This window comes from Stutzerimonas kunmingensis, assembly GCF_032106285.1.
GTDB lineage: Bacteria > Pseudomonadota > Gammaproteobacteria > Pseudomonadales > Pseudomonadaceae > Stutzerimonas > Stutzerimonas kunmingensis_B.
The window spans coordinates 170,395-223,270 of record NZ_DAMCPO010000002.1 but is presented as its reverse complement, the minus strand read 5'-3'; the positions used below and the strand labels follow the sequence as shown (position 1 = coordinate 223,270).

General features: G+C 65.5%; 44 protein-coding genes and 1 pseudogene (1 of these 45 cut by a window edge). 19 read left to right on the top strand and 26 right to left on the bottom strand.

Features of this window, described 5'->3' with window-relative positions:
• Nucleotides 1-289 (bottom strand): annotated as a pseudogene (locus RT582_RS02710) (signal recognition particle-docking protein FtsY); the annotation flags it as partial.
• A 229-nt stretch (nucleotides 290-518) separates the two neighbouring features.
• Here RT582_RS02710 and RT582_RS02705 point away from each other — a divergent pair.
• From RT582_RS02705 to rsmD, 3 genes are read left to right on the top strand one after another with little or no spacing between them, the layout of a single operon-like run.
• A complete protein-coding gene (locus tag RT582_RS02705; RefSeq protein WP_041015103.1) occupies nucleotides 519-1,871 on the top strand; it encodes a M16 family metallopeptidase in 1,353 nt (450 codons plus the stop codon).
• A complete protein-coding gene (locus tag RT582_RS02700) occupies nucleotides 1,864-3,396 on the top strand; it encodes a M16 family metallopeptidase (protein WP_313476482.1) in 1,533 nt (510 codons plus the stop codon). Before RT582_RS02705 ends, RT582_RS02700 begins: the two co-directional genes overlap by 8 nt.
• The gene (gene rsmD / locus RT582_RS02695) at nucleotides 3,396-3,998 is read left to right on the top strand and encodes a 16S rRNA (guanine(966)-N(2))-methyltransferase RsmD (protein ID WP_042927083.1); all 603 of its coding nucleotides are present in this window, start codon (nucleotides 3,396-3,398) and stop codon (nucleotides 3,996-3,998) included. Before RT582_RS02700 ends, rsmD begins: the two co-directional genes overlap by 1 nt.
• Nucleotides 3,999-4,009: 11 nt before the next feature.
• On the opposite strand, the gene RT582_RS02690 is transcribed toward rsmD, so the two are convergent.
• Nucleotides 4,010-4,414 carry a hypothetical protein gene (locus tag RT582_RS02690; protein WP_023446896.1) on the bottom strand — a complete coding sequence of 135 codons (405 nt, stop codon included), beginning with the start codon at nucleotides 4,412-4,414 and terminating at the stop codon, nucleotides 4,010-4,012.
• A 172-nt stretch (nucleotides 4,415-4,586) separates the two neighbouring features.
• Between RT582_RS02690 and RT582_RS02685 the strand changes: the two genes are divergently transcribed.
• Complete coding sequence (locus RT582_RS02685; protein WP_313476479.1) at nucleotides 4,587-5,564, top strand: hydrolase; 978 nt, start codon at nucleotides 4,587-4,589, stop codon at nucleotides 5,562-5,564.
• A gap of 2 nt (nucleotides 5,565-5,566) precedes the next feature.
• Here the strand turns inward: RT582_RS02685 and pelG are convergent, their stop codons facing one another.
• The 8 genes from pelG to RT582_RS02645 all read right to left on the bottom strand — a co-directional run bounded on the left by pelG (nucleotide 5,567) and on the right by RT582_RS02645 (nucleotide 18,504).
• Nucleotides 5,567-6,937, bottom strand: coding sequence for an exopolysaccharide Pel transporter PelG (gene pelG / locus RT582_RS02680; RefSeq protein ID WP_125875999.1), 1,371 nt, complete (start codon nucleotides 6,935-6,937; stop codon nucleotides 5,567-5,569).
• A gap of 1 nt (nucleotide 6,938) precedes the next feature.
• Nucleotides 6,939-8,450: a GT4 family glycosyltransferase PelF gene (gene pelF, locus RT582_RS02675; protein WP_125876146.1), complete on the bottom strand. Its 1,512-nt coding sequence runs from the start codon at nucleotides 8,448-8,450 to the stop codon at nucleotides 6,939-6,941.
• Between the two features lie 5 nt (nucleotides 8,451-8,455).
• Nucleotides 8,456-9,445 (bottom strand): tetratricopeptide repeat protein, encoded by a 990-nt coding sequence (locus tag RT582_RS02670; RefSeq protein ID WP_313476478.1) that lies wholly within the window; start codon nucleotides 9,443-9,445, stop codon nucleotides 8,456-8,458.
• Complete coding sequence (locus RT582_RS02665; RefSeq protein WP_125876003.1) at nucleotides 9,423-10,796, bottom strand: PelD GGDEF domain-containing protein; 1,374 nt, start codon at nucleotides 10,794-10,796, stop codon at nucleotides 9,423-9,425. The genes RT582_RS02670 and RT582_RS02665 overlap by 23 nt, the downstream gene beginning before the upstream one ends.
• Nucleotides 10,796-11,314, bottom strand: coding sequence for a hypothetical protein (locus RT582_RS02660; protein WP_023446902.1), 519 nt, complete (start codon nucleotides 11,312-11,314; stop codon nucleotides 10,796-10,798). Before RT582_RS02660 ends, RT582_RS02665 begins: the two co-directional genes overlap by 1 nt.
• Before the next feature lie 22 nt (nucleotides 11,315-11,336).
• Nucleotides 11,337-14,858 carry a tetratricopeptide repeat protein gene (locus RT582_RS02655; protein ID WP_313476474.1) on the bottom strand — a complete coding sequence of 1,174 codons (3,522 nt, stop codon included), beginning with the start codon at nucleotides 14,856-14,858 and terminating at the stop codon, nucleotides 11,337-11,339.
• Nucleotides 14,836-17,685 carry a bifunctional glycoside hydrolase 114/ polysaccharide deacetylase family protein gene (locus tag RT582_RS02650; RefSeq protein WP_125876006.1) on the bottom strand — a complete coding sequence of 950 codons (2,850 nt, stop codon included), beginning with the start codon at nucleotides 17,683-17,685 and terminating at the stop codon, nucleotides 14,836-14,838. Before RT582_RS02650 ends, RT582_RS02655 begins: the two co-directional genes overlap by 23 nt.
• A 126-nt stretch (nucleotides 17,686-17,811) precedes the next feature.
• Nucleotides 17,812-18,504: a TetR/AcrR family transcriptional regulator gene (locus tag RT582_RS02645; RefSeq protein WP_313476471.1), complete on the bottom strand. Its 693-nt coding sequence runs from the start codon at nucleotides 18,502-18,504 to the stop codon at nucleotides 17,812-17,814.
• 130 nt (nucleotides 18,505-18,634) lie between these two features.
• On the opposite strand from RT582_RS02645, the gene RT582_RS02640 reads away from it, so the two are divergent.
• The 6 genes from RT582_RS02640 to ggt all read left to right on the top strand — a co-directional run bounded on the left by RT582_RS02640 (nucleotide 18,635) and on the right by ggt (nucleotide 24,885).
• The gene (locus RT582_RS02640) at nucleotides 18,635-20,047 is read left to right on the top strand and encodes a coniferyl aldehyde dehydrogenase (RefSeq protein ID WP_313476470.1); all 1,413 of its coding nucleotides are present in this window, start codon (nucleotides 18,635-18,637) and stop codon (nucleotides 20,045-20,047) included.
• A gap of 15 nt (nucleotides 20,048-20,062) precedes the next feature.
• On the top strand, nucleotides 20,063-20,593 hold the full coding sequence (locus RT582_RS02635) for a twin-arginine translocation pathway signal protein (RefSeq protein ID WP_313476467.1): 531 nt from the start codon (nucleotides 20,063-20,065) through the stop codon (nucleotides 20,591-20,593).
• Nucleotides 20,594-20,609: 16 nt separating this feature from the next.
• Nucleotides 20,610-22,205 (top strand): GMC family oxidoreductase, encoded by a 1,596-nt coding sequence (locus tag RT582_RS02630; protein WP_313476466.1) that lies wholly within the window; start codon nucleotides 20,610-20,612, stop codon nucleotides 22,203-22,205.
• Between the two features lie 105 nt (nucleotides 22,206-22,310).
• The gene (coaD, locus tag RT582_RS02625) at nucleotides 22,311-22,793 is read left to right on the top strand and encodes a pantetheine-phosphate adenylyltransferase (protein WP_014818712.1); all 483 of its coding nucleotides are present in this window, start codon (nucleotides 22,311-22,313) and stop codon (nucleotides 22,791-22,793) included.
• 107 nt (nucleotides 22,794-22,900) lie between these two features.
• Nucleotides 22,901-23,152: a YfhL family 4Fe-4S dicluster ferredoxin gene (locus RT582_RS02620; protein WP_003303200.1), complete on the top strand. Its 252-nt coding sequence runs from the start codon at nucleotides 22,901-22,903 to the stop codon at nucleotides 23,150-23,152.
• Nucleotides 23,152-24,885: a gamma-glutamyltransferase gene (ggt, locus tag RT582_RS02615; protein ID WP_313476464.1), complete on the top strand. Its 1,734-nt coding sequence runs from the start codon at nucleotides 23,152-23,154 to the stop codon at nucleotides 24,883-24,885. The genes RT582_RS02620 and ggt overlap by 1 nt, the downstream gene beginning before the upstream one ends.
• On the opposite strand, the gene RT582_RS02610 is transcribed toward ggt, so the two are convergent.
• From RT582_RS02610 to RT582_RS02595, 4 genes are all read right to left on the bottom strand, one after another.
• Entirely contained in the window at nucleotides 24,869-26,656 is a 1,788-nt protein-coding gene (locus RT582_RS02610) for a Na/Pi cotransporter family protein (protein ID WP_376746823.1), read from the bottom strand. The two genes, ggt and RT582_RS02610, sit on opposite strands and share 17 nt — an antisense overlap.
• A gap of 148 nt (nucleotides 26,657-26,804) precedes the next feature.
• Nucleotides 26,805-27,146 carry a hypothetical protein gene (locus RT582_RS02605; RefSeq protein ID WP_014818709.1) on the bottom strand — a complete coding sequence of 114 codons (342 nt, stop codon included), beginning with the start codon at nucleotides 27,144-27,146 and terminating at the stop codon, nucleotides 26,805-26,807.
• Nucleotides 27,147-27,264: 118 nt separating this feature from the next.
• Nucleotides 27,265-28,077 carry a bifunctional DNA-formamidopyrimidine glycosylase/DNA-(apurinic or apyrimidinic site) lyase gene (mutM, locus tag RT582_RS02600; RefSeq protein ID WP_313476461.1) on the bottom strand — a complete coding sequence of 271 codons (813 nt, stop codon included), beginning with the start codon at nucleotides 28,075-28,077 and terminating at the stop codon, nucleotides 27,265-27,267.
• A 57-nt stretch (nucleotides 28,078-28,134) separates the two neighbouring features.
• A complete protein-coding gene (locus RT582_RS02595; protein ID WP_014818707.1) occupies nucleotides 28,135-29,001 on the bottom strand; it encodes an HDOD domain-containing protein in 867 nt (288 codons plus the stop codon).
• Between the two features lie 129 nt (nucleotides 29,002-29,130).
• Here RT582_RS02595 and RT582_RS02590 point away from each other — a divergent pair, with 129 nt between their 5' ends.
• Together RT582_RS02590 and RT582_RS02585 are read left to right on the top strand one after the other, a co-directional pair.
• Nucleotides 29,131-29,670, top strand: a complete 540-nt coding sequence (locus tag RT582_RS02590) for a type 1 glutamine amidotransferase domain-containing protein (RefSeq protein WP_041015092.1) — start codon at nucleotides 29,131-29,133, stop codon at nucleotides 29,668-29,670.
• A 101-nt stretch (nucleotides 29,671-29,771) separates the two neighbouring features.
• Nucleotides 29,772-30,968, top strand: a complete 1,197-nt coding sequence (locus RT582_RS02585; protein WP_046617489.1) for a class I SAM-dependent rRNA methyltransferase — start codon at nucleotides 29,772-29,774, stop codon at nucleotides 30,966-30,968.
• A gap of 76 nt (nucleotides 30,969-31,044) precedes the next feature.
• Here the strand turns inward: RT582_RS02585 and RT582_RS02580 are convergent, their stop codons facing one another.
• Nucleotides 31,045-31,893: a poly(ethylene terephthalate) hydrolase family protein gene (locus RT582_RS02580; protein WP_023446914.1), complete on the bottom strand. Its 849-nt coding sequence runs from the start codon at nucleotides 31,891-31,893 to the stop codon at nucleotides 31,045-31,047.
• A 498-nt stretch (nucleotides 31,894-32,391) separates the two neighbouring features.
• Between RT582_RS02580 and ilvD the strand changes: the two genes are divergently transcribed.
• Nucleotides 32,392-34,230, top strand: a complete 1,839-nt coding sequence (gene ilvD / locus RT582_RS02575; RefSeq protein ID WP_014818703.1) for a dihydroxy-acid dehydratase — start codon at nucleotides 32,392-32,394, stop codon at nucleotides 34,228-34,230.
• Nucleotides 34,231-34,297: 67 nt separating this feature from the next.
• Here ilvD and RT582_RS02570 read toward each other — a convergent pair whose 3' ends face one another.
• Together RT582_RS02570 and RT582_RS02565 are read right to left on the bottom strand one after the other, a co-directional pair.
• Entirely contained in the window at nucleotides 34,298-36,031 is a 1,734-nt protein-coding gene (locus RT582_RS02570) for a DUF4153 domain-containing protein (protein ID WP_313476458.1), read from the bottom strand.
• 98 nt (nucleotides 36,032-36,129) lie between these two features.
• Nucleotides 36,130-37,248: an NAD(P)/FAD-dependent oxidoreductase gene (locus tag RT582_RS02565; protein WP_313476457.1), complete on the bottom strand. Its 1,119-nt coding sequence runs from the start codon at nucleotides 37,246-37,248 to the stop codon at nucleotides 36,130-36,132.
• Between the two features lie 98 nt (nucleotides 37,249-37,346).
• Between RT582_RS02565 and RT582_RS02560 the strand changes: the two genes are divergently transcribed.
• The gene (locus RT582_RS02560; RefSeq protein ID WP_313476454.1) at nucleotides 37,347-37,802 is read left to right on the top strand and encodes a metallophosphoesterase family protein; all 456 of its coding nucleotides are present in this window, start codon (nucleotides 37,347-37,349) and stop codon (nucleotides 37,800-37,802) included.
• Here RT582_RS02560 and RT582_RS02555 read toward each other — a convergent pair.
• A complete protein-coding gene (locus RT582_RS02555; protein WP_101275363.1) occupies nucleotides 37,795-38,442 on the bottom strand; it encodes a YitT family protein in 648 nt (215 codons plus the stop codon). The two genes, RT582_RS02560 and RT582_RS02555, sit on opposite strands and share 8 nt — an antisense overlap.
• 87 nt (nucleotides 38,443-38,529) lie before the next feature.
• Nucleotides 38,530-39,048, bottom strand: a complete 519-nt coding sequence (locus RT582_RS02550) for a dihydrofolate reductase (RefSeq protein WP_101275364.1) — start codon at nucleotides 39,046-39,048, stop codon at nucleotides 38,530-38,532.
• A gap of 149 nt (nucleotides 39,049-39,197) precedes the next feature.
• Here RT582_RS02550 and RT582_RS02545 point away from each other — a divergent pair, with 149 nt between their 5' ends.
• The 3 genes from RT582_RS02545 to RT582_RS02535 all read left to right on the top strand — a co-directional run bounded on the left by RT582_RS02545 (nucleotide 39,198) and on the right by RT582_RS02535 (nucleotide 43,166).
• Complete coding sequence (locus tag RT582_RS02545) at nucleotides 39,198-40,313, top strand: glycerophosphodiester phosphodiesterase (protein ID WP_313476451.1); 1,116 nt, start codon at nucleotides 39,198-39,200, stop codon at nucleotides 40,311-40,313.
• A gap of 92 nt (nucleotides 40,314-40,405) precedes the next feature.
• Nucleotides 40,406-41,800 (top strand): DUF2868 domain-containing protein, encoded by a 1,395-nt coding sequence (locus tag RT582_RS02540; RefSeq protein ID WP_313476450.1) that lies wholly within the window; start codon nucleotides 40,406-40,408, stop codon nucleotides 41,798-41,800.
• Nucleotides 41,793-43,166: a DUF3482 domain-containing protein gene (locus RT582_RS02535; protein ID WP_313476449.1), complete on the top strand. Its 1,374-nt coding sequence runs from the start codon at nucleotides 41,793-41,795 to the stop codon at nucleotides 43,164-43,166. The genes RT582_RS02540 and RT582_RS02535 overlap by 8 nt, the downstream gene beginning before the upstream one ends.
• A gap of 30 nt (nucleotides 43,167-43,196) precedes the next feature.
• On the opposite strand, the gene RT582_RS02530 is transcribed toward RT582_RS02535, so the two are convergent.
• On the bottom strand, nucleotides 43,197-44,108 hold the full coding sequence (locus RT582_RS02530; protein ID WP_313476448.1) for a DMT family transporter: 912 nt from the start codon (nucleotides 44,106-44,108) through the stop codon (nucleotides 43,197-43,199).
• 88 nt (nucleotides 44,109-44,196) lie between these two features.
• Between RT582_RS02530 and RT582_RS02525 the strand changes: the two genes are divergently transcribed.
• Nucleotides 44,197-45,111, top strand: a complete 915-nt coding sequence (locus RT582_RS02525) for a LysR family transcriptional regulator (protein ID WP_313476445.1) — start codon at nucleotides 44,197-44,199, stop codon at nucleotides 45,109-45,111.
• 118 nt (nucleotides 45,112-45,229) lie between these two features.
• Here the strand turns inward: RT582_RS02525 and phoU are convergent, their stop codons facing one another.
• The 5 genes from phoU to RT582_RS02500 all read right to left on the bottom strand — a co-directional run bounded on the left by phoU (nucleotide 45,230) and on the right by RT582_RS02500 (nucleotide 52,139).
• The gene (gene phoU / locus RT582_RS02520; protein WP_003303228.1) at nucleotides 45,230-45,958 is read right to left on the bottom strand and encodes a phosphate signaling complex protein PhoU; all 729 of its coding nucleotides are present in this window, start codon (nucleotides 45,956-45,958) and stop codon (nucleotides 45,230-45,232) included.
• Nucleotides 45,959-46,104: 146 nt separating this feature from the next.
• Nucleotides 46,105-46,932: a phosphate ABC transporter ATP-binding protein PstB gene (gene pstB / locus RT582_RS02515; protein ID WP_104098811.1), complete on the bottom strand. Its 828-nt coding sequence runs from the start codon at nucleotides 46,930-46,932 to the stop codon at nucleotides 46,105-46,107.
• A 102-nt stretch (nucleotides 46,933-47,034) separates the two neighbouring features.
• The gene (pstA, locus tag RT582_RS02510; RefSeq protein ID WP_041754065.1) at nucleotides 47,035-48,705 is read right to left on the bottom strand and encodes a phosphate ABC transporter permease PstA; all 1,671 of its coding nucleotides are present in this window, start codon (nucleotides 48,703-48,705) and stop codon (nucleotides 47,035-47,037) included.
• Between the two features lie 27 nt (nucleotides 48,706-48,732).
• On the bottom strand, nucleotides 48,733-51,009 hold the full coding sequence (locus RT582_RS02505; RefSeq protein WP_313476443.1) for an ABC transporter permease subunit: 2,277 nt from the start codon (nucleotides 51,007-51,009) through the stop codon (nucleotides 48,733-48,735).
• A 164-nt stretch (nucleotides 51,010-51,173) separates the two neighbouring features.
• Entirely contained in the window at nucleotides 51,174-52,139 is a 966-nt protein-coding gene (locus tag RT582_RS02500; protein WP_014818690.1) for a PstS family phosphate ABC transporter substrate-binding protein, read from the bottom strand.
• A gap of 222 nt (nucleotides 52,140-52,361) precedes the next feature.
• On the opposite strand from RT582_RS02500, the gene RT582_RS02495 reads away from it, so the two are divergent.
• Complete coding sequence (locus RT582_RS02495) at nucleotides 52,362-52,763, top strand: acyl-CoA thioesterase (RefSeq protein ID WP_003303235.1); 402 nt, start codon at nucleotides 52,362-52,364, stop codon at nucleotides 52,761-52,763.
• Between the two features lie 8 nt (nucleotides 52,764-52,771).
• Here the strand turns inward: RT582_RS02495 and RT582_RS02490 are convergent, their stop codons facing one another.
• Nucleotides 52,772-52,876, bottom strand: partial view of a GGDEF domain-containing protein gene (locus RT582_RS02490; protein ID WP_313476441.1) — the 3' portion only. The gene runs 1,110 nt beyond the window's last position; only the last 105 of its 1,215 coding nucleotides appear in the window; its start codon lies off the right edge, out of view — the gene reads right to left on this strand; it ends in the stop codon at nucleotides 52,772-52,774.

Below are 52,876 nucleotides of genomic sequence, written 5' to 3'. Positions count from 1 at the left end.
GCTCTGGCTCTGGCTCTGGCTCTGGCTCTGGCTCTGGCTCTGGCTCTGGCTCTGGCTCTGGGAGTATTTCGGCTTCGACGGGCGGTTCGGGCAATAGCCCGGAGGTGGTGATTGCCGGTTGCTCGCTCTCGGCCTCAGGCTGCTCGGCGTGCGGCAGGCTGTCTTCCTGCGGTTCGGCGGCAGGCTGCTCGGCCACCGGCTGCTGCGGTTTCTTGCGCAGCCAGCCGAACAGGCCTTTCTTTTCGCCGGGCTCGGCCGGTGTCTTCTTGTCGTCGTTGGAACCAAACATGGAGAAGGTATTCTCAAGGATGCGATACGCCGGCAGCCACGCTGCCGGCCAAACGGGCTCTATCCTAGCACCTCGCAAAGCGGGTGCGCTAAGCACGGGTTCCGGCATCAGGGCCGGTTCGGCTGCGGATATCCCGGCTTTGCCTGATTCGCACGCACCAGTACCATGGCTGCCGTGTTGCCGCCCTGCCAGTCTGCCGTGGCGGACACCAACTGGACGAGTCCCGACTATGCCTCTGATGTTACGCCGCGCCGCCGCCCTGCTGCTCGGAGCGCTCTATCTGCCCCTGCTGGCAGCAGCAGACAGCCAGCCCACCCACGAGTTCTTCCTCGACAACGGCCTGAAAGTGATCGTGCGCGAGGATCATCGTGCGCCGGTAGTGGTATCCCAGCTCTGGTACAAGGTTGGCTCCAGCTACGAGACGGCTGGCCAGACCGGCCTCTCCCACGCGCTGGAACACATGATGTTCAAGGGCAGCCGCAAGCTCGATGCCGGCGAAGCCTCGCGCATCCTGCGTGAGCTGGGCGCCGAGGAGAACGCCTTCACCAGCGACGACTACACCGCCTATTACCAGGTCCTGGCACGTGACCGCCTGGCCGTTGCGTTCGAGCTCGAAGCCGATCGCCTGGCCAGCCTCAAGCTGCCGCCAGACGAGTTCGCCCGCGAGATCGAAGTGATCAAGGAAGAGCGCCGCCTGCGCACCGATGACAAGCCGAGCTCGCTGGCCTACGAGCGCTTCAAGACCATCGCCTACCCCGCCAGCGGCTATCGCAACCCGACCATCGGCTGGATGGCCGACCTCAACCGCATGCGGGCCGACGAGCTGCGCGCCTGGTACGAGCAGTGGTACGCGCCGAACAACGCTACCCTTGTGGTGGTCGGCGACGTGACCGCCGATGAGGTCCGCGGACTGGCCGAGCGCTTCTTCGGCGACATCGAGAAACGCGAAGTGCCAGCAGCCAAGCGGCCACTGGAACTGGCCGAGCCGGGCGAGCGGCGCCTCCAGCTGCACGTGAAGACCCAGCTGCCGACGCTGATGATGGCCTTCAATACGCCGAGCCTGGCGACCGAGGAGAACGCCCGCCAGGTGCACGCGCTGCGGTTGATTTCCGCCCTGCTCGACGGCGGCTACAGCGCGCGCCTGCCGGAGCGGCTGGAGCGCGGTGAAGAACTGGTGACCAGCGCTTCGGCCTGGTACGACGCCTATGCCCGCGGCGACAGCCTGTTCGTCCTCAGCGCCGCGCCGAACATGCAGAAGGGCCGCACGCTGGAAGAAGTCGAAGCCGGCCTCTGGCAGGAACTCGATGCGCTCAAGCAGACACCGCCATCGGCGGACGAACTCGAGCGCGTGCGTGCGCAGGTCATCGCCGGCCTGGTCTACGAGCGCGACTCCATCACCCAGCAGGCCACCACCATCGGCAAGCTGGAAACCGTCGGCCTGTCCTGGCGCCTGATGGACGAGGAGCTGAGCGCGCTGGAAGCGGTCACGCCCGAGGACATCCAGCAGGCCGCCAGCACCTATTTCACCCGCTCCCGCCTGAGCGTCGCCCATGTTCTGCCCGAGGAAGCCCGTGATGAGTGATTGCAAAGCGCTGCGCAACGGCCTGTTCGGCCTGCTGCTGGCAGCCGGTTTCGGCCTGGCGGGCTGCGATGAAGGCTCCACCGCCCTGCCACAACCCGGCGAGCCGGCGAAGCAGGATGTCGCCCGCGAGGCGACCCAGCCTGCCGTGCCGACCGCAACGCCGGAAAAACCTCGTCTGGAGTCGCTCGCCGAGCTGGGCGATCAACCCCTGGCCCGGCGCAAGCTGGACATCCAGAGCTGGCAGACCGCCGAAGGCGCCAAGGTACTGTTCGTCGAAGCCCGCGAGCTGCCGATGTTCGACCTGCGCCTGACCTTCTCCGCCGGCAGCAGCCAGGACGGCGACGTACCCGGCCTGGCACTGCTGACCAACGCCATGCTCAACGAGGGTGTCGAGGGCAAGGACGTCGGCGCCATCGCCCGCGGCTTCGAAGGCCTCGGCGCGGATTTCGGCAACGGTTCCTACCGCGACATGGCAGTGGTCAGCCTGCGCAGCCTCAGTGCGCCGGACAAGCGCGAGCCGGCCCTGGCGCTGTTCAATCAGGTCATCGGCCAACCGAGCTTCCCCGAGGACTCGCTGCAACGGATCAAGAATCAGCTGCTGGCCGGCTTCGAATTCCAGAAGCAGAACCCCGGCAAGCTCGCCAGCCTCGAGCTGTTCGAGCAGCTCTATGGCGATCACCCCTATGCCCACCCCAGCGAAGGCACCCCCGAGTCGGTGCCGGCAATCAGCGTCGAGCAGCTGCGCGACTTCCACGCCCGCGCCTATGCGGCAGGCAATGCGGTGATCGCGCTGGTCGGCGACCTCTCCCTCGAAGAGGCCGAAGCCCTGGCAGCCGGCGTCTCGGCCGCCCTGCCGGAAGGCCCGGCGCTGCCAACGACGCCGACACCCGAGGCTCCGGTTGCCGGCAAGCACCACATCGACTTCCCCTCCAACCAGAGCCATCTGATGCTGGCCCAGCTCGGCATCCCTCGTGGCCATCCGGACTATGCGGCGCTCTATCTGGGCAACCAAATCCTCGGCGGCGGCGGTTTCGGCACGCGGCTGATGGAAGAAGTGCGCGAAAAGCGCGGCCTGACCTACGGCATCTATTCCGGCTTCAGCCCGATGCGTGCCGAAGGGCCGTTCATGATCAGCATGCAGACCCGCGCCGAACTCACCGATGGCGCACTGGATCTGGTGCAGCAGCTGGTCCGCGACTATCTCGCCGAAGGGCCGACCGAGGCCGAGCTGGAGCGCAGCAAGCGCGAGATCGCCGGCAGTTTTCCGCTGTCTACCGCAAGCAATGCCGACATCGTCGGTCAGCTGGGCAGCATCGGCTTCTACGACCTGCCGCTGACCTACCTGGAGGATTTCATGGGCGAGGTGCAGGCGCTGACAGTCGAACAGGTCAAGACAGCGATGAACAAGCATCTGCAGCAAGACGCCTTCGTCATCGTCACTGCCGGCCCCAGCGTCGAGCAGCAACCGCTGCCGCCGCCCACCGATAAACCAGCCGAACAGCCCAGCGGCGTTCCGGAGCACTGATGGCCAATCCACCCATTCGCCCCAGCGCCCACGGCGGCCAGGGCCAGTTGCGCATCATCGGCGGCGAGTGGCGCTCGCGCCGCTTCAGCTTCCCCGATGCCGAAGGCCTGCGCCCCACGCCGGACCGGGTGCGCGAAACCCTGTTCAACTGGCTGGCACCCTACCTATCCGGCGCGCGGGTGCTCGATCCGTTCACCGGCAGCGGCGCGATCTATCTGGAAGCCCTGTCGCGCGGCGCCAGCATGGCCCTGGCGCTGGACGTGAACGCCAACGCCATCGCCAGCCTGCGCAAGCATCTGGACACGCTGAACTGCGGCCACGGCCAGCTACTGCAGAGCGATGCCCTGCGCTACCTGGAAACCCAGACGCCGACCGCCTTCGACCTGGTATTCCTCGACCCGCCGTTCAACAAGAATCTGTTGCAACCGGCCTGCGAGCTGCTGGAGACAAAGGGTTGGCTGGCCGAGCACGCCTGGGTCTACACCGAAAGCGAGGCACTGCCGTCCAGCCTCGGCCTGCCGGGGAACTGGCGACTGCATCGGGAGAAGCAGGCCGGCAAGGTGCACTACGCGCTCTGGGAGCGCCACGCACCCGCCGCTTGAAGTCGGCGACTTCAGTAGAAGTCGACGGTCTGACCGTTGCGATCGAAGGCCAGGAAGCGGCCGACGTTGCCGGTCTCGATGGCGCTGACCATCATCTTCAGTGGCTGCTCGGCCTCGTCGGCGTTCGGCGTGATGCCGGCCTGGCCGGGCAGCGCCGCGGCGAACAGCAGATCCCAGGCCACGCCCGTGCGCTCGGACTCTTCACGCAGCGCGGCGAAGTCGCTCAGTTCCTCGGGCAGCTTGTCGACGCAGAGCACCGGTTTCAGCGAGCCGCCGGCGTTTTCCTCGAAGCGCTGGCGCTCGGCCTCGGTGGCATCCTCGGGCAGTTCGGCGCTGACGAAGACGAACAGCAGGCGCTGGGGCTCGCGCTCATGGCGCGCGGCAGCCAGCAGTTGATCGAAGGGGGTAAGCGTCATGGGCAGGGTTCCGGATAAGACTATCGCGTCACTCTCCCCCCCTTAGGCGGCGCTGACCATATCCCCAAAGACATAAGTCGCCAGGCGGCCAGCATCATTCAACGCCTGCATCGTGCTTTTCTTCCCGCCGCCGAGGCTCTAACGTCGGAGCAAACGAGGAACCCGAGCAACCGTGTCCGAATCCTTCCAACCCGCCTGGTGGCTTCCCGGGCCGCACCTGCAGACCCTGTGGAACGCATTCTTTCGCAAGGCGCCGCGCCTCGAACGCTGGCGTGAGCGGCTGTGGCTGGCCGATGGCGATTTCATCGACCTGGACTGGCACGGCCCGCATGAAGCAACAGCGCCGCTGGTTCTGGTGCTACACGGGCTGACCGGCTCGTCGAATTCGCTTTACGTGCTCGGTCTGCAGCAACAACTGAGCGCGCAGGGCTGGGCGAGCGTCGCGATCAACTGGCGCGGCTGCTCGGGCGAACCGAACCTGCTGCCGCGCGCCTATCATTCCGGCGCCAGCGATGATCTCGCCGAAGTGATCGGGCATCTGCAGGCCTGCCGGCCCATGGCGCCGCTGCATGCGGTCGGCTACTCGCTGGGCGGCAACGTACTGCTCAAGTACATGGGCGAAATGGCAGCCAGTTGCCCGCTGCGCAAGGCCGTGGCGGTGTCCGTGCCGTTCCGCCTGGACCAATGTGCCGATCGCATCGGCCTCGGCTTCTCCCGCGTCTACCAGGCGCATTTCATGAAGGCGATGGTCGCCTACGTGAGGGACAAACAGCAGCGCTTCCAGCGCGAGGGGCTGCTCGACCACCTCGGTGCCCTGCAGAGCCTCGGACCACTGCACGGCATGCGTACCTTCTGGGATTTCGACGGCCGCTTCACCGCGCCGCTGCACGGCTACAGCGACGCCCAGGACTATTACCGCCGTGCCTCCAGCCGCTACTACCTGCCGACGATCACGACGCCAACCCTGCTGATCCAGGCCGAGGATGATCCCTTCGTGTTCCGCCACAGCGTGCCGGAACCAGGCGAGCTGTCTGCGACCACGACCCTGGAACTGCACCCCAACGGGGGCCATGTCGGTTTTGTGGAGGGCTCTCCACTCAAACCCGGCTACTACCTGGAGCGGCGTATTCCGCAATGGTTGGGCGCCTAGTTTCAGCGGCCCAGCATGAAGGTTTCGTATTCCAGATCCTCGAGACTGCTGGACAGGCGAACCAGCCCCAGCAGAACACACGCCAGCACCGACAGCGTAAAACCATAGCCGAAGAAGCTCGGGCCCATGTGCTGGCTGATCACCGTCAACATCGCATTGAGCAGCACGAAGATCAGGCACAGCTCCAGCACGATCCGGCGCTTGTCCAAGTAGAAAAAGACGTTCAGCAGCGCCATGAACACGACCTGAATGCTCACGCCGATCAGGTCGACGTAGAACAGCGGCAGGTAATAGGCCGAAATCCCCAACCAGGCGAGCAGGTCGGGTGCAACGAGAAACAGCAGCACGACGGTCAGGCCCTGGACCTTGCAGATTTCCAGCAACCCCTGACGCACCGCCAGGATCATCTGCTGCTTGAGCTGGCCGATGTGCTGCAGCGTCTCGCCCCCGCGAATGGCCGAGAAGAGCCGCTCATACCACTCCGCGAAGTCCGTCTCGATGCGCACGAGGAACACCGCCATGCCTGGGATGATCGCCAGGTAGGCCAGAAAGATCGGCAGGTCGTAGAGCATCGAAGCACGCAACGGCCCGATCACCTGACTCGACGTGCTGGGGTTGAACCAGAACAGGATCTTGTCGATCCAGATTCCCAGGTTGTAGCACAGCCCTGTGACCAGCAGGCTCAGGAAAACCTGCCGGCGCTCGAGGAAATCGAACGCCACCAGCCGCCGGGCCGGGTACTCCCGAAGAATGTCGAACAGGAACATGAAGAACAGGCTCGCATGCCCGATCAGCAGGCCGAGGAGCAGCCCTTCGAGCTTCAAGAACCGGAGCAGATAGGCGCACAGCACCATCAGCGAATAGCCGATGACCATGATCAACAGAATGCGGTTGTAGGCCTTCATGCCCGACAGAAAAATGATGGTCAGCCACAGGTTGCACAGCACGACGAAGTTGGCCAGCATCAACAGCCGGTATCCGAACGGTTGATCGAACACCAGGCTCAGCAAGACGAAACCCAGCACACCCGAAGCCACCGTGACCATCAGCAGGATGCCGACCAGGTTCGGCAGGATGCAGTCCTGTCGCTTCTCGAACAGCCGATCCGAAATGAACCGGGTGAAGAACAGCTGAGCGCCACCGGTAATGATCAGCGAAGCGGCCATCAGGTAGGTCACGCTGACCAGGAACTGGCGCACCAGCAGCTCCGGCACGACCACTCCAAGACTCATCACCCCGATCAGCATCACGCTGATGATCGACAGCACCCACGGGCCCGAACTGATCAAGCCGGCATAGACATAGGCGCGGAGCGTAGCCGTATAGGAATCGCGCGACAGGATTTTGCGCAGCTCGAAACCGATACCGGCCATGTCAGCGCCTCCCCGTGGCGTTGCGATAGAGATTGCGATAACGATCGAGCATCAGGACCTCGGTGTAATAGCGATTCACCCGTTCGAGTCCCACCGCCTGGGCCGCCCGCCAGCGCTCGGGGTTGCTGAGCAGGCCGATGATCGCTCTGGCCGTCGCCTGAGGGTCGGCAATGGCGACCACCTCACCGGCGCAACCCAGCGGTGGCGACTCGTCCGCTGCCCCTTCGATCAGTTCCCGGCAGGAACCGACATCGCTGCTGACCACAGGTGTTCCCGCTGCCCAGGCTTCGAGGATCACCAAGGGCTGGGCCTCGCTGATTGAGGTCAGCACCATGAGGCCGAGGTTGGGCAACAGCTCGTGGATCTGCCGGAACCCGAGGAACTTCACCTTGCCTTCCAATCCGAGGCTGGCGACCAGACTTCGGCATTCGGTCGCATAGGCTTGATCCTCTTCCTCGGGCCCGACCACCCAACCCTCGGCCTCCGGTATGGCACTGACCACGCCACGCATCGCCCGGATGAAGGTCTTCACGTCCTTGATCGGGACCACGCGACCGACGAGCCCGACCACTGGCGCGATCCCCGCTGGGCGGCGCTGCAGGGCATCGGCCCAGGCGGCCATAGCGATGCCGTTCGGGATCACGCGGGTACGCGAGGGGGGCGCGCCATCCGCGATCTGGCGCTGCCGGTTGCCCGCGTAAAGCGAGATGATCGGGTCTGCCGCGCGGTAGGTCAGCAGGCCGATGCGCTCGAAAAAGCGGATCCACAGGTTGCGGATATAACTGAATTCGGTGTCCAGGCCGGTACGCAAGGCCTCGTCCGGGCCTTCGGATATCCAGCTGGCCTGGGCCAGATCGATCTTGCGTTCCTTAGTGTAGATACCGTGTTCGCTGAGCAGGTACGCACACTGCCAGCGGCGCTGCAGCACGGCCCCCAGCAGCCCCGCATATCCGGTCGAGATCGAGTGCAGGGCCCGCGCCCTGGGTAGCCGGGCCGCGACCTGCGAGAGCATGACGAGCGGCGCGTGCATGGTGCGCAGTGTCCAAAAATAATTGACGAACGAGGGATCGCTGCAATGCCGGGTGTAACCCTCGGTGATCGCCTCCCAGCTCGATCGGCTGCGCAGCACATCCTCAAGACACAATCGACCGGAAGCCAGGGTGTCGAGCAGGCCTTCGCCAAGCGCTTCGTCCGGGGTGCCCGGGTCGTGGAGATAGCGGTGCATCTGCCGCATGGTCTCTGCCGCGCCTTCGTGCCCGACCCGGCCGAGCGCCTCGACCGGACGCCAGGCGCTTTCCAGGAAGTGCTCCTCGATATGCACGACGTTGGCCGGAATCCGGTACTGCCGTTCCCCGTACGCCTCACGCTGCCCGCCGATGAAAACCACCGAGAAGGTAAAGTCCGGCAGCCCCAGGATCAGCTGGTTCACCCAGCTGGACACGCCACCCCGCACATAGGGCCAGGTGCCCTCGAGCAGCAGGCAGATATCGGCGATAGGCGTCTCGGATCGCATGAGGGTCACAACCAGTACTTCGCAAGGGCAGCGAAAGGCGGACGCTGCAGGGTTTCGGACGGGAGCGCGGCCAACTGCTGGCGAACCTCGGCATAACGTCCCTGAAGAAAGGCGATTTCCGCACGGAAAGGAGCCAGCGTCGGCACTCCGACGCCGGCCGCTTCTGCGTGAGAGAAGTGGTCCGCCGCGGTTTCGAGCCGCCCCTGCTCCAAGGCGATCCGCCCCGCCAGGACATGCGCATAGGGATTGCCCGGGACATCCAGCGTGCGCTGCGCATGCTCACGTGCCTGCTCCAGGACATGGTCCAGGACGCTTCCCTGGGCCAGCCCAAGATAGGCCAGCTCCCAATACCAGCGCGCCAGGGCATCGTGCAATGCCGTACGGTGGGCGCCCTCCGCCACCGCAAGCTGTCGCAGAGCCGTCTCGATCCGCAGGTTGATCTCACTTTCCTGTTTGTCGAGCATCGAATAGGCCAGAAGCCGGACATCATCAGCCGAATCACGCAACGCCAGCTTGAGGATGGGGATGGCTTCGCGGGACGGCATGCGACGCGTAGCGAACAGCGCGGCCATCCGTTTCTCCGTATCTGGAGCATGACGCAGCACGTCCTGCAGGCCGCCGTCGTTGAACATCAGTTCCTTGCCGCGCTCCTGCGGTCGGAAAGGCAACTCCGGAAGCCCCATCGAGTCCCAGCTCTTCTCCTGCCGACGCCGGGGCAGGTACAGCGCCGGAAAGAGCGCAGCCGCCACCCCAACCGCGCCCAACACCGGAACGAAGAATGCCAGACAGAAGATGAATAACGGGCTCCACGGCAGCGGCAGTTTGTAGCGACGAGGCAGGAGCAGCCAGATTCCGGCCGCCAGCAAGGCGCTGCTCGCGGCATGCGCCCCCAGATACAGCGATGTCGCCTGCGCAACGCTCAAACGCTCGTGGAACGCCGCCCAGCTGCTCAGCTCGAACAGCAGCGCGCCACTAAACAGCCACTTGCTGATCATTCAAGCCACACTCGCTGTAGAGGAAATGACGCAAGGCTTCCTGCCCGTATTCCGCACCGATGTCGTGCGCCAGCACTCGAACCTGCAGGCTGTCCAGCGTCTGCCCCTGGCCAAACCGCTCGCCCAGCAGCGTATTGAGGCGTAACAGATAGCCCTGAGCGCCTTCGGCGGAGGTCAAGGGCAGCAGCACCAGCACGCAGGTGTCGCCGTCCTGGTCGGTCAGCCTGAGCTGCAGATCCAACCCGCGACGGCTATCCTCGATCAGGCGCAACAGCCTGTCGCTGTTGGCCGACGCCTTCACCTGCAGTGCGAACAGGCTGGCATCGAGCCCGTGAAGCCGTGCATCGCTGGCCGAGCGCTTGAGGTTCTGGCTGAAGTGCTGGCTGTCCATGTCCTGCAGATGGAGCAGCTCCGGATCGCTCAGGATCAGGTCCGCGATATGCCCAGCCAGGATGGCGAGCAGGCCGAACACCCGGTCGTTGAACGAGAAGAACGGCATCTGCTCGATGGCAAGCACTGCCAGGAAGCGTCCTTCGGTGTCGATCAGCGGGACGCACAGCTGGTAACGCGAATGTTGCCGATGCTCGCCTCGCTCGATCAGTTGCTCGCGGATGCTGACAAGCTCGCCGCGCTGCAGGCACATACGCATGAGCAAGTCGTCGTGGTCGAGCGGGGCGACATCGCCCATGGCACTCAGCGCGCCGGGCAGCGCAACACCGTCGCGCACCCGATAGAGCGCCGCGGCGCGGAAGGCGCCGTACTGGGCCAGCAGACCCAGCACCGGTTCCGCCAGGGCCCGCAGCGCATCGTCGCCACGAGGCAGGTCGCGCAGCTGGTTGCGCAAGCCAAGCAGCGAGCTGCGCAGGCTCTGATCGTTGCCCGCGACCCGCTGCTCCAGACGGTCATGAGAGATGCGAAGGATGTAATGGGCCCGGGTGAACTCGTCGAGCCGCAACTGGCGGTAGTCGTTGGCCAGGTCGAGCCGTTCCAGGCGCCGCTCCCAGATATCACGAAACTCCCCTACCAGCATGCCGCTAACGAGCACACCAACGATGAAGGACGCCGGCATCTGCGGATACAGCCCGTCGCCGTAGCGGTGATAGGCGATAAGCGCGAGGATCAGCAGCACCGCGCTAACCATGCCCCGCATGAAGCCGTAGCGCATGCCGAGCAACAGGGGCGCCATCAGCGGCCAGTGAAACGAAGCCTGCACCATCAGCGGGTCTTCGGGTGACAACCAGTAACCCAGGCCGATCGCCAGGCCGGTAATCGCCCAGGTTTCCAGCCACGACACAGCCGCGCCGGCGCGCGGCGCCAGCGTGAAGTCCTTGTGTGCCGACCCCACGGACATCATTCGAGCCGCAACGCGCCGGCCAGCTCGCGCAACACCTTCTGACCGGTGCCGGCGAGGCTCTCGCGTGACCAGCCGGCACGTGCACCGCTCTTGCTCCAGACGACCCGCCCCGTCGCCGGCTCGATCACCTGCAGGCTGATACCGACCGCAGGCTCGCCGTCCAGGCCGCTTTTGTACTGCCACTCCTCGACGCTGCCGCTGATGACATAGTCGAGCCGCTCCGACGCTGCCCAGGCCAGCGCATCGGCTAGCCGACTGCGGTCGTCGAGCATGGGCAGGTCCGACCGAGGTGCGGTCGGATAATGCCGCGGCTGCAGGCCCTGCTCGGCCAGCACGCTGAGCAGGATCTGCTCGACCCGCTCGCCCGCCTGCGGGGCCTGCGAGAAATTGACGACCGGCACCAGTCCCCACGCCGCCTCACGCGGCAGGGTCGCCGTATGGTGGTCGGTGAAGGTGCTGCAGCCGGTCGCCAGCATGGCCACGGCGAGCACGGCCAGATAACGAATGAATGACATGGATCGGTCTCCCTATGAGAAATCAGCGCCCGAACCGGGTGCTGTAGGTCAGGCTCAGCGTGCCCCCTGGCTCGCCGTCGCCGTTGCGCGGCGCCGACTGATACCCCAGGATGAACGCCAGTTCGTCGTCACCGAGCAGCCGCGTCCCGACGCCCGCATTGATCGCGTAGCCGACCTGCTGCTCGGTCCACTGCCAGCCGGCAAGCACGTCGACCAGCCAGCTGTATTGGGGGGTTTCGCGGTTCAACGCACCGGGAAAGCCACGGCGCCAGGTGCTGGCGACATAGACCTGACCGAAGCGCTCCTGCAGGTAATCGGCCGGTTCTTGCGAGACTGAATGCAAGGGGCCGTCCGCCAGTCGATAGGCGGCATGGGTCAGGCCGCTGCGCAGTGTCCAGCTGGGCCCTTCGAAGAACAGTGCATGACTGAATTCCAGATTCAGCTGGCGCCCGTGGCCAAGCGCTTCGCCGTCCAATGTGCTGAACCGCTGCTGCGCGAGCGACCAGCTGAACTGGTCACGGGGTGTAAGGCCATGCGTCGCACTGATGGCCACCGAATCGCGACGGGCGAATGCACGTGCCAGGCCGCTCTCCTCAGCCTGGCGATGCCAGTCGGCGTGAAACTCAAGCGAATCGGTATCGGTGAGTTGAAGGCCGCCAAACACACCTGCGCCCTGGCGATCGCCTTCGTCATGGTCGCTGATCTCGAGCGCCGCGCCGAGCCAGGCCGGCCCGAGCTCGCGGGTCAGCTGGAGCTCAGCGGACCGCTCGACACCGGGGCTGGCATCAGAAAGGCCCGGCCCCGAATACCGCTGTCTGCTGAACAGGGCGCTGGCATGCCAGTCGCGCCCGAACTGGCGGGCGATCTCCGCCGTCTGACCACGCAGCTCCAAGGTGCCGAAATCCTGCCGACGCAGGCCGATCTGCAGGCCTTGCGGGTGGCGCGCCTGGAGAGCCAGCGCCTGGCCCCGCAACTGGTGTTGCAACGCGTCCGGTTGGTCCGGCGAAAGCGCCGCCAGACTTTCGCTCAGCGCCCGATGGGACGCACCGAGCTGTTGCAAGGCTTCGACTCGTTGCGCCGGATCGAGCCCGCCGCCGGTGAGCAGGCGCTCCAACTCGCTGGCATTGTGGGCGCGCAATGCTTGTTGCAGCTCGGCATACCGATCGATGCGCAGGCCATTGCGACGCGCCCAGCCAAGCCATTCGTCCTTCAATGCCGGCTGGTTGAGCCGCTCGAGCTGCTCGCTGAACTGATCGAACCAGATCTGCAGCATGGGGCGGGCATCGGGCCGCTCCAGGCGCAACACCATCTCGATGCCGGCCCCACTCGCACTGAGCAGGCGCAGGTAGGTCCGATAGGTGTCCGGCTCCGCCGTCGCAGGCCGGCCATCGAAGAGCCCGGCCAGATGGCGTCGCAACCGCAGCGCTCGGTCGAAATAGCCGGCGTTGTCCAATGCATCGGCGTAAGCGGCCTGCACCAGCAGGTCCTCGGGGTTGCGTCGCAGGAAGCGGTCGAACCACTGCAACGCAAGTTCGTTGCGATTCAGCAGCAGATAACCAGTCGCATAGGGCAGCCACAGGCTGCTGCGCTTGTGCGCGAGCGGCTCCCAGCGCTGCAGCAGCGGGGTCAGGGCCGACTTGTTACCCGTGTCGATGTAATGCCAGAGCAGCTGCTCCTTGACCGCATCGGCGTGCGGAAAGCGCGCAACGGCCTCGACCAGCAACCGCTCGGCCTCGGCCTGCCCACCCGCCTGCATCGCGAGCCTGGCGCGGGCGCTCCAGAGCGCGCCGACTCGTTCACCTTCAGGCAGCTGCAGGCCCTGCTCGACCAGCAGGCGCAACCGTGGCAGATCATCCAGCTGCATCGCCCATTGCAACGCGCGGGTCAGATTCGCCGGGGTCCGCTTGCGCTCCCAGCTGGCCATCATGACGTCCAGCGCCCGCGCCGGAGCGTGACGCTCGTAAAGGGTGATGAGCCGCTCGTCGGCAGTATCGCTGTTGGCGACCCCAAGTGCCTGGAGCCGCTGATAGCCCTCCATTGCATCCTCATCACGCTCCAACGCCCACGCCAGTTCGGCGCGCAAGAGCCAGTAGGCGGGTTCGCTGACCTGCTGCCGGTCGACTGCATCGAGCACGGCCCAGGCGGTCTGGAAATCGAACAGCTCCCAATGCACGTGCGCCCAGGCCAATCGTTGCTCGAGGCTCACGCCGAACCTGCGGTCGCGCTCGGCCCAGAGCGCGACCTGCGCCTCGAGTTGCTGCGTCTGTTCCAGCAACTGCTGGAGGCGCTCCCAGGCCAGGCTGTGATCCGGATGGGCGCTGAGATACTGACGCAGCCAGCGCTCGGCCTGCTCTGGCGTGCCGCGCTGGCCATGGCTGTAGACCAGGGCGTCGAGCTCGGCATCGGACAGCTGCCGGCTTTCGCCCGCACCGGCCAGCAACCGGATGGTGTTATCGAAATCGAACAGCTGGGCCGCCAGACGCCAGGCGTGCTCCCGCACCTGCGGACCATCCTGCTGCTGCAGCAACTTCAGCCAGTACCCCAGGGCCTCGCTGGGCCGCCCTGTCCATTCGCCGAGCTTGGCCATGGTTTCGAGCGTCTCGGCGGGCTGCGGTGCGACATTCGCCAGCTGCTGGCCGACCTCCCAGGCCTGCTCGAGCTGACCCGCCGCGAGGCGCAGCTGCATTTCGCTGCGCAGCGCGGTCACGCCTTCGGGATCGAGCAGCCGCCAGCGTGCCAGGATTTCAGCGGCCAGGTCGTACCGCTGGCTGCCGATACCCGCCTTTACCGCCGCTTCAAGCAGCGCACCATCGGCTGCGTCCAGGACGTCCAGATTGGCATGCACCACGGTCGCTGCCTGTTCACCCTGGTCCGCGGCAAGGTATGCCGAAAACGCCTCGCTGACATAGCGCTGCCGGTCATCGGCACTGTCAACACGGGCGATCATTCCGCTCAGCAAGCGTGCGGCCGTTCCGGTTTCGCCAGCGGCGAGGTGGGCCGTTACCGCTTCGCCAAACCACTGCTGTCGCCTGGCCTCGTCTCGCTCAGCCAGGTCCAGGTAGACCTGCGCGGCCAGGCTCGGGTCGTTCACCGCCAAGGCATGGCGGGCAAGCCGGGCCAGTTGTTCGAGGCTAAGCCCTTCGCGCACCACGCCGCGTAGTTGGGCACTCAGCGCCGCGAGGGTCTGGGCGGAGACCGCTTTTTCAGTCGCCTGAGCCTCGAGTACGGCCAGCTCCGCCAGGAAAAAGCGGACATCGCCAGACGCCTCATTCAGCCTGAAGACGTGTGAGCGGGCGCGGACATGGTCGCCGAGGGCAATGAGCTGTTCGATGAGTTTGAGCCGCAAGCTGGTGTCATCAGGATGGGCTTCCAGCAGCAGTTCGGCGTAGCTGATCGAGACGGCATCAGGTTGCCGCTCGCTCGGCATGAAGACCTCGTCGCCATGGTAGGTGACGACCAGCAGGGTAACGACTAGCCCGCCGACGAGCAGCAGGGCCCAGGGACTGAGAAGCCGAACGGGTTCAGTGGCAGAGGAGTTGCGCATCGCTCACCCGCGTCTCTGCCAGCTCGAACTGCCACAAGCCCTGAACCTTCGCGCCCGCATGACGCTTGCCCGCAACTTCCAGCGAGCAGCGGCCGCTGGCGCGAACGGAAAACCGCAGCGGCATTTCTCCCGCGAAGGAAAATTTCACTCGGTCGTCATCCAGATAGTCCCAGCCCAGCAGCGGCAGGTTCGCCTGCTCCAGGGCGGGCCTGGGGTCGCGCTCGGGACGCAGCGCGAGCACGGCGTGCGCATCGCTCAGGTGCACGTAGCGACCCTGCGGCAGTTCGCGAACCCCGGCGACGCCCTGCGAGCGGCGCAGGTCCGGCCAACCGAGCACTGGATCCAGCCGCAAGGTGCGGAGCCCATCCAGGCCACGAATCTGCCAGCGGCCATCGCCGAGCCGGGCCAGGCTCGACTGGTGCAAACCATTCATCCGTCGGATGTACTGGCTCATCCAGAGCGATATCGGCTGTTCGGCCTGCATCGATCGGTAGATGTCCTGCATGACCCGTATCGATGCCTGCTTGGTCGCAGAGTAAAAGTGGTAATACAGATGCAGGCCGCGCAGACGGCGGGGGGCATCGGTCAGCGCGAAGGTCTCGAGCACACCCCGGAAACCGTAATAGGGCCCCTGCCAGAGATTGGTATAGAGGTTCTCGTTGATGATCGGCGCGTAGTACTGGATGCCGCCGGCCGTCGGCCGGATCAGCGGCGATAGCCCGGTCAATGAAGGATGCGCGCGGGTCAGGATGGTCGTTCCGCCGTTGACGTTCTCCAGGCCGGCGTCGTAAGCGAGCTTGATCGTAGCCGCATCCGGCAGGGCGTCGCCGGTCCAGAAGATCATCTTCACGGGCTTGTCGGCGGTGGTCAGCCGCTCGTTTATGTAGGCCGTCGAACCCACCACCTCCCGTGTGAAATCCAGCCTGTCATAGCCGGGAATGGCCATCGTCATGCCGTACTCGGCGGTAAAGCCTTCCCGGAGCTGGGCGCGCTCCGGCTGCCAGTAAAACGGATGACTGAAACTGTGGCTGGCCACCTCGACCTTACGATTGGCGAATATTTCGCGCGCGATCGGCTCCAGTTCGCGGGCGAGATGGGGATAGCGGCCTTTGGGCCCGATTTCCCCTTCGATCACCGATACCGACGTCAGCAACCCATGCGGTTCGATGAACGCCTCGAGCACCTCGCGACCGGCATATGGGGAGCCGGCCACCTCGGCACGAGACAGAAAACCATCGCCATCGATATGCACCGTCGCGATACGCCGCCCGTTTTCGGTGGTCGCATCCGGACGGGGCAACGGCGGCAACCGAAGGGCACGCTGCAAGAAGACGAACGGGTCGAGAATCCAGCGCTGGTAGTCAGGCCCCTCTTCAATGATGTAGGGCGTCAGCGCAACACCGCCGGCAGGCCCGGTCGCCACCGGCGTGTAACGGCGCTGCTCGCTATCGACCAGACTCAGGCCTGCCTGTGCCTCGCCATCGATCGTGTCGAGCGCTACCAGCTCGCGAACTCGCACCGTAACCGGCGCTTCGAAACCGCCCACCAGGGTTTTGTCCTGCGCGAGGATTGTGACACCGGGCTTCGCCGGCTTGCCAACGTGGCGCATCCCCAACCGCCTGAGCACTGCCCGGCCGACCACGGGAACCCCTCCCATGATGGCCAGCGGAACGCCTTCGTCGAGCCGGGCCACGAGCCAGTCGTCAAAAGCGGCAGAATCGTCCGGCGGGCCATTGGTCATCCAGGTCACGACACCGGCATAGAGCCCGCCCATCGGGTTTGTCGGCAGCTGGTCAGCTGGTAGGTAGTCGACCCGATAGCCAAGGTATTCGATCAGCCCGCCCAGAAACATATGACCGCGGTTGCTCGAAAGCGGACCTTCCCGTGGGTCGTAGATCACCGCAACGCGTCGAGGCTGGACCTCCAGCGTGCTGATCCCGAGATAATCCAGCTCAGGCATGGTGACGAAGGGTATGAAACGCTCGCCACGTAGACGCTCGGCTAGCGCGCGCGCCTCCTCGCGCTGTGTGGATGGCAGGTAATCGATGGCGATCAACGGCACGCCTTGGGCACGCAATGGATCGAGGTGGATGTCGAGCCAGTCCCGGTCAGCTTGCGGCACGGCACGGTAACGTCCGCGACCGGCATCCCAGCCGGCGTGAATCGATTCGACCGCCACCGCGCTCGCCACGCCCGGCAATTCGGGAAGTACTTCGAACCCGCGATTGAAGATCAGCTTGAGCTCCGGCAGCTCCCGGTGCAGTTGCTGAAGAAAATCGCGCAGCGCGACGCGCTCGGCTTCGCGCCTGTCCTCGGGCAAAAGCAGGAAGCTGTCCAGCGTATCCAGGAAAAGACCGACGTAGCCCTGCTGCTCGAGGGCTCGGGCTTGAGCCAGCAGATGTTCGCGCCACGCCGGGGCACTCAACTGCATGACCTGACTATTCCAGGCCTGGTTACGGACCTCGCTTGCGCTCCGGGCGATCTCGTCGCCACCCTCGGCGAGGTCGCCGTCGTATTCACCAACGGAAAGATAGGCAAAGGGCGAACTGCCCTGAGCGCGAAGAAACGCCACGTCTCGTCGTGAGAGATGGCCAGATTCAAGAACCGCCCACTCGAACTGTGCCAGTTCTTCCAGCGGCGGAGAGGAGGCGTACCAGAAAGCGACACTGCCCGGACGGGCCGTTGAGCTAGCATCAGCGTGAACAGGCAGGGCTAACAGCAGACCATGGAGCAAAATGGCGTACGCCGAACGGTGCGGCCCCAATAATGCAAAAAATCGGATTGCCGTTGCCGTCAACCTACGGGCAAATACTTGAACGATCCACATGGATTCACCGTAATAAACGACCTTCCGCCCACCGGTATTAATCCATAGCGTCTGACTCTATACAAGCAAAATGCCATCACCACCGATGAAAGGTTGACCCTATCGGCAGATGGCGCCAATTAAATGTCAATCCAGCTCGATATCCAGGTGCCATACTTCCCTGACAGCTACGTCTAACGGCACCCAAAACCGCCGACAAAGCTCGCCATAATTCACCCGCGCCGCGTCGGCGACAACGCCCTCCTCCAATACCAGCACCTGATAAACACCACGACACAGCAAGGCCTCGCTCAACCGGTCCGAACGAATGCCACTAGTGGAAAGGAAGCGCACCCACGACGTGATTATGATCCAGGCGTTAAGCGCGATGTCCTCAACCTGGGCGGGATCCATCAGCAGAATGCCGGCATCGACGAACCCCTGATAGATCGCCCGAGCATGCCGCAGGCAACGGCCGGCGAACGCCTGGTAGCGCTGGGCGAGCTGCGGATTGGCATCCAGCAGGCCTTCCAGATCACGATGGAGAAAGCGGTAATCCCACATCGCGCCCAGCAGAGACTCGAGGTAAAGCGCCTTGTCCTGGACTTGCATCTCCCGCTCCGGCGGCAGGCGCAGGAACTGGTCGACACGCGATTCGTACTGCCCGAACAGCTCTGCGACGATCGCCTGCTTGTTGGGGAAGTGGTAGTACAGATTGCCCGGCGAGATGCCGAGATGGGCGGCGATGTGGTTGGTCGTAACGTTCCGCTCGCCCTGGGCGTTGAACAGCCCCAGGCTGGCTTCGATGATGCGGTCACGGGTCTTGGTGCGGGATGCCATGAGGCGGCGAGTTCTCGGCGGCGAAGCGAAGGAAGCAACGGTACACGCCAGCAGGCGGGTAAGCACGTCTCGTTGACAGTTTAGAGTAATTACTCTAGAAATCCTCCAGCATATCGCATCAGGAGCCCGCATGTCAGCCGAAATCCCGCAAGCGCTGGTCGCCATGGAGGCCCTGTTCGCCCGCCAGCGTTCGGCCTTCACCGCCGCACCGATGCCCTCGGAAGAGGATCGCCTGCGTTGGCTGGACGCCCTGCGCGATGTGCTGGCCGGCCATCAACCGGCGCTGATCGAGGCAATCGCTGCGGATTTCGGTCATCGTTCGGCCGACGAAACCCTGCTGGCGGAAATCATGCCCAGCCTGCACGGCATCCGTTACGCCAGCCGTCACCTGCGGCGCTGGATGAAACCCTCACGCCGACATGTCGGCCTCGCCTTCCAGCCAGCCAGCGCACGGGTGGTCTACCAGCCGCTGGGCGTGGTCGGCATCATCGTGCCGTGGAACTACCCGCTCTATCTGGCCATCGGGCCGCTGATCGGCGCGCTCGCCGCCGGCAACCGCGTGATGCTGAAGATGAGCGAGTCGACGCCGGCCACCGGCCAGCTACTCAAGGCCCTGCTGACGCAGATCTTCCCCGAGAATCAGGTGGCGGTAGTACTGGGCGATGTAGAGGTCGGGCAAGCCTTCGCCCGGCTGCCGTTCGATCACCTGCTGTTCACCGGTTCGACACACATCGGCCGCGAGGTGATGCGCGCGGCAGCGGAGAACCTGACACCGGTGACGCTGGAGCTCGGTGGCAAGTCGCCGGCGATCGTCTCGGCCAGCGTCCCGTTGGCCGATGCCGCCGAGCGCATCGCCTTCGGCAAGTGCATGAACGCCGGGCAGACCTGCGTCGCGCCGGACTATGTGCTGGTGCCGCGCGAGCGTGTCGAGGGCTTCGTCGGTGCCTACCGTGAGGCGGTACAGCGTCTGTATCCGAGCCTTGCGGACAATCCCGACTACACCGCGATCATCAATGCGCGTCAGCTGACGCGACTGCAGGACTACCTCGACGATGCGCAGGCCAAGGGCGCGCATGTCGTGCCGCTGTTTGCCGAGGCGCAGCAACGGCGCATGCCGCACTGCCTGCTGCTGAACACCACCGACGACATGCGCGTGATGCAGGAGGAAATCTTCGGCCCGCTGTTGCCGATCGTGCCGTACGCCGATCTGGACGAAGCGGTGGCTTACATCAATGCACGCCCACGACCGCTGGCGCTGTACTACTTCGGCTACGACCGCAGCGAGCAGCAGCGCATGCTGCAAACCACCCACTCCGGCGGCGTGTGCCTGAACGATACCCTGCTGCACGTCGCCCAGGACGACCTCCCCTTCGGCGGCATCGGCCCGTCCGGCATGGGGCACTACCACGGCCACGAAGGCTTCCTCACCTTCAGCAAGGCCAAGGGTGTGTTCATCAAGCAGCGCTTCAATGCTGCCCGGCTGATCTACCCGCCCTACGGCAAGTGGTGGCAGAGGCTGATCTATGCGCTGTTCATCCGCTGATGCGTGGCTGAAGCAATGCACGACCTGTCCCTCAATCGCCGCGGCCTGCTCAAGGTCGGACTGCTCGGCGGCGCGCTCCTGGCCGGCGGTGGCTTGCTCAGCCGGACCCTCAGCGCCTCGGCGGACGGCGCGGCGAGCGGCTTCTCCGTGCTGCGTGACAGCGATCTGCCCATGCTGCGCCGACTAACGCCGTTGCTGCTGGAAGGCTCGGCGGCGCCCAAAGACATGCCGCAGGCCGTGCAAACCACCCTCGTCAGCCTTGACCTGGGCCTGCACCACTTGTCGCCCGCGCTGCTAAGTCAGGTACGCCAGCTGTTCGACGTACTCAGCCTGCCGCTGACCCGCGGGCCGCTGACCGGAATCTGGAGCGGCTGGGAGGTAGCCTCCGATGATCAAGTACGCGCGTTCCTTCAGCGCTGGCAAAACAGCTCGCTCGCCCTGCTGCGTCAGGGTCATGCCTCGCTGCTGCAGATGATCCTCATGGCCTGGTACGCCAGCCCCGCCGCCTGGGCGCACTGCGGTTATCCCGGACCACCGAAGGTCTGACTGATAGGAGGCATCCGTGCCCGTTCCCGACTTGTTTGCTGCAGGCCTTGCCCGTGGCTGGACCACATACGACGGCTCACGACTGGAGGACGATCTGACCCTGGAAGCCGACATCGCCATCGTCGGCAGCGGCGCAGGCGGTGCCACCAGCGCCGAAGTGCTGAGCGCAGCCGGCTACAAGGTGTTGCTTATCGAGGAAGGCCCGCTGCGCACCAGCGGCGACTTCGACATGCAGGAGGGCCGCGCCTACCGCTCGCTCTATCAGGAAGCCATCGGCCGCACCAGCAAGGACGGCGCCATCACCATCCTGCAGGGTCGCGCCGTCGGCGGCACCACGCTGGTGAACTGGACTTCGAGCTTTCGCACACCGCCGCAGACCCTGCAGCATTGGGCCAGTGAGCACGGCGTCAGCGGGCTTTCGGCCGAAACGCTGCAGCCCTGGTTCGAACGCATGGAGCAGCGCCTCGGCATCGCGCCCTGGACCGTGCCGCCGAATGCCAACAACGCGGTACTACAGCGCGGCTGCGAAAGCCTTGGCCAGCACTGGGCGGTGATCCCGCGCAACGTGCGTGGCTGCTGGAACCTGGGCTACTGCGGCATGGGCTGCCCGACCAACGCCAAACAGTCGATGCTGGTCACCAGCATTCCCGCAATGCTGGAAAACGGCGGTGAACTGCTCTACCTCAGCCGCGCCGAGCGCTTGCTGATGCAGGGCGAGCGGGTCGTCGGCTTGGACTGCCTGGGCATGGACGAACGCGGCGTAGAGCCGAACGGACACCGCATCCGCGTCGTCGCCAGGCACTACATTCTGGCCGGCGGCGGCATCAACACGCCGGGTTTGCTGCTGCGCTCGAACGCTCCCGACCCGCACCAACGCGTCGGCAAGCGCACCTTCCTGCACCTGACCAACTTCTCCGCAGCGCAATTCGACGAGCGCATCGATGCCTTCAGCGGCGCACCACAGTCGATCTATTCCGACCACTTCCAGTGGCACGACGGGGTTACCGGGCCGGCCGGCTACAAGCTCGAAGTTCCGCCCATCCATCCCGCGCTCGCGACTACCCTGCTTGGCGGCTTCGGCCCGGAGAATGCCCAGCGCATGGCCGCGCTGCCGCATACCCACGCGATGATCGCCCTGCAGCGCGACGGCTTTCATCCGGACAGCGCCGAGGGCACGGTCGAGCTGCGCAGCGACGGCAGTCCGGTGCTCAACTACCGCATGACCGACTATGCCTGGAACGGCATCCGCCGCGCCTTTCACAGCATGGCCGAGATCCAGTTCGCCGCCGGCGCCCGTGCCGTGCTGCCCCTGCATGGCGACGCCCGCTACGTGCGCACGCCGCGTGCCGCCCGCGAGCTGATCGAAGGTCTGGACCTCGCGCTGTACCGCACCCGCCTTGGCAGCGCCCACGTCATGGGCGGCTGCGCCATGGGCGAAGACCCGCGCCAGGCGGTGACCGACAGCCTGGGACGGCACCACCAGCTGGCAAACCTTTCCATACACGACGGCTCGCTGTTTCCCACCAGCATCGGCGCCAACCCCCAGCTCTCGATCTACGCGCTGTGCGCGAAATTGGCGTCGGATCTGGATGATCGGCTGAAGAAGTCCTGAGATTGACTCCCATTCACGTCAGATCGCCGCACGGCATTCAGGCTTTACGCTGTCGACACCGAGCCGCTACCATCCACACCCCCACGCATGCGTCAGGACGCCGCGATGAATCGAGTGTTGTATCCGGGAACCTTCGATCCCATCACCATGGGCCACGCCGATCTGGTGGAACGCGCCTCGCGCCTGTTCGACGAGGTCATCATCGCCGTGGCGGCCAACCCCAAGAAGAACCCGCTGTTCCCGCTCGAGCAACGTGTGGCGCTGGCTCAAGAAGTCACCAAGCACCTGCCGAACGTGAAGGTCATGGGTTTCTCCACGCTGCTGGCGCACTTCGTCAAGGAGCAGCAGGCCAATATCCTGCTGCGCGGGCTGCGTGCGGTTTCGGACTTCGAGTACGAGTTCCAGCTGGCCAATATGAACCGCCAGCTGGCACCCGATGTGGAAAGCCTGTTCCTCACGCCGTCGGAAAAGTACTCCTATATTTCCTCGACGCTGGTTCGGGAGATTGCCTCGCTCAAGGGTGACGTATCCAAATTCGTCCACCCGGCGGTGATGAGCGCGTTGCACGAGCGCTTCGGCCAGAACTGACGATGCCCGCCGGGCCGCGTCGAGTGCACGCTGGCCGGCGATGCGGCACAATTGCCCGGTCGTAATATTGCTGTGCCGTGGTTCGAGCCACGGCAGGAGTTCGCTGGATGTCCCTGAAAATCACCGATGACTGCATCAACTGCGATGTGTGCGAGCCAGAGTGCCCGAACAGCGCCATTTCCCAGGGCGAGGAAATCTACGTCATCGACCCCAACCTCTGCACCGAATGCGTCGGCCACTACGACGAGCCACAGTGCCAGCAGGTCTGCCCGGTGGACTGCATCCCGCTCGACGAGAACAACGTCGAAAGCAAGGACGAACTGATGCAGAAGTACCTGATCATCACCGGCAAGGCGTGATGCTCTCGCGGCGACCGACCCGAAGGACCCGCCTGCTCAGGGGCCTCCAGGGTTGTCTCGCCGCCCTCCTGCTGCTGGCCTGCGCGGCCCAGGGCAACCCTCTTGCAAACGGTGCCGTCGCCACGGCCCATCCGCTGGCCAGTGAAGTTGGCCGGCGCATTCTCGAAGCCGGCGGCAACGCCTTCGATGCCACCGTTGCAGTCAGCGCCGCCCTGGCGGTGGTCGAGCCATACGGCTCCGGACTTGGCGGCGGCGGCTTCTTTCTGCTGCGCGAAGCCGGCGATCCTGCTCGCCACATTTTTCTCGATGCCCGCGAGCGCGCACCCGCCGCCGCCACGCCGGACCTGTACCTGCGCGATGGCAAGATCCAGCGCGAACTCTCGCTGAACGGCCCGCTGGCCGCAGCGATTCCCGGCACGCCGGCCGCGCTGGTCGAACTCGCCGAGAAGCGCGGCCGCCTGCCCCTGAAGACCACCCTGGCGCCGGCCATCGCGCTGGCTCGCGATGGCTTCGCGGTGGATGCCGTCTACCGCCAGCGTGCCGGCTGGCGCCTCGCGGAGTTGCGTGACGATCCGGAAAGCGCGCGCCTGTTTCTCCACGACGGGAACCTGCCAGCCGAAGGCCATCGGCTACGCCAGCCGGAGCTGGCGCAGACCCTGGAGCGCCTGGCCATTCACGGCCGCGACGGCTTCTACCGCGGTGAGTTCGCGAAGAAATTGGTGCAAGGCGTTCGCGCCGCCGGCGGCATCTGGTCGCTGGAGGATCTGGCCGACTACCACACCGTCGAGCGCGAGCCACTACGCTTCACCCTCGCCAATGGTCGTGAGCTGATCGGCGCGCCACCGCCGTCAGCCGGCGGCATGATCCTCGCGCAGAGCCTGGGCATTCTCGAACGCCTGTCCTGGCGCGACGCCGAACCGCTGCAACGCAGCCATCTGGTGGTCGAGGCGTTGCGCCGGGCCTATCGCGACCGCGGGCAACTGGGCGATCCGGATTTCGTCGCGTCACCACTGCGACATCTACTTTCAGACCAGTACCTGGACCAGCTCGCCAGCTCCATCGACCCTGATCGGGCCACGCCGAGCAGCGCATTGCCGCCCGCGCCACGCTGGCGCGAGGGCGAGCACACCACTCACTTCGCGGTGATCGATGCCGAAGGCAATGCGGTGGCGGCGACGCTGTCGCTGAACATGATGTTCGGCGCCGCCTTCACCGTGCCCGGCACCGGTGTGCTGCTCAACGACGAGATGGACGATTTCGCCGCCGACATCGATGGCAGCAATGCCTATGGCCTGAAAGGCAGCAGCGCCAATGCCATCTCCGGCGGCAAGCGGCCGCTGTCGAGCATGAGCCCGACCTTCATCGAAAGCGCCGAGGAGTTCGCCGCCTTTGGCACGCCCGGCGGCAGCCGCATCCCGAGCATGGTGCTGCTTTCGGCACTGTCTTACCTGGATGGCGAACCGGTGCAGGCCTGGCCGGCAGTGCCGCGCTATCACCACCAGTACCTGCCCGACGTACTGCAGTACGAAGCCGATGCCTTCACCCCGGCGCAGCTGGACGCCCTGCGCGCGCGCGGCCACCAGCCCAGGCTGATCGAACGCGACTACGGCAACCAGCAGGTGCTCTATTGGCACAAGCCGAGCGGCACGGTCGAGGCGGCCAGCGACCCGCGCGGCATCGGCCAGGCACTGATGGTGCCGGCACGCCGCGAGCCGGTTACAGCTGCAGAATGACCGGGCCTTCGTCCTCAGCGAGCTGACGCAGCTGCCGCGTCAGCTCATGGCCCTCGCCGAGCAGCAAGGCGTTGCGCAGACTCTGGATGATGCGGCTGGCGTAGCCCAGGTCGTTCATCAGCGAACTGCTCTGCAAACCGTCCAGCTTCTGGTTGCGGATCGACTCGAACAGGCGCCGGCGAAACTCCGCATCGAACTTCGCAGCGCGCTCGTCCAGCCAGTTCAAGCGCTCGCGCCATAGCTCATCGGGCAGCTCCGAGTGGTTGAGCGCGCGGATCTCGCGCAACGACTCCAGCAAATGCCGACGCAACTCGACATACGCCTGGCGCGCCGCGGAGTCATCGGTGCGCAGGTAGTGTCCGAGGTTCTTCTGCAGGTGCTTGGCATCCTTGACCGCGTCCACCAGCTGCAGCGCCGCAACCTGGCAGCTCAGCCAGAACGCCTGGTGGCTCTCGTCCAGCGGCAGCTCCAGACGCCCCATGAAGGTCAGCAGATCGGAATACACGCCCTTGATATGCCGCTGATACAGCCGCTCGGCATCCAGGGCCTGGGCGTCGGGCTTCGCGTTGATCAGCGCCTCGTCAATCCGTCCCTGCTGGCGCAGCTGGTCCACCGGCAGATAGGTGGCATGGCAGATCACCTCGAGACTCAGGCGCGCCAGATGCTGCAGCTCCTGCGCCACGGCGCTGGCGGCAGCATCCGCGGAGTCCAGCGCACGGTCATTCAGGTAGCGCGCGCGGGTCGGCTCCTCCGGTCGAGCAGGCGCCAGTTCGGTGATCAGCACCGTCGGTTCGACTCGCTCGGGCAACACGCGCAACAGCAGGTTTGCCAGCTGCGCCTGCCACGGCCAGAACAACAGCACACCCATGGCGTTGAACAGCGTATGGAACAGCGCCAGCTGAATCAGGCGGTTTTCAGCCAGGCCCAGCGGCGCGACCAGCCACTGGACCAGCCAGGTCAACGGCGGCAGCAGCGCGATAGCCAGCACGGCGGTAGTCACGTTGAACAGTACATGGGCCAGCGCCAGGCGCTGACCACTGCGGTTGCCGCCGAGCGAGCCGACGAACGCAGTGGTGACGCTCGTGCCGACATTGGCGCCGATCGCCGTCGCCAGCGCCTGGCCGAGATCCAGCTGGCCGGTAGCCAAAGCGGTCAGCGTCAGCATCAATGTGGCATGGCTGGACTGCAGCACCACCGTGGCAAACAGGCCGATCGCGACGAACATCAGCTGCCCGGCCAGACCCCCAGCGTGGTACTGCGACAGGTCCATGCCACCAAAGCTGGAGAAACCGGTCTTGATCTGATCGATGCCGAGAAAGATGAAGGCGATGCCGAGCACGATACGCCCGGCCGCCTTGCCCTTGTCGCCGGTGAAGCTGGCCAGCACCCCGAAAACCAGCAGCGGCAAGGCCAGCGGACTCAGGCTGACGTTCTGCCCGGCCAGTGCCAGCAGCCAGATACCCGTGGTGGAGCCGAGATTGGCGCCGAACAGAATGGCGATACCGCCGGCAAGCTTGATCAGCCCGGTGCTGATGAAAGCGATGGTGAGCAACGAGACCAGCGTGCTGGACTGCAGCAGCATGGTGCCGCTCATGCCGAACATCAGGCCCTTGAGCGGCGTCGCCGTACTGCGCGTCAGCAGCTGTTCGAGCTTGCTACCGGCCAGTTGGCGCAGCCCCTCTTCGAGGCATTGCATGCCGAACAGGAACAGGGCGAGTCCCGCGCACAGCTCGAGCCATCCGTCACTGGCCCAGAACGACCAGGACAACATCAGCAGGCCCACGATGGGCAGAAATGTCTTGAAGAAGCGGCTGTTCAAGGAGGGGGCTTCGCGGCTCGGGATGGGAGGCGAAGCCTACTGCAGCAACACCGCGACCGGAAGGCTCAAGCCCTGCCAGTCGCGATGCGGATGACGTCGATCAACGCTGGGCGTTGTAACCGCTGGTGGTGCAGCCCAGGCAGCGTACGAACGCCGCTTTGCCCGGCTCGACGACCAGAGCCTTGCCAGCCTCGCCGACGTTGCCGCCCAAGGCGGTGAACGGCAGGCTGACAACGAAAACACCGGCGCCGATGGCAGTCGCGGCGATCAGCAGCGGGCGGGCGATGATCAGGTCACCGACCATGGAGTAGGCCTTGGGCGCTTCTACGGAGTACATCGGATCACCACTGGCGTTCTGCGGGACCGACTCCGCATGTGCCGGCAGCGCCAGCAGGCCAGTGGTCAGTGCCAAGACAGCAGCGGTAGAGCGGAACAGATTCATGGTGTGGTCCTTCAGATGTGCGAAACGCGGCAATTTTTAGTTGTGGCGGCCACTATAGCAGTGGCCGGGGCACGCTGAGCGTGAACGCCGTCAACGCATGCACAGTTCCGCCAGCCGCTCAACGCTGGCAGCGAGCGCAATACACGCTGGCGCGCTGACCGAGGCGAATCTCACGCAGCGTGCCGCCGCAGTTCTTGCAGAATTCGCCGGCCCGCCCGTAGACGAACAGCTCCTGCTGAAAATAGCCGGGCTTGCCATCGCCGCCGACGAAATCGCGCAACGTCGTGCCGCCACGCTCGATGGCCATCGCCAGTATCCGCCGGATTTCCTCGCCCAGTTTCAGGTAACGCGCTCGCGAGATGCTCCCGGCCGGCCGCCGCGGATCGATCCCGGCGGCGAACAGTGCCTCGCTCGCATAGATGTTGCCGACGCCCACCACTACCGCGTTGTCCATGATGAACGGCTTGACCGCCATGCTGCGCCCACGCGACAGCCTATACAAACGGTCACCGTCGAAATCCTCGCTGAGCGGCTCGGGCCCGAGACTGGCGAGCAACACATGGGCGAGCGGCTCGTGGCTCCAGAGCATCGCGCCGAAGCGCCGCGGATCGGTGTAGCGCAGCGCCTGGCCGGACTCCAGCAGGATATCGACGTGCTCGTGCTTGGCCGCCGGCAATGCCGCGTCAACCAGACGCAGGCTTCCGGACATGCCCAGATGAACGATCAGCGTGCCGCTCTCGGCCTTAATCAGCAGGTATTTGGCACGACGCTCGACGGCCTGGATACGTTGGCCGGACAGACGCACATCGAGGTCTTCCGGGATCGGCCAGCGCAACCGCCGGTCACGCACCAGCACGCGGCTGACACGCTGACCAACAAGGTATGGCTCAATACCACGGCGGGTAGTTTCGACTTCGGGAAGTTCGGGCATGGCGGGACGTTGGATACAGCGAAGGGATGCCGACCTTAGCAGGCCGGCGCCGGGCCGTCAGCCCACGCCCAGCTCGCGGATGCTTTCCTTGAGGCAGACGAAATCGTATTCCGACAGCCCGACGTATTCGAGCACCAGCTGCGACACGCTGTCCCACTCGTGATCGTCCGGCTGCGCGCCGAGCACCCGATGACAGGCGCAGATGTGCTCGGCCATCTTGAGGATCGCCAGCAGCGTCTTGATCGGCGCGTCGCGCCCCGAGTCGTCGGCGAACAGCGACAGCGCGTTATGGTGATTGGCGATGGCATCGCACAGGTGCAGCGGCAGGTTCCACGATTTGGCGGTGAAGTAGCCGACCACCGCATGGTTGGTGCTGAGCACGCGATTCTCGATATCGACGATGCGCTGGCCGTCTCCGGTGCTGGCGTAGGCCTCTTCCAGCACACTCATGTAGCCGGGGAAGCGCTTGAGCATCAGGGGGATGCCGCAATTGTGGAACAGCCCGAGGGTGTAGGCCTCGTCCGGCGACTGGTAGCCGATGCGCTTGGCCAGGGTCAGGCAGGCCATGGCCACGTCCTGCGCGCTGTCCCAGAAGCGGCTGAGCGTGACGATGGTCTCGTCGCTCATCTCGCCCTTGATCGACTGCGCATTGATCAGGTTGATCACCGAATTGCAGCCCAGCAGGTTCACCGCCTGCTGGATGGATGCGATGCGGTTGGCCAGACCGAAATGCGGCGAGTTGACCAGCTTGAGCAGCGCCCCCGAAAGCCCCGGGTCCTGACTTATCAGCCGGGCGATGGCTTTCAGATCGGGCACCGGCATGACCTGCTCCATCTGCAGGTCGACCATGATCTGCGGTTGCGGCGGCACGCTGATGCCTTGCAGCACCCGGCGGATCTGTTCGGCGGAGAGTTCAACGGCCATGAGGGGGACGCTCGACTAGAAGGCAAAGTGCCACCGGCACGAAAGGGCGAACTTTGGCTGAGATGCGGGTCCCATTTCAAGTGACTCGCATTCGGCGAGCGTTACCGACAGACAGACGGAGGCATGCTCATGACCCAATCCCTCAACGGCAAGCGCGTGGCAATCCTGGTGACCGACGGCTTCGAGCAGGTCGAGCTGACCGGCCCGCAGGAAGCGCTGGAGAAGGCCGGTGCGACAGCGCAGATCGTCTCCGCCAAGAATGGCGAAGTGACCGGCTGGAACCACACCACGCCGGCCAGCAAGTTTCACGTGGACAAGACCTTCGACGACCTCGATATGAATGACTATGACGCCGTGCTGCTGCCCGGCGGCGTGGTCAACTCCGACACCATTCGCACCGACGAAAGCGCACAAAAGCTGGTACGCGACGCCGCCGCGGCGAACAAGCCGATCGCAGTGATCTGTCACGGCGGCTGGCTGCTGATCTCGGCCGGACTGGTCAAGGGCAAGCGCATGACCAGCTGGCCATCGCTTACCGACGACCTGAAGAACGCCGGCGCCGATTGGGTGGACCAGGAGGTGGTAGTGGACGGTCAACTGATCAGCAGCCGCAAGCCCGATGACATCCCAGCGTTCAGCCAGGCGCTGATTCAAGCCCTGTCCGCCTGACCGGTGATGCGTGGCGGGCGCTGCGAGGAATTTCCGGCAGCGCCGGCGCGCGTGGCCTGCCGCTCGTTTAGAATGCCCGTCTTTTTCCCGGAGCCCCGCCGATGACCCTGCCCAGCCTGCGCCTCAAAGCCAATGCCGATCGCCGCCTGCGCGCCGGCCATCTGTGGGTCTACAGCAACGAGGTGGACACCGCGGCCACGCCGCTGGCGGGCTTCGCCGCCGGGGATCAGGCCGTGCTCGAAGCCGCCGGCGGCAAGCCGCTGGGCATCGTCGGGGTATCGCCGAACAACCTGATCTGCGCGCGCCTGCTGTCACGCGATCTCAAGCACAGCCTGGATAAGTCATTGCTGGTGCATCGCATCCAGGTTGCCCTGTCGCTGCGTGATCGCCTGTTCGATCAGCCGTGCTACCGCCTGATCTATGGCGATTCCGATCTTCTGCCGGGCCTGGTGGTGGATCGCTTCCACGACCATCTGGTGGTGCAGCTGGCGTCGGCGACCATGGAGCGCAACAAGGATGCCGTGCTGGAGGCGTTGGTGCAGGTGCTCAAGCCCCGCGGCGTACTGTGGAAGAACGACTCCAGCGCTCGCGATGCCGAAGGCCTGGAGCGTTACGTCGATACGGCGTTCGGCGTGGTGCCGGAGTGGGTCGCGTTGGAAGAGAATGGCGTGAAATTCGAAGCGCCGGTGCTGCAGGGCCAGAAGACCGGCTGGTTCTACGACCACCGCATGAATCGCGCGCGCCTGGCGCCCTACGTGAAGGGCAAGCGCGTACTCGATCTGTTCAGCTACATCGGCGGCTGGGGCGTGCAGGCGGCGGCCTTCGGTGCCAGCGAGGTGTTCTGCGTCGACGCCTCGGCTTTCGCCCTGGATGGCGTGGAGCGCAACGCCGCACTCAACGGCGTGGCGGAGAAGATGACCTGCGTCGAGGGTGATGCCTTCGAGGCGATGAAGGAACTGAAGAACGCCGAGGAACGCTTCGACGTGGTCATCACCGACCCGCCGGCCTTCATCAAGCGCAAGAAGGACATCAAGAACGGCGAGGCTGCCTACCGCCGCCTCAACGAAGCCGCGATGCGCCTGCTGAACAAGGACGGCATCCTGGTCAGCGCCAGCTGCTCCATGCACCTGGAAGAAGATCACCTGCAGAACATCCTGCTCGGCAGCGCGCGCCATCTGGACCGCAATATCCAGCTGCTCGAACGCGGCGCCCAGGGTCCGGATCATCCGGTGCACCCGGCGATCCCGGAAACCCGCTACATCAAGAACCTGACCTGCCGCATCCTGCCCAACAGCTGAGGAACGGCACACGCGCCTACCGTATCGCCATGAAACCTTCGCCCGGCAGTGCGGGCGAAGGTTTCAACGTGCGGTGCTACTCGATGCCCTTGCGCTGATCGCTCCACAACAGGCTGGTGCACAACCCACAGAAACGTCCGTAGAAGGTGCCACGCGCACTCTCGTCGTCCATCAGGTGATAACGGAACCAGGCCGTCGTCGGTCCGCGATAGGCCCCGCCATCACCCACTGGCTCGAAGTGGCTGACATAGCGCCTTTCCCCCCAGAAGATCGGCACATTGGCGCGGGTATAGACCGGCTGCGCATTCAGATAGGGGATGGCGATCGTGTCGGCACCGCCGGACATCAGGAACATCGGCCCGCGCTGATTGCGCTGCGACGACGAGTCATGGCCAAGACCGATGGTGTACGGCTGGATCGGCGCGGTGACCTTCACGCGATCATCCTGCCCGGCCATGATCGAGCCACCGCCACCCTGGGAATGGCCCGATGTGGCGACGCGTCCGGTGTTCAACACGCCGACGTAGGTGCCGTAGGTGCGATTGCTTTCCTGTACCAGGTAATCGAGGCAGGCCAGCATGTCGCGCCCGGTGCCGGCATTCGAGGTTTCCGCCGCGGCCACCACGAAGCCATGGCTGGCCCAGTGGGTCAGCAGCCCTGAATAAGTCGTCGGCCCGGTGCCGGTACCATTGCCCCAGAGGATGACCGGATGCCTGACGCCATCCTGGCCCAGCGTGCGTGGCCGGTAGATGCGGCAGCTCGGCCCTTCGCTCTGACTGGTGACGGCGTAGGGGCCGGAATTGTCGAAGCTCGAAACCGAGGGGAATGGCGCTCCGGGTGTGTCCGGCAGGGGTGCGGCGACGGCGGTTGCGGATAGGGCCACCAGAGCAGCGGCGCTCAGGTATAGACGTGTGAATTTGTGCATCTGCATTCCTCGTTCTTATCGTTGGTATAAGGACGCCTCGCCCATCATCGGCTGCCCGCTACTCCGCAGAACGCGCACCCATGGCGAGGCGACCGCTCGCTGGCCAGCGGCAAGACAAGGTGCAGTCACCAGCGAAACGGTCGGGTTTGGACTCTAGCGAGCGATCCTCGACCTGCCAGTCAAGGGGACCGGCGGTCATACGCCGAAAAAGGCGGCCGATGCGCAGGCCTCACGCCCTATCCAGCCGCTCCGGGCCGCTGGCATGCGGGATAGCGCAGGACCGGCAATCGTCCCGCCTGGCCCGGCTGCCGGAACGTGCGTAGAATCGGTGATATCTCGCCATTCACCACACGGCGGACTCTGAGCCCAGGCCCTACGAGCGTCTACCCGCCTCGACCCGGCCCCTTCCGAACGCACGGTCATCCTCCGTTGCATCCGGCACAGGCGTTGCTCACCATACGCAAACCTCCGATTACCTGATCAGCCGCAGGAACCGTCATGCCTGATTACCGCTCGAAAACCTCCACGCACGGCCGCAACATGGCCGGCGCCCGCGCGCTGTGGCGCGCCACCGGCATGAAGGATGAAGACTTCAAGAAGCCGATCATCGCCATCGCCAACTCCTTCACCCAGTTCGTGCCCGGCCACGTGCACCTGAAAGACCTGGGCCAGCTGGTCGCTCGCGAGATCGAAAAGGCCGGCGGCGTCGCCAAGGAATTCAACACCATCGCAGTCGATGACGGCATCGCCATGGGCCACGATGGCATGCTCTATTCGCTGCCTTCGCGCGAGATCATCGCCGATTCGGTGGAGTACATGGTCAATGCGCATTGCGCCGACGCCATCGTCTGCATCTCCAACTGCGACAAGATCACCCCCGGCATGCTGATGGCCGCCCTGCGCCTGAACATCCCGGTGGTGTTCGTTTCAGGCGGTCCGATGGAAGCCGGCAAGACCAAGCTGGCCAGCCACGGCCTGGACCTGGTCGACGCCATGGTTATCGCGGCCGATGAAAGCGCCTCGGACGAGAAGGTCGCCGAATACGAGCGCAGTGCCTGCCCGACCTGCGGCAGCTGCTCCGGCATGTTCACTGCCAACTCGATGAACTGCCTGGCCGAAGCCTTAGGGCTAGCCCTGCCCGGCAACGGCTCGACCCTCGCTACGCACAGCGACCGCGAACAGCTGTTCCTGCGCGCCGGCCGCACCATCGTAGAGCTGTGCCAGCGCTATTACGGCGAGGGCGACGAATCAGTCCTGCCGCGCAACATCGCCAGCCGCCGCGCGTTCGAAAACGCCATGACGCTCGATATCGCCATGGGTGGCTCGACCAACACCATCCTGCACCTGCTGGCCGCCGCACAGGAAGCCGAGGTCGACTTCGACCTGCGCGCCATCGATGCCCTGTCACGCAAGGTGCCGCAGCTGTGCAAAGTCGCGCCGAACATCCAGAAGTACCACATGGAAGACGTGCACCGCGCCGGCGGCATTTTCTCCATCCTTGGCGAACTGGCTCGCGGCGGCCTGCTGCACACCGACGTGCCCACCGTGCACAGCCGAACGCTTGCTGAAGGCATCGCGCAGTGGGACATCACCCAGACCCAGGACGAAGCGGTGCACACCTTCTTCAAGGCCGGCCCGGCCGGTATTCCGACGCAGACTGCTTTCAGCCAGTCGACCCGCTGGGACACCCTGGACCTGGACCGCGCCGAAGGCTGCATTCGCAGCGTCGAGCATGCCTATTCCCAGGAAGGCGGCCTGGCCGTGCTCTACGGCAACATCGCCCTCGATGGCTGCGTGGTGAAAACCGCTGGAGTGGATGAATCCATCCACGTCTTCGAAGGCACCGCCAAGATCTTCGAAAGCCAGGACAGCGCCGTCAAAGGCATCCTCAATGACGAAGTGAAGGCTGGCGACATCGTCATCATTCGCTACGAAGGCCCGAAGGGCGGCCCGGGCATGCAGGAAATGCTCTACCCGACCTCGTACCTGAAGTCCAAGGGACTGGGCAAGGAGTGCGCCCTGCTCACCGATGGCCGCTTCTCCGGCGGCACCTCAGGCCTGTCCATCGGCCACGCCTCGCCGGAAGCGGCTGCGGGCGGCGCCATCGGGCTGGTGCAGGACGGCGACAAGGTGCTGATCGACATCCCCAACCGCAGCATCCAGCTGCAGGTCAGCGATGAAGAACTGTCCCACCGCCGCATCGAGCAGGACAAGAAAGGCTGGAAGCCTGCTCAGCCACGCACCCGTAAGGTGACGACGGCGCTCAAGGCCTACGCCCTGCTCGCCACCAGCGCCGACAAGGGTGCGGTGCGCAACAAGGCGATGCTGGACGGCTGATCGCCAGGCTTGCTCGCTGTAAATAAAAAGCCCGACCTTCGCGTCGGGCTTTTTCATGCTCAGCAGACTATTCGGTAATCGCCGGTTCCAGACGGATGCCGTCGATTTCCAGCGCCTTGAAGCGCGGCGCTACCACCTGCAAAGCGCCACGCTCGATCTGCTGCTTGAGGGTCTCGCCGTCGAGGGTTTGCTGATCGGTCGTGCGAAGGTGCCCGATCCATCGCCAAGTACCGGTATCGCCACGCCCCAGCACCGTCACGATCCGCTGCCGCGCACCGCGTAGCAGCAGCACCTCGGGCTGACGGTCATCGTCCAGATCGACGGCGAACAGGGCGCAGTCCCCGTCACAGCCCTGGGTCGCGATGGCCTGTGCCAACGCGCCACCGGCATCCTCGAGAGGCTCGCCGATCCAGGGCACCGGTGCGGTATTGGCCATGTCGTGCTCGTGTCGCCAGTTCCAGTAGCTGTCTGCCTTGTCCAGTCGCTGCAGGTCTGCCTGCAGTTGCTCCCGTCGCGCGTCTGCGAGACCAGGCTCGACCACGCGCTGACGCAGCTTTTCGAGCTGGTCGCGACCGGGTTGCCCCAGCTGAAAGCGCAGTGCGCCGAGATCGGTGCGTTCTGCCGGCACCTGCTCGTCGAGCAGGCGCTGGTACTGGTTGGCTGCGCTGAGCTGCAACGGGCTCAACGGCGGCAGATGCATGAGCAGCAACAGTGCCACCGAAACCAGCGCCAGCAGCGGATTGCTCTGGCGCAGGCCGGCCAGCCATCCATCCCGCCGTTGCAGCACCGCTGCCATCAGCGCCAGCGCATGCAGCAAGGCAACCAGCGTCGCACCGACCGCCACCACCCGATCAGGCGTGAGCCCGTACTGGCCGATCCGCAGCCAGAGCGCGTAAATCGCAAGCCCTGCCAGAAGCGGCAGGCACAGGGAGCTGGCGTCGACCAGCACGCGCAGCGCTCGCGGGTAATGCACCGCTTGCCGGCCATCCTGAATGACGCCGTTGAGCAGCGCGACATGGGCGAACACCATGGCCAGCAGGATCGGCGTCGCGTGGCGGGTCTCCCACAATGGCTGCAGGCCGGTAAAAGGCAGGCAAACCACGAAAATCAGCAGGATCAGCACCGTCAGCGGCAGCAGGAAGCGACACATGGCCTGCAGCACATTGCGCAGCGCATCGACCACCTGGCCGCGCTCCAGCCCGATCCACAGCCCGATGGCGACAACCGTCGCGCTGGCGATCCAGATAAAGCCGGAGGACTCGAACAGCGTTGCGAAGATCCTGATGCCGACCAGCTTGAACAGGCCGGCCCAGAGCCAGATCAGCAACCAGAACGCCGCCAGCATCAGCAGCGCCATGAACAGCAACAGCCCGTTGTTGATGGCATGCCGGTACAGCGCGGCGTAGTCGACACGCCAGCGATGATCGGCATCCCGCGCCTGGATGAAGGGTGTCAGCACATAAGCCAGGATCAGGTTGCTCCAGAGCAGCAGCGTGCCGACGGATTCACCCAGGTAATACCAGCGCGGCTGGTCGAACTGCAGCGTGAGGCCGCCAGCCAGCACGGCCGGCAACAGGGCTGCGGCAAGGACCAGGCACCAGCGCCCGGCCGCGCGCAGATCGCCCCAGAGCAGCTGCAACTGCCAGCCGCCAATCACCGTGAAGGCCAGCAGTGCCGAGCACAGCACGCGCCAGCCAGCAGCGTGCGGCCAGGCCTCGCTGGCCGCCCAGAGCGCCAAGCCCTGGAGCAATCCGACCGCCAGATAGACTTTCAGCGGTCGAGCTTCGCCTGTCTGTTCCATGCACATTCCTTTTGCCGGTGATTGCGCCGTCTGATCGCGGCGGGTTGCAGTGTGCTACCCGCCCGGACGGGCCGCAACGCAGGTGCGACAGCGCGTGATCAGGTCGCCAATGGCTCAGGGTCGAGCAGCCCGCAGACGTGTTCGGCAATCGCCAGACAGGCGGTCAGTCCCGGCGATTCGATGCCGAACAGATTCACCAGGCCGGCAATGCCGTGCTGCGCCGGGCCGTCGATGCGAAAGTCCGCGGCCGCCTCGCCAGGCCCGCTGATCTTCGGCCGGATGCCGGTGTAGGCCGGTTGCAAGGCATCGTCCGGCAGCCCTGGCCAGTAGCGGCGGATCGCCGCGTAGAAGCCCTCGGCCCGTGCCGGCTCGATGCGGTAGTCCAGGTCCTCGACCCACTGCACATCCGGGCCGAAACGCGCCTGCCCCGCCAGGTCCAGGGTCAGGTGCACGCCGAGGCCGCCGGGCTCGGGCAGCGGATAGACCAGATGGCGAAATGGCGTGCACCCGCTCAGGCTGAAGTAGCTGCCCTTGGCGAAGTACTGCCGCGGCCGCGCGGCATCGCTCAGGCCCTGAGTGCGCGCGGCAAGTACCGGGGCGCCATGCCCGGCGCAATTCACCACGGTGCGGGCCAGCAGCTGCAGCGGATCGGCGCCGCCCACCTCGACCTGCAAGCCTTCGCTGCCAGCCGTGATCGCCGTTACCGACGCGTTCAGCGCCAGGACCGCGCCGTGGCGCTCGGCATCGCCCAGCAGTGCCAGCATCAGCGCGTGGCTGTCGATGATGCCGGTGCTTGGCGAAAGCAGCCCAGCCACCGCATGTAGCTGCGGTTCTAGCGCCAGCACCTCGTGGCCATCCAGACGCTGCAGATCGTCGACCCCATTGGCCTGCGCGTGCCGCTGCAATTGCTCCAGCGCAGCGATCTGGGCCTCGTCGGTGGCGACGATCAGCTTGCCACAGGGGCGATAGGCCACGCCGTGGCTGTCGCAGAAATCGTAGAGCTGACGGCGCCCGGCGACGCACAGCCGGCCTTTGAGCGAGCCCTGCGGGTAGTAGATGCCGGCGTGGATGACTTCGCTGTTGCGCGCGCTGGTAGCGGTGCCGAAAGCCGCCTCGGCTTCCAGTATCAGCACCTCGCGCCCAGCCAGCGCCAGCGCGCGTGCCACCGCCAGCCCGACCACTCCCGCACCCACCACCACGCAATCCACTCGATCCATGCCAGACTCCTCGACCCGAGGGTCCCAAGCCTGCCGCAACCACAGCGGCCGGCCAAGGGTCGGATGCCCTAACAATGTCTTTTCAAGGGAAAACCGGCATGCGCATCGGCCTGATCTCCGACACCCACGGCCTGCTCCGCCCCGAGGCGGTGGCGGCACTGCAGGGCTGCGCACAGATCATTCACGCCGGCGATATCGGCAAACCGCAGGTGCTCGACGGGCTGCGTGCCATCGCGCCGCTGGAGGCGATCCGCGGCAATATCGATACCGCCGACTGGGCGCAGGTGCTGCCCGAACGCCTCGACCTGCGCATCGGGGGTCTCACCCTGCACGTGCTGCACGACCTCAAGCAGCTGGATATCGACCCGCTTGCCGCCGGCGTCGACGTGGTGATCGCCGGCCACTCGCACAAACCGAAGGTCGAGCGGCGCGACGGCGTGCTCTACATCAACCCGGGCAGCGCCGGTCCGCGACGCTTCAGCCTGCCGATCAGCCTGGCGCTGCTGGAGTTGAACGACGGTGATGCACAGGCCGAGCTGATCAGCCTCAGCTGACGCCCATGTAGCGATCGGCGCGGTGATTGATCGCCAGCACCAGATTCAGCGCCACGGCGCCGAGTACCGACAGCAGCACCTTGTCCGCCGGCACGACGAACACCGCGGCCATGACGATCAGCGCGTCGATACCCATCTGGAAGGTGCCGGCGCGCAGGCCGAAACGCTCCTGCAGGAACAGCGCGAGGATGTTCACCCCACCAAGACTGGCGCGATGGCGGAACAGGATCAACAGGCCGATGCCGATGGCGAACCCGCCGAACACCGCGGCGTAGACCACATTCAGCTCGGCGAAGCGCACCCATTGCGGGGTCAGTTCGGCGAACAGCGAGACCAGCCCCACCGCGCAGACGGTGCGCAGGGTGAACTGCCAGCCCATGCGCCAGATCGCCAGCGCGTAGAACGGCAGGTTGAGCAGGAAGAACACTGGGCCGAACGACCAGCCGGCCAGGTACTTGAGCAGGAACGCCAGCCCAACGGTGCCGCCGGTGAGCAGCCCGGCATGGCTGTAGAAGGCAATGCCAAGGGCGACCAGCGCGGTGCCGGTAAGCAGCGCCAGACCATCCTCCCACAGCGGGTGGCGGACGAAGATCGCGGCAACGCGATCGGCTTCCGGGGCGTCGGATTTGTCAGGTTGCATGAAATTTCTCGTTACGACAGCGACGGGCCAGCATAGAGGCTGCGGCCCGCGAAAGATTTGGCGCCGATCAAGCGAAGAGGGTGCCGGTCAGCTCTGTTTTTGCCAGGTTTCGAAACGGTAGGCTGGTGCCTCGCCCTCAGCCGGATGTGGCTGGCTTTCGACGCACTGCCACTCAGCCTCGTCGAAGGCCGGAAAGAACGCATCGCCTTCGGGAGCCGCATCGATACGCGTGAGGTACAGCCGCTGCGCCTGCCCCAGCGCCTGGGCGTACAGCTGCGCACCGCCGATCAGCATCAGCTCGTCGACGCCCTGCTCACGCGCCCACTGCTCGGCACGCACCAGCGCGGTATCCAGGTCGGTGAAGGTTTCCGCGCCGTCGAGCTGCAGGTCCGCCTGGCGACTGACCACAAGGTTGAGCCGCCCCGGCAGCGGACGGCCGAGCGAATCCCAGGTCTTGCGGCCCATGATGATCGGTTTGCCGAGGGTCATGGCCTTGAAATGCTTGAGATCGGCGGGCAGGTGCCAGGGCATGCGGTTGTCGAGGCCGATCACGCGGTTCTGCGCGAGGGCGGCAATCATGGCGAGGGGAAGGCGGGTCTGATTCATGGCGGCGAGAATAGCAGAGCGATGCAGCTTGCCGAAGCTGCCAGCCGTTCGTCGGCTTCATCGCCTTGCAATACAAGCGGCACCGCAGCGTCAAAGTCCGGTCATGCAAGTGCCTCAGGCTGTGACATCCAAACCGAGGAGATGCCGAAATGGCCCGCAAGACCACCGCTCCCCTTCGCCGCTGGCTCACCGCCTGCAGCCTGCTGCTTCCACTGGCCGGCTTCGCTGCGGCGGATGAACACACCGCGAAACACCAGGCCGCGCGCGGCGAGCCGACCCCGCTGGTGATCGCCCACCGCGGCGCCAGCGGCTACCTGCCGGAGCACACCCTGGCCGCCTATGCGCTGGCCGTTTTCCAGGGCGCCGACTATATCGAGCCGGACCTGGTGATGACCCGCGACGGCCAGATCGTCGCCCGTCACGACAACGAGTTGGGCCTGACCACCGACGTCGCGCAGCGCCCCGAGTTTGCCGATCGCAAGCGCACCCAGCAGGTCGACGGCGTCACTCTCACCGGCTGGTTCAGCGAAGACTTCACCCTCGCCGAACTGAAGACCCTGCGCGCTATCGAGCGCATCCCGGATATCCGCCCGGGTAACGCGCGCCTCGACGGCAGCCTGGAAATCCCGACCCTGCAGGAGATCATCGATCTGGTGAAAACCCTGCAGCTGAGCCAGGGCCGGCGCATCGGCCTGTACCCGGAAACCAAGCACCCGACACACTTCCAGCAGCTCGGCCTGGCCATGGAAAAGCCGCTGGTGCGCATCCTTACCCGCAACGGCTATGTCGGGCGGCAAGCGCCGGTGTATATCCAGTCGTTCGAAGTGGACAACCTCAAGACCCTCAGCCGCCTGACCCAGCTGCGCCTGGTGCAGCTGTTCAGCTCCGGCCAGCCGTATGATCAGCAGGTACGCGGTAGCAAGCTGACCTATGCGCAGATGGCGACGCCCGCGGGGCTCAAGGACATCTCCCGCTACGCCGCCGGCGTCGGTCCGGAGAAGAGCTACATCATCCCGCGTGATGCCAACGGCAACCTCGGCACGCCGACCGGCTTCGTCGCCGCCGCCCACGCCGAGGGCCTCAAGGTCCACCCCTACACCTTCCGAGCGGAAAACGCCTTCCTGCCGGCCAACCTGCGCAGCAGCGACCAGCGCCATGAGCACGGCGACAGCGAAACGGAGATTCGCGCCTTCCTCGACGCCGGTATCGATGGCCTATTCATCGACCAGCCGAACATCGCCGTGCGCCTGCGCAACGCCGACTGAGGGCCCCAGCGGGGAGCCGCAACGGCTCCCCGTTTTCCCGTTCCCCACGGCAGCGGTTATCCTCAAGGCACGACCCGCCAGCGAGATGCCGTGTGATAGCCCGCCCCGCCCCTGATCTCGATACGCTCGACCGTCTCTGGCTTACCGAAGCCGTGCGCCTGCGCGAAGAACATGCCGGGCCGCTGGACGACGACGAAGCCAACCGCCAGGCCCGTGCCCAAGGCGGTGATCTCCCCGTGCTGATCGAGCAGCGTGCACTCTGGCTGGCGCGCCGTGACGGGCTGGTCGAAGCGCTCCTGCACTGGCGCCAGGGCGCACGGCTGGGTGGGTTCGCGCTGGCGCTGCTCGCGGTCTTCACCGGCGTCGGCCTGGCCTTCGCTGCACTGGGCGACGGGCAGCGACCGGTCAATGTGTTCTGGGCGCTGGGCAGCCTGCTCGGGCTGAACCTGCTGACCCTGCTCGGCTGGCTGCTCGGCCTGCTCTTCGCTGGCGACAGCGGTGGTGCGCTGGGACGGCTGTGGCTCTGGCTGAGCGAAAAGCTCGCCCGCGACGCCCGCGCCGCGCAACTGGCACCAGCGCTGCTGAGCGTATTGCACCAGCGCCGGCTCGGTCGCTGGCTGCTGGGTGTCGGCGTACACGGCCTCTGGCTGCTGGCCATGGCCAGCGCCCTGCTTACCTTGCTCGCGCTGCTGGCAACGCGGCGCTACGGCTTCGTCTGGGAGACCACCATTCTCGGTGAAAGCGCCTTCGTCGGCCTGACCCAGGCCCTCGGCGCGCTGCCGGCGCTGCTCGGCTTCAGCGTGCCGGATGTCGAGCAGATCCGCGCCAGTGGCGCACTTGGCGGCGATCTGGAAGGCGCCCGGCAACGCTGGGCCGGCTGGCTGGTTGGCGTGCTGCTGATCTACGGGCTGCTGCCGCGGCTACTGCTCGCGGGGTTCAGTCTGTGGCGCTGGCGCCGCGGCCGTGCCGCGTTGAAGCTCGACCTGAGCCTGCCGGCCTATCGCCTGCTCCGCGAACGCCTGCAGCCGCCCAGCGAGCGACTCGGTATCAGTGATGCAGCACCCGCCCAACTGCACGCTCCCAGCGCCGGCGCTCAGCTCGAGGGCAGCGCTGGCGCCGTACTGGTGGCCATCGAGCTGGACGGCAGCCGCCCCTGGCCACCGGCTCTGTCCAAGGGCATCGCCGATGCCGGCATCCTCGACGATCGCGAGGGGCGCCGACGCCTGCTCGATCAGCTCACCCGTTTTCCGCCGGCGCGCCTGGCCATCGCCTGTGATCCCCGGCGCTCGCCGGATCGCGGCACCCTGGCGCTGATCGGCGAGCTGTCGCGCTGCGCCGCTGCGACCCGCATCTGGCTGCTGCAGGCGCCGCCGGGCGAGGCGCTGGACAGCGCGCGCCTGGATGACTGGCACCAGGCACTGGACAGCCTGGGCCTGCCCCATTCCACCACGACGCCGCTGGGCTGGCTGGAGAGCGGACATGACTGAAGCCCTGAAGCTCGCCGTGGCCGGCCATACCAATGTCGGCAAGACCTCGCTGCTGCGCACCCTGACCCGTGATGCAGGCTTCGGCGAGGTTTCGCACCGTCCCAGCACCACCCGCCATGTCGAAGGCGCACGGCTGTCGGTGGACGGCGAGGCGCTGCTGGAGTTGTACGACACCCCCGGCCTGGAAGATGCCATCGCCCTGCTCGATTACCTGGAACGCGTGGAGCGCCCCGGCGAACGCCTCGACGGCCCGGCGCGAACCGCACGCTTTCTCGACGGCAGCGAGGCGCGCCAGCGCTTCGAGCAGGAAGCCAAGGTGCTGCGCCAGCTGCTCGCCAGCGATGCCGGGCTCTACGTGATCGATGCCCGCGAGCCGGTACTGGCCAAGTACAAGGACGAGCTGGCGGTACTCGCCGGCTGCGGCAAGCCGCTGCTGCCGGTGCTCAACTTCGTCGCCCAGCCCGGCCATCGCGAGGAGGAATGGCGTCAGGCGCTGGCCCGCCTCGGCCTGCATGCGCTGGTGCGCTTCGACAGCGTGGCGCCGCCCGTGGACGGCGAGCGCCGGCTGTACGAAAGCCTGGCGCTGCTGCTGGAACAGGCGCGGCCCAAGCTGCAGCGGCTGATCGAGGACCATGAAGCACAGGCCGCGGCGCGCCTGGTCAGCGGCCAGCGGCTGATCGCCGAGCTACTGGTAGACGTCGCCGCCTGCCGACGCAGCGTGGCCGCACAGCCGGAACTGGAGCGCGGCGCCATACGTGAACTGCATGACGCCGTGCGTGGCCGCGAACAGCGCTGCGTCGAAGCCCTGCTGCGCCTATATGCCTTCCGCAAGGAGCAGGCGGCAGCCAGCGACCTGCCACTGCTCGACGGCCGCTGGGGCGACGACCTGTTCAATCCGGAAACACTCAAGCAGCTGGGCGTGAAGATTGGCAGTGGTATGGCCGCAGGCGCGGCCGCCGGTGCCGGGGTCGACCTGATGGTCGGCGGCATCACCCTCGGCGCGGCGGCACTGCTCGGCGCCCTTGCCGGCGGCGGCGCGCAGACCGCGCGGCACTATGGCAATCGCCTGCTGGGCAAATTAAAGGGCCAGCGTGAACTGAGCGTCGATGACGCCGTGCTGCGCCTGCTCGCCCTGCGACAGCGCCAGCTGCTCGCCGTGCTCGCCACCCGAGGGCACGCTGCCACGGAAGCGATCCGCCTGGCCACTCCGCAGGATCAGGGCTGGCGCGAGGGCAAGCTGCCCGATGCGCTGCAGCGCTGCCGCGCCCATCCGGAGTGGTCCTCGCTCAACCCCGGCGCCCGCCTGCAGGATGGCGAGCGCCAGGCGGCGCTGGATGAGCTGCAGGCCGAACTGCGGCAGAGCTGACCGGTCTGCAGGCCCCGCCGTGCGTACGCGCTAGGCACGGATCGGCGCACCATCGCCAGCCGCGCTCGACGCCGGCTGACGGCCGATGCCCAGGGTGCACAGCGTTGCCAGCATGATCAGCGACCCACCCGCCCAGCCCATCGGCGCCAGCCGCTCACCCAGCCAGAGACCGGCGATTATCGCGCCGAACAGCGGTTCGGAGCCCATCAGCAGCGACACCCGCGTTGCACTGCTGCGCCCCAGCGCGCGGTTCTGCGCGAACATGGCGAACAGCGTGGCGAACAGCACCAGATACAGCGCCGCGAACCAAAACGCCGGTTCCGCCGGCAACGCGGGTAGCTCGCCCGGCATAGACAAACCGAGCAGGATGCAGCCGCTTGCCACGACCCCGCTCTGCACCGCAGTCAGCGCCAACGCTGGAATCGCCTGGCCCGCCGTCAGTCGCCGGGTCAGGCAGACCAGTACGGCACGTAGCAATGCCGCTGCGAGCATCAGCGCATCGCCGAGATTTAGCGACAGCTGCGGGCCGCCGGTCAGCAGCCAGACGCCCGCCAGCGACATCGCGCAGGCTAGGAACAGCGTGTTGTGCGGCCGCTGGCGCAGCAGCAGCCACTCCATGAACGGCGTGATCACTACGCACAGGCTGATCAGGAAGGCGGCATTGCTGGCGCTGGTCAGCATCACGCCCCAGGTCTCGCAGAGAAAGATAGCCAGCATCACCAGCCCCAGCGGCAGACCGGGGCGCAGCGCCCGGCGGCCGACCCCGCGCAGTTGCGGCAGCAACAGGACGAAGGTCAGACCGAAGCGGATCGCCAGAAAACCCAGCACCGGGTAGAACAGCAGCGCCTGCTTGGCCACCGCATAGCTGCTGCCCCAGATCAGTGCCACCATCAGCAGCATGCCATCGGCCAGCCACAGCCCCTGTCTCGACGTGCCTTTCATGTTCGAATCCCCGCACCAATCAGGCGCTGATTGTCGGGCCTGCCGCCACGGTCGATAATCCAGCAAAACAGCACAGGACCTGTTCCGCATGGGAACGAATGACAGCGCAGCTCTGCTGCCCTACATGGCCGTGTTCGTGCGGGTGGTCGAGGCCGGCAGCTTCTCCGGCGCCGCGCGGCGGCTGGGCAGCACACCGTCGGCGGTAAGCCGCCAGGTGGCCCGGCTGGAGCAGGCTCTGGCGCTGCGCCTGCTGGAACGCACGACGCGCCAGCTGCGGCTGAACGAGGCCGGGGCGGAGTTCTACCAGCATTGCCGGGATATGCTCGATGCGGCCGACGCGGCCGTCGTCATCGGCGAACGGCTGATGCGCAGCCCACGCGGGCTGGTGCGCCTGAGCGTACCCAAGGCCTATGGCAAGTTCGTCGTCGGGCCGTTGATGCCGGCCTTTCTGCAGCGCTACCCCGAGGTCGATGTGCAGCTGCGGATCAGCGACCAGAGCCCGGACCTGATCGAGGACGGCTTCGACCTGCTGGTACTGGTCACCGACAACCCACCCGAAGGCCTGGCCGGCAAGCCACTCGGACCGGTACGCCAGCTGCTATGCGCCAGCCCCGAATACCTGCAGCGTCACGGCGAGCCGCAACATCCGCAGGACCTGCTGCGCCATAGCTGTCTGTATCTGGGAGAAACGGCGGGAGACAATCGCTGGCACCTGCGCCGCGGGGAGCAGCAGGAGACGGTGACGGTGCGCGGTCGCTACATCAGCAACCACAGCGAGGCGCGGCTGCTGGCGGCGCTGGAACACCTGGGCATCACCTGCCTGCCACACTTCACCGCGGCCCAGGCGCTGGCCGAGGGTCGTTTGCGCGAAGTGCTGCCGCAGTGGCGCTACACCGGTTCATACCAGGGCGCGGCCTGGCTGCTGTGGCGGCAGAATCATCATCTGCCACCGAAGACGCGGGCGCTGATCGACTATCTGAGCGAGGCGCTGATCCGCACCTGAGCGGCATCCGTGCGGGCGAACCGATGCAGGTGGATGGGTCGAGCCTCAACGCCAGCGGCGGCTCTGTCCGCAGATTTTGGCGCCGGGCGGACATCGCTGCCCGCCCCGCGACCGCGAATCAGCGCTCCTTCGAGCCTTCCACTTCCTCGGCCATGCGCGCCAGGCCCAGGTGGCGCACGTCGGTACCGCGCACCAGGTAGATCACCAGTTCGGCGATGTTGCGCGCGTGGTCGCCGATGCGTTCCAGCGAGCGCAGCGCCCAGATCACGCTGAGCACGCGGGAGATCGAGCGCGGGTCTTCCATCATGTAGGTGACCAGTTCACGCAGCGCGGTCTTGTATTCGCGGTCGACGGTCTTGTCGTACTGCGCCACCGAAAGCGCCAAGTCGGCATCGAAGCGGGCGAAGGCGTCGAGCGCTTCCTGCACCATCTTGCGTACCTGGTCGCCGATGTGGCGCACCTCGACATAGCCCTTGGGCGACTCGCCTTCCTCGCACAGCTGGATGGCGCGGCGGGCGATCTTGGTCGCTTCGTCACCGATGCGCTCGAGGTCGATCACCGACTTGGAAATGCTGATGATCAGGCGCAGGTCGGAGGCCGCCGGCTGACGGCGGGCGAGGATGCGCACGCACTCCTCGTCGATGTTGCGCTCCATCTGGTTGATCTGGTCATCGACGTCGCGCACCTGCTGAGCGAGGCCCGAATCGGCCTGGATCAGGGCGGTCACCGCGTCATTGACCTGCTTCTCCACCAGCCCGCCCATGGCCAGCAGGTGGCTGCGCACCTCCTCGAGCTCGGCGTTGAACTGCTGGGAAATGTGTTGGGTGTGGCTGTCTTTGCTGATCATGTGCGAACCCTTGCGAAACTGTTGTTCTCTCGCCGGACGGTCCGGCCTTTGGCAAATCGTGCTGCGCTAGGAGGCGGCGCGCAGACAGTACGAACCAGGTACGGCAAGCGCCGCCGACAACGCGCAGCGCGATTTGCCATAGCCGGCTAGCCGTAGCGGCCGGTGATGTAGTCTTCGGTCTGCTTCTTGGCCGGGTTGGTGAACAGCGTATCGGTGTCGCCGTACTCGATCAGTTTGCCCATGTACATGAACGCCGTGTAGTCGGATACCCGCGCGGCCTGCTGCATGTTGTGGGTGACGATGACGATGGTGTACTTGGTCTTCAGTTCGTAGATCAGTTCTTCGACCTTCAGCGAGGAGATCGGGTCGAGCGCCGAACTCGGCTCGTCGAGCAGCAGTACTTCCGGCTGCACGGCGATGGTGCGGGCGATGACCAGACGCTGCTGCTGACCGCCGGAGAGGCCGAGCGCCGATTCGTGCAGACGGTCCTTCACCTCGTCCCATAGCGCAGCGCCCTTGAGCGCCCATTCGACGGTCTCGTCGAGCACGCGCTTCTGCTTGATGCCCTGGATGCGCAGGCCGTAAACGACGTTCTCGTAGATGCTCTTGGGGAACGGGTTGGGCTTCTGGAACACCATGCCGACGCGGCGACGCAGGTCGGCCACGTCTTCGCCCTTGCGGTAGATGTTGGTGCCGTCGAGGTTGATCGCACCCTCGATGCGGCAGCCGTCGACCAGGTCGTTCATGCGGTTGAAGCAACGCAGCAGGGTCGACTTGCCACAGCCGGACGGGCCGATGAAGGCAGTCACGCGCTGCTTGGGGATGTTCATCGCGACGTTGAACAGCGCCTGCTTCTGGCCGTAGTACAGACTCAGATCGGGCACTTCGATGGCGACTTGCTCGTTGGCCAGGCTCAGGCTGCGCTTGTCGCGGCCGAGGGCCGAGATATCGATGGAATGCGTGTTGGTTTGCATGTGCTCGCTCCGTTCGCAGCTGCCAGCTGCAAGCTACAGGCTGCAAGCCCAAGTCAGCGCCTCGTTTCTCCCGAGGCCGGTGGCTTGAGCTTGCCGCTTCAATTAATGATCCAGCGCCTTGTACTTTTCGCGCAGGTGGTTGCGGATGTAGATCGCTGTGAAGTTAAGCGCGGCGATCACCAGCACCAGCAGCAGCGCAGTCGCATACACCAGCGGTCGTGCCGCCTCGACGTTGGGGCTCTGGAAGCCGACGTCGTAGATGTGGAAGCCCAGGTGCATGATCTTCTGGTCCAGATGCAGGTAGGGGTAATTGCCATTGAGCGGCAGGTTCGGTGCCAGCTTGACCACACCGACCAGCATCAGCGGCGCCACTTCACCGGCGGCGCGGGCCACGGCAAGGATCAGGCCGGTCATCATTGCCGGGCTGGCCATTGGCAAAACCACCTTCCACAGCGTCTCCGACTTGGTCGCACCAAGGGCCAGCGAGCCTTCGCGGATCATCCGCGGGATGCGCGCCAGGCCTTCCTCGGTGGCAACGATCACCACCGGCAGGGTAAGGATCGCCAGGGTCAGCGAGGCCCACATCAGGCCCGGCGTGCCGAACACCGGTGCCGGTGCGGCTTCCGGGTAGAACAAGCGGTCCAGCGAACCGCCCAGGACGTAGACGAAGAAGCCCAGACCGAACACGCCGTAGACGATCGACGGCACCCCGGCCAGGTTGTTCACCGCGATGCGGATGATCCGGGTGAGCAGGCCCTGCTTGGCGTATTCACGCAGGTAGACCGCGGCGATCACGCCGAACGGGGTGACGATCACCGCCATGATCAGGGTCATAAGTACGGTACCGAAGATCGCCGGGAACACGCCGCCCTCGGTGTTCGCTTCGCGCGGCTCGTCGCTGACGAATTCCCACAGCTTGGCGAAGTAGAACATCAGCTTCTGCGGCGTCGACATGGCATTGGGCTGGAACGCCCGCACCACCTTGCCCAGGGTGATCTCCTGCTCGCGGCCGTCGGCCGTGCGCACGGTGATGCTGTCGCGGTTGAACTGCTGCTGCAGGGCGACCAGCTTTTCTTCCAGCACCCGGTACTCGGCATCCCACTGGGCGCGCTCGGCATCCAGATCGGCCTGCGCAGCCGCGTCCAGGCGATCGTTCAGCTCCAGCTGACGGGTCTTCAGGCGCAGACGCTCGAGGCCGTGGTTGATGCGGCCGATCTCCACCTTTTCGATACGTGAGATCTGCGTGTGCAGCTGGTCGACGCGGTCGATGCGTGCCTGCAACTCGTTCCAGGCGCCTTCTCCCTCGGCGACCAGTTGGCCGGCTTCCTTCACGTTGAGCAGGTAGCCATAGAAATTGCCCCACTCACGGCGCTCCAGCACCATCAGCTCGACGGGCGTGCGCTGGTTGCTCAGCCACTCACCGACCACCCAAGAGAAATCCGCGCCGTACACCTCACGGTTGCCGACCTTGAGCAGCTCGCGAGTCATGAACTCGCCGCCTTCGACGTTCACCGGCAGGCCGCTGGCCGCCAGACGCGCGCGCGGCACCTCTTCAGCCTGGACCACCTCACCGGCCAGCACGCGCATCTCGGCGCCCGGCATGCTGTAGTCGGCGACGATCACATCGGCCGGCCAGAAGTGCGCCAGACCGCGCACGGCGATGATCGCCAGCAGCCCCAGGGTCATGATCACGGCGATGGACACCGCGCCGGCGTTCATCCAGATCCAGGGTGTGCCGCTCTTGACCCAGGTGTTCAACGAATCCTTTTTCACGGATCGATACCTTCTGCGAAATCTGGTTTACAGGCTGGCGTACTTGCCACGCAGACGCTGACGAATCAGCTCGGCGAGGGTGTTCATCACGAAGGTGAACATCAGCAGTACCAGCGCGGCGAGGAAGAGCACGCGGTAATGGGTGCCGCCGACCTCGGACTCGGGCATCTCCACGGCGACGTTGGCGGCCAGAGTGCGCATGCCTTCGAAGATGTTGGCTTCCATGATCGGCGTGTTGCCGGTGGCCATCAGCACGATCATGGTTTCGCCCACGGCGCGGCCCATGCCGATCATCAGCGCGGAGAAAATGCCCGGGCTGGCGGTCAGCAGCACCACGCGGGTGAGGGTCTGCCAGGGCGTGGCGCCCAAAGCCAGCGAGCCCAGCGTCAGGCTGCGCGGCACGCTGAACACGGCGTCTTCAGCGATCGAGTAGATGGTCGGGATCACCGCGAAGCCCATCGCCAGGCCGATCACCAGCGCGTTGCGCTGATCGAACGGAATACCCATGTCGTTGGACAGCCACAGGCGCATGTCACCGCCAAAGAACCAGTTCTCCAGATGGCCGCTGATTTCCAGCGAGCCGAAGCCGATCAGCAGGATCACCGGGATCAGCAGCACGGCTTCCCAGCCATCCGGCACCGCGAGGCGCACGGCCTGCGGCAGGCGGCTCCAGGTCCAGGCGGCAAACAGAATCCCGACCGGCATCAGCAACAGCAGGCTGAAGATGCCCGGCAGGTGGTTCTCCAGAAATGGCGCGAGGAACAGGCCGGCGAAGAAGCCAAGGATCACCGTCGGCAACGCTTCCATCAGTTCGATGATCGGCTTGACCTTGCTGCGCAGCCTGGGCGCCATGAAGTACGCGGTATAGAACGCCGCACAGATCGCCAGCGGGGCCGCCAGCAGCATCGCGTAGAACGCCGCCTTGAGCGTGCCGAAGGCCAGCGGCGCGAGGCTCAGCTTGGGTTCGAAGTCGCCATTGGCCGAGGTCGATTGCCAGACGTAGTCAGGCTCCGGATAGCTCTCGTACCAGACCTTGCCCCACAGCGCGCTCCAGGAGATTTCCGGGTGCGGGTTGTCGATCACGAAGTGCTGCAGACCCTGCTCCGACTCCACCAGCAGGCGCGTGGCACGCGGCGACATGGCAGCCAAAGCGGCGCCTTCAGCGACCTGTTCCTTGAGCAAGGTGCGATGCGCGGTGCTGTGGAAAATGCCGATGCTGCCGGCGTCATCCAGCGCGAGGAAGCCCTTGCGGCGCTCCTCCGGCAGGATCTGGCGGATCGGGCTGCTGCCCAGCTTGAAGTTGCGTACGTTCTTCAACTCCGCCTGGCCGTCGGCGGAGCGCACCATGAACCACTGGCCGATGCCACCCTTGGAGTCGCCGATCATCAGCGATATGCCCGCCAGCAGCGGGCTGATCGTGGTGATCTCGCTGCCGTCGCCAACCAGCTTGTAGCGACCATTGAGCTGCTTGCGGCGCAGATCGAAGACATCCGCGCTGGCCTTGCCGCTGATTGCGTAGAGCCACATATGCCGCGGGTCGAGCAGCAGCTGGCGAATCGGCTCGGCCAGTTGCGGCAGATTGAGGCGTTCCTGCTCCAGCGTCACCTCGCCAGTCATCAGGTTTTCGCTGCTGGCGATGCGCTGAGCGTGCAATGCCGTGCCGGTAGCGCCGGCAACGAGCAACGTCTTGCCGTTCAGGCTGATGGCGGCCTGATCGATCGGGCGACCCTCGGGGTCGAGCTGCAGCGGCTCCTCACCGAAGGGATAAGCGAGTTCGGGGGTGATGGTCTTCTTATTGTTTGGGTAGGTGACTTTGTAGTTGTGCTCGAGCACCAGCGCCTGGCCGTTATCCAGGCCCAGCACCAGCCGGCGTGTGCTTGGCGTGTCCTGCCCCACCGAGACGACACGGCTGCCGGCTGGCAGCGGCAACGTCTTGCTCGACAGCAGTGCACCGTCGCTCAGCCCGAAGAAGCGCACCTGCCCGTCGGAACCCAGGCGCATTGCGACCTGGTTCTGCTCCTCCACCGCCAGCAGCAGCGGCTCGCCGGCATCGGCCAACCAGGCCGGTTGCTGCGCCGCGCGGCTTTCCAGCTCGGCGCCCTGGAACATTGGCAGTACGACCTGCGCCAGGTAGAAGAAGATCAGGGTAATGGCGACCAGCACCGCCAGACCGCCGATGGACACGTACCAGCGTGCCAGGTGATCTTTCAGCGCGCGGATGCGGCGCTTGCGTTGCAGCGCCGGCGTGTTGAAGTCCAGCCGTTGCACATCGGAATTCGCGGTCATGTTTTCCATGTCGTTCATGCCAGGGCTCCTGGGCCTGAGCGGCCCTTCGGGGCGCCTAATCTAATGAAGCTGTGTGACAGAAAAATTACAGTCAGGTGACGCGACGAAGCCCGCCAGCGCGTTTCGCGTGGCGGGCATCTGCGCATGACCGGCGCGCTACGTCGCCGGCCGTCACGCTGGTCTTACAGACCCAGGTCCTGCATGGTCTTGTCGACCACCTTCTTCGGCAGCGGGATGTAGCCATCCTTGACCACGACTTCCTGGCCCTGCTTGGAGAGCACCAGCTTGAGGAACTCGGCGTCGATCGGGCTCAGCGGCTTGTTCGGCGCCTTGTTGACGTAGACGTAGAAGAAGCGCGCCAGCGGGAACTTGCCAGCCAGAGCGTTCTCTTCGTTGGCCTCGAAAGCCTCGCCACCCTTGGACAGCGGTACGGCGCGGACGCTGGAGGTCTTGTAGCCGATACCCGAGTAACCAATGGCGTTCAGGGTGCTGGAGATCGACTGCACCACCGAAGCGGAGCCCGGCTGCTCGTTGACGTTCGACTTGAAGTCACCTTTACACAGGGCTTCTTCCTTGAAGTAGCCGTAGGTGCCGGATACCGAGTTGCGACCGAACAGCTGGATCGGCTTGGCCGCCCACTCGCCGGTCATACCCAGGTCGCCCCAGGTCTTGATGTCCTTCTCGCCACCGCACAGGCGAGTGCTGGAGAAGATCGCGTCGACCTGCTCGATGTCCAGCGACTTGATCGGGTTGTCCTTGTGCACGAACACCGCCAGGGCGTCGATGGCCACCGGAACGGCAGTTGGCTTGTAGCCATACTTCTCTTCGAAGGCCTGAATCTCGTTGTCCTTCATCGGGCGGCTCATCGGGCCCATGTTGGAGGTGCCTTCGGTCAGAGCGGGCGGCGCGGTGGAGGAGCCGGCAGCCTGAATCTGGATGTTGACGTTCGGATAGCTGCGCTTGAATTCCTCAGCCCACAGGGTCATCAGGTTGGCCAGGGAGTCCGAACCGACACTGGACAGGTTGCCGGAAACACCGGAAGTCTTCTGGTAGCTCGGCAGCGCCGGGTCCACAGCAGCGACCGCGCTCGCGGCGCCAACGCCAGCGGCTACAAAGGTCAGGGCCGCCATCAAACGATTCAGTTTCATACCTTGCTCCTAGCAGGTGTGTGCTCGAGTGTGTTGGAACGGGGGCCAGTATCTGCAGGCCGTGTGAACACTCTATGAAGCAAGTGTGACAATCTGATTACCAAGCGCGCCGTTGACCTGGTTCGGTCGCTGTAGCGCAACACAGCCGCTATACTCGCGCCGTCGCCCGTGCCAGAGCGGGCATTTCGCGCCAGAACAACAACGCGCCGCGAGTCCGACCGAATGAAAGAATACGAACAGGAAGATCCGATCCCGCAGGGCGACCTGGCCCTGCAGCTCACCGCATTGCCGCGGGAAACCAATGGTTTTGGCGATATCTATGGCGGTTGGCTGGTGTCGCAGATGGATCTGGCCGGCACCGCGATGGCAAGCCGCGTGGCCGCCGGCCGTGTCGCCACGGTCTCCATCGATCGCATGGCGTTCATGGTTCCGGTAGCGGTTGGCGCGCAGCTGTCCTTCTATACCCAGACGCTGGAGGTCGGGCGCAGCTCGATCCGCATGCTGGTGGAAGTCTGGAGCGACGATCCGCTGTCCAGCGAGTGGCGCAAGGTCACCGAAGCCGTCTTCGTATTCGTCGCCATCGACGGCAGCGGCCGCACCCGCTCGGTGCCGCCGCGCCGCTAAGCCATCCGCTAGTGAGGCTGTGGCTCGGGTCGCAGTAGCCCGGCCGCGACGGCAAAGCGATTCTTGCCACCACTCTTGGCCTGATACAGCGCGGTATCGGCGCAGTGATAGAG

Bases quoted from the DNA above. Each gene is read 5' to 3' on its own strand.
- RT582_RS02495 (WP_003303235.1), top strand. From the start codon at position 52,362: ATGAAAGAATACGAACAGGAAGATCCGATCCCGCAGGGCGACCTGGCC.
- RT582_RS02705 (WP_041015103.1), top strand. From the start codon at position 519: ATGCCTCTGATGTTACGCCGCGCCGCCGCCCTGCTGCTCGGAGCGCTC.
- RT582_RS02545 (WP_313476451.1), top strand. From the start codon at position 39,198: ATGGCCCGCAAGACCACCGCTCCCCTTCGCCGCTGGCTCACCGCCTGC.
- RT582_RS02640 (WP_313476470.1), top strand. From the start codon at position 18,635: ATGTCAGCCGAAATCCCGCAAGCGCTGGTCGCCATGGAGGCCCTGTTC.
- ilvD (WP_014818703.1), top strand. From the start codon at position 32,392: ATGCCTGATTACCGCTCGAAAACCTCCACGCACGGCCGCAACATGGCC.
- pstB (WP_104098811.1), bottom strand. From the start codon at position 46,932: ATGCAAACCAACACGCATTCCATCGATATCTCGGCCCTCGGCCGCGAC.
- ggt (WP_313476464.1), top strand. From the start codon at position 23,152: ATGCTCTCGCGGCGACCGACCCGAAGGACCCGCCTGCTCAGGGGCCTC.
- rsmD (WP_042927083.1), top strand. From the start codon at position 3,396: ATGGCCAATCCACCCATTCGCCCCAGCGCCCACGGCGGCCAGGGCCAG.
- RT582_RS02530 (WP_313476448.1), bottom strand. From the start codon at position 44,108: ATGAAAGGCACGTCGAGACAGGGGCTGTGGCTGGCCGATGGCATGCTG.
- RT582_RS02535 (WP_313476449.1), top strand. From the start codon at position 41,793: ATGACTGAAGCCCTGAAGCTCGCCGTGGCCGGCCATACCAATGTCGGC.
- pelF (WP_125876146.1), bottom strand. From the start codon at position 8,450: ATGCGATCCGAGACGCCTATCGCCGATATCTGCCTGCTGCTCGAGGGC.
- coaD (WP_014818712.1), top strand. From the start codon at position 22,311: ATGAATCGAGTGTTGTATCCGGGAACCTTCGATCCCATCACCATGGGC.
- RT582_RS02560 (WP_313476454.1), top strand. From the start codon at position 37,347: ATGCGCATCGGCCTGATCTCCGACACCCACGGCCTGCTCCGCCCCGAG.
- RT582_RS02620 (WP_003303200.1), top strand. From the start codon at position 22,901: ATGTCCCTGAAAATCACCGATGACTGCATCAACTGCGATGTGTGCGAG.
- RT582_RS02665 (WP_125876003.1), bottom strand. From the start codon at position 10,796: ATGTCCGTGGGGTCGGCACACAAGGACTTCACGCTGGCGCCGCGCGCC.
- RT582_RS02550 (WP_101275364.1), bottom strand. From the start codon at position 39,048: ATGAATCAGACCCGCCTTCCCCTCGCCATGATTGCCGCCCTCGCGCAG.
- RT582_RS02570 (WP_313476458.1), bottom strand. From the start codon at position 36,031: ATGGAACAGACAGGCGAAGCTCGACCGCTGAAAGTCTATCTGGCGGTC.
- mutM (WP_313476461.1), bottom strand. From the start codon at position 28,077: ATGCCCGAACTTCCCGAAGTCGAAACTACCCGCCGTGGTATTGAGCCA.
- RT582_RS02605 (WP_014818709.1), bottom strand. From the start codon at position 27,146: ATGAATCTGTTCCGCTCTACCGCTGCTGTCTTGGCACTGACCACTGGC.
- RT582_RS02650 (WP_125876006.1), bottom strand. From the start codon at position 17,685: ATGTGGATCGTTCAAGTATTTGCCCGTAGGTTGACGGCAACGGCAATC.
- RT582_RS02595 (WP_014818707.1), bottom strand. From the start codon at position 29,001: ATGGCCGTTGAACTCTCCGCCGAACAGATCCGCCGGGTGCTGCAAGGC.
- phoU (WP_003303228.1), bottom strand. From the start codon at position 45,958: ATGATCAGCAAAGACAGCCACACCCAACACATTTCCCAGCAGTTCAAC.
- RT582_RS02585 (WP_046617489.1), top strand. From the start codon at position 29,772: ATGACCCTGCCCAGCCTGCGCCTCAAAGCCAATGCCGATCGCCGCCTG.
- RT582_RS02655 (WP_313476474.1), bottom strand. From the start codon at position 14,858: ATGCGCAACTCCTCTGCCACTGAACCCGTTCGGCTTCTCAGTCCCTGG.
- pelG (WP_125875999.1), bottom strand. From the start codon at position 6,937: ATGGCCGGTATCGGTTTCGAGCTGCGCAAAATCCTGTCGCGCGATTCC.
- RT582_RS02505 (WP_313476443.1), bottom strand. From the start codon at position 51,009: ATGAACGACATGGAAAACATGACCGCGAATTCCGATGTGCAACGGCTG.
- RT582_RS02700 (WP_313476482.1), top strand. From the start codon at position 1,864: ATGAGTGATTGCAAAGCGCTGCGCAACGGCCTGTTCGGCCTGCTGCTG.
- RT582_RS02590 (WP_041015092.1), top strand. From the start codon at position 29,131: ATGACCCAATCCCTCAACGGCAAGCGCGTGGCAATCCTGGTGACCGAC.
- RT582_RS02500 (WP_014818690.1), bottom strand. From the start codon at position 52,139: ATGAAACTGAATCGTTTGATGGCGGCCCTGACCTTTGTAGCCGCTGGC.
- RT582_RS02580 (WP_023446914.1), bottom strand. From the start codon at position 31,893: ATGCACAAATTCACACGTCTATACCTGAGCGCCGCTGCTCTGGTGGCC.
- RT582_RS02555 (WP_101275363.1), bottom strand. From the start codon at position 38,442: ATGCAACCTGACAAATCCGACGCCCCGGAAGCCGATCGCGTTGCCGCG.
- RT582_RS02645 (WP_313476471.1), bottom strand. From the start codon at position 18,504: ATGGCATCCCGCACCAAGACCCGTGACCGCATCATCGAAGCCAGCCTG.
- RT582_RS02635 (WP_313476467.1), top strand. From the start codon at position 20,063: ATGCACGACCTGTCCCTCAATCGCCGCGGCCTGCTCAAGGTCGGACTG.
- RT582_RS02690 (WP_023446896.1), bottom strand. From the start codon at position 4,414: ATGACGCTTACCCCCTTCGATCAACTGCTGGCTGCCGCGCGCCATGAG.
- RT582_RS02660 (WP_023446902.1), bottom strand. From the start codon at position 11,314: ATGTCATTCATTCGTTATCTGGCCGTGCTCGCCGTGGCCATGCTGGCG.
- RT582_RS02610 (WP_376746823.1), bottom strand. From the start codon at position 26,656: ATGTTGTCCTGGTCGTTCTGGGCCAGTGACGGATGGCTCGAGCTGTGC.
- RT582_RS02525 (WP_313476445.1), top strand. From the start codon at position 44,197: ATGGGAACGAATGACAGCGCAGCTCTGCTGCCCTACATGGCCGTGTTC.
- RT582_RS02565 (WP_313476457.1), bottom strand. From the start codon at position 37,248: ATGGATCGAGTGGATTGCGTGGTGGTGGGTGCGGGAGTGGTCGGGCTG.
- RT582_RS02670 (WP_313476478.1), bottom strand. From the start codon at position 9,445: ATGATCAGCAAGTGGCTGTTTAGTGGCGCGCTGCTGTTCGAGCTGAGC.